The sequence below is a fragment of the Agathobacter sp. genome (assembly GCF_977054825.1).
The window spans coordinates 1-52,681 of sequence record NZ_CDRTEH010000019.1; the positions used below are offsets into that span (position 1 = coordinate 1).

Annotated in this window: 53 protein-coding genes and 1 pseudogene; 10 read left to right on the forward strand and 44 right to left on the reverse strand. The window is 42.6% G+C overall.

The annotated features are described in order from the left end of the window. Window positions 1–356: pseudogene (locus tag ACW6PM_RS11660) on the forward strand (hypothetical protein); the annotation flags it as partial. A 136-nt stretch (window positions 357–492) separates the two neighbouring features. Here ACW6PM_RS11660 and ACW6PM_RS11665 read toward each other — a convergent pair. The 3 genes from ACW6PM_RS11665 to ACW6PM_RS11675 all read right to left on the reverse strand — a co-directional run bounded on the left by ACW6PM_RS11665 (window position 493) and on the right by ACW6PM_RS11675 (window position 2,841). Beyond that, window positions 493–1,137 carry a DUF1287 domain-containing protein gene (locus ACW6PM_RS11665; protein ID WP_456057265.1) on the reverse strand — a complete coding sequence of 215 codons (645 nt, stop codon included), beginning with the start codon at window positions 1,135–1,137 and terminating at the stop codon, window positions 493–495. Between the two features lie 80 nt (window positions 1,138–1,217). Next, the gene (locus tag ACW6PM_RS11670) at window positions 1,218–1,637 is read right to left on the reverse strand and encodes a PPC domain-containing DNA-binding protein (RefSeq protein ID WP_456057266.1); all 420 of its coding nucleotides are present in this window, start codon (window positions 1,635–1,637) and stop codon (window positions 1,218–1,220) included. Window positions 1,638–1,815: 178 nt separating this feature from the next. Then, window positions 1,816–2,841 (reverse strand): M42 family metallopeptidase, encoded by a 1,026-nt coding sequence (locus tag ACW6PM_RS11675; protein ID WP_456057267.1) that lies wholly within the window; start codon window positions 2,839–2,841, stop codon window positions 1,816–1,818. Window positions 2,842–3,315: 474 nt separating this feature from the next. Here ACW6PM_RS11675 and ACW6PM_RS11680 point away from each other — a divergent pair, with 474 nt between their 5' ends. After that, a complete protein-coding gene (locus tag ACW6PM_RS11680; RefSeq protein WP_456057268.1) occupies window positions 3,316–3,945 on the forward strand; it encodes a phosphoribosylanthranilate isomerase in 630 nt (209 codons plus the stop codon). A 65-nt stretch (window positions 3,946–4,010) separates the two neighbouring features. Here the strand turns inward: ACW6PM_RS11680 and ACW6PM_RS11685 are convergent, their stop codons facing one another. The 7 genes from ACW6PM_RS11685 to ACW6PM_RS11715 form a co-directional block, all read right to left on the reverse strand. Further along, window positions 4,011–4,601: an ECF transporter S component gene (locus tag ACW6PM_RS11685; protein WP_306780899.1), complete on the reverse strand. Its 591-nt coding sequence runs from the start codon at window positions 4,599–4,601 to the stop codon at window positions 4,011–4,013. Window positions 4,602–4,708: 107 nt separating this feature from the next. Further along, the gene (locus tag ACW6PM_RS11690) at window positions 4,709–6,688 is read right to left on the reverse strand and encodes a RecQ family ATP-dependent DNA helicase (protein WP_456057269.1); all 1,980 of its coding nucleotides are present in this window, start codon (window positions 6,686–6,688) and stop codon (window positions 4,709–4,711) included. A 155-nt stretch (window positions 6,689–6,843) separates the two neighbouring features. Beyond that, the gene (locus ACW6PM_RS11695; RefSeq protein WP_456057270.1) at window positions 6,844–7,791 is read right to left on the reverse strand and encodes a carbohydrate kinase family protein; all 948 of its coding nucleotides are present in this window, start codon (window positions 7,789–7,791) and stop codon (window positions 6,844–6,846) included. Window positions 7,792–7,900: 109 nt separating this feature from the next. Further along, window positions 7,901–9,367: a glycoside hydrolase family 32 protein gene (locus ACW6PM_RS11700; protein WP_456057271.1), complete on the reverse strand. Its 1,467-nt coding sequence runs from the start codon at window positions 9,365–9,367 to the stop codon at window positions 7,901–7,903. Window positions 9,368–9,422: 55 nt separating this feature from the next. Next, the gene (locus ACW6PM_RS11705) at window positions 9,423–11,111 is read right to left on the reverse strand and encodes an ABC transporter substrate-binding protein (protein ID WP_456057272.1); all 1,689 of its coding nucleotides are present in this window, start codon (window positions 11,109–11,111) and stop codon (window positions 9,423–9,425) included. A 20-nt stretch (window positions 11,112–11,131) separates the two neighbouring features. Then, window positions 11,132–12,034: a carbohydrate ABC transporter permease gene (locus tag ACW6PM_RS11710; protein ID WP_443753654.1), complete on the reverse strand. Its 903-nt coding sequence runs from the start codon at window positions 12,032–12,034 to the stop codon at window positions 11,132–11,134. Window positions 12,035–12,046: 12 nt separating this feature from the next. Continuing rightward, window positions 12,047–12,961, reverse strand: a complete 915-nt coding sequence (locus tag ACW6PM_RS11715) for an ABC transporter permease (RefSeq protein ID WP_456057273.1) — start codon at window positions 12,959–12,961, stop codon at window positions 12,047–12,049. 235 nt (window positions 12,962–13,196) lie between these two features. Here ACW6PM_RS11715 and ACW6PM_RS11720 point away from each other — a divergent pair, with 235 nt between their 5' ends. Beyond that, the gene (locus tag ACW6PM_RS11720) at window positions 13,197–14,222 is read left to right on the forward strand and encodes a LacI family DNA-binding transcriptional regulator (protein WP_308499934.1); all 1,026 of its coding nucleotides are present in this window, start codon (window positions 13,197–13,199) and stop codon (window positions 14,220–14,222) included. Window positions 14,223–14,337: 115 nt separating this feature from the next. Here the strand turns inward: ACW6PM_RS11720 and ACW6PM_RS11725 are convergent, their stop codons facing one another. The 21 genes from ACW6PM_RS11725 to ACW6PM_RS11825 all read right to left on the reverse strand — a co-directional run bounded on the left by ACW6PM_RS11725 (window position 14,338) and on the right by ACW6PM_RS11825 (window position 35,409). Continuing rightward, window positions 14,338–15,675 carry an MATE family efflux transporter gene (locus ACW6PM_RS11725; RefSeq protein ID WP_456057274.1) on the reverse strand — a complete coding sequence of 446 codons (1,338 nt, stop codon included), beginning with the start codon at window positions 15,673–15,675 and terminating at the stop codon, window positions 14,338–14,340. A gap of 147 nt (window positions 15,676–15,822) precedes the next feature. After that, window positions 15,823–16,998, reverse strand: coding sequence for an AI-2E family transporter (locus ACW6PM_RS11730; RefSeq protein ID WP_456057275.1), 1,176 nt, complete (start codon window positions 16,996–16,998; stop codon window positions 15,823–15,825). Window positions 16,999–17,049: 51 nt separating this feature from the next. After that, window positions 17,050–18,054: a LacI family DNA-binding transcriptional regulator gene (locus ACW6PM_RS11735; RefSeq protein ID WP_456057276.1), complete on the reverse strand. Its 1,005-nt coding sequence runs from the start codon at window positions 18,052–18,054 to the stop codon at window positions 17,050–17,052. Window positions 18,055–18,235: 181 nt separating this feature from the next. Next, window positions 18,236–19,147 (reverse strand): carbohydrate ABC transporter permease, encoded by a 912-nt coding sequence (locus ACW6PM_RS11740; RefSeq protein ID WP_456057277.1) that lies wholly within the window; start codon window positions 19,145–19,147, stop codon window positions 18,236–18,238. After that, window positions 19,147–20,004: a carbohydrate ABC transporter permease gene (locus ACW6PM_RS11745; RefSeq protein ID WP_055060906.1), complete on the reverse strand. Its 858-nt coding sequence runs from the start codon at window positions 20,002–20,004 to the stop codon at window positions 19,147–19,149. The genes ACW6PM_RS11740 and ACW6PM_RS11745 overlap by 1 nt, the downstream gene beginning before the upstream one ends. 87 nt (window positions 20,005–20,091) lie before the next feature. After that, complete coding sequence (locus ACW6PM_RS11750) at window positions 20,092–21,480, reverse strand: ABC transporter substrate-binding protein (protein WP_418688968.1); 1,389 nt, start codon at window positions 21,478–21,480, stop codon at window positions 20,092–20,094. A gap of 248 nt (window positions 21,481–21,728) precedes the next feature. After that, window positions 21,729–22,028 (reverse strand): GIY-YIG nuclease family protein, encoded by a 300-nt coding sequence (locus ACW6PM_RS11755; protein WP_456057278.1) that lies wholly within the window; start codon window positions 22,026–22,028, stop codon window positions 21,729–21,731. Between the two features lie 42 nt (window positions 22,029–22,070). Continuing rightward, window positions 22,071–23,726 carry a diguanylate cyclase domain-containing protein gene (locus tag ACW6PM_RS11760; protein ID WP_456057279.1) on the reverse strand — a complete coding sequence of 552 codons (1,656 nt, stop codon included), beginning with the start codon at window positions 23,724–23,726 and terminating at the stop codon, window positions 22,071–22,073. 10 nt (window positions 23,727–23,736) lie between these two features. Continuing rightward, complete coding sequence (locus tag ACW6PM_RS11765; protein ID WP_308668830.1) at window positions 23,737–24,411, reverse strand: M23 family metallopeptidase; 675 nt, start codon at window positions 24,409–24,411, stop codon at window positions 23,737–23,739. Between the two features lie 73 nt (window positions 24,412–24,484). After that, entirely contained in the window at window positions 24,485–25,351 is an 867-nt protein-coding gene (gene rsmA / locus ACW6PM_RS11770; protein ID WP_308651081.1) for a 16S rRNA (adenine(1518)-N(6)/adenine(1519)-N(6))-dimethyltransferase RsmA, read from the reverse strand. A gap of 426 nt (window positions 25,352–25,777) precedes the next feature. Continuing rightward, window positions 25,778–26,563: a TatD family hydrolase gene (locus tag ACW6PM_RS11775; RefSeq protein ID WP_456057280.1), complete on the reverse strand. Its 786-nt coding sequence runs from the start codon at window positions 26,561–26,563 to the stop codon at window positions 25,778–25,780. Continuing rightward, entirely contained in the window at window positions 26,563–27,933 is a 1,371-nt protein-coding gene (locus ACW6PM_RS11780; protein ID WP_308668833.1) for a radical SAM protein, read from the reverse strand. Before ACW6PM_RS11780 ends, ACW6PM_RS11775 begins: the two co-directional genes overlap by 1 nt. Then, window positions 27,921–28,478, reverse strand: a complete 558-nt coding sequence (locus ACW6PM_RS11785; protein ID WP_456057281.1) for an HdeD family acid-resistance protein — start codon at window positions 28,476–28,478, stop codon at window positions 27,921–27,923. Before ACW6PM_RS11785 ends, ACW6PM_RS11780 begins: the two co-directional genes overlap by 13 nt. A gap of 138 nt (window positions 28,479–28,616) precedes the next feature. Beyond that, window positions 28,617–29,249, reverse strand: coding sequence for a TetR/AcrR family transcriptional regulator (locus ACW6PM_RS11790; RefSeq protein WP_456057282.1), 633 nt, complete (start codon window positions 29,247–29,249; stop codon window positions 28,617–28,619). Window positions 29,250–29,418: 169 nt separating this feature from the next. Beyond that, a complete protein-coding gene (locus ACW6PM_RS11795) occupies window positions 29,419–30,081 on the reverse strand; it encodes a DUF3877 family protein (protein WP_456057283.1) in 663 nt (220 codons plus the stop codon). A 39-nt stretch (window positions 30,082–30,120) separates the two neighbouring features. Beyond that, on the reverse strand, window positions 30,121–31,437 hold the full coding sequence (hydF, locus tag ACW6PM_RS11800) for a [FeFe] hydrogenase H-cluster maturation GTPase HydF (protein ID WP_456057284.1): 1,317 nt from the start codon (window positions 31,435–31,437) through the stop codon (window positions 30,121–30,123). A 12-nt stretch (window positions 31,438–31,449) separates the two neighbouring features. Beyond that, window positions 31,450–32,877, reverse strand: a complete 1,428-nt coding sequence (gene hydG, locus ACW6PM_RS11805) for a [FeFe] hydrogenase H-cluster radical SAM maturase HydG (protein WP_456057285.1) — start codon at window positions 32,875–32,877, stop codon at window positions 31,450–31,452. 56 nt (window positions 32,878–32,933) lie between these two features. Then, complete coding sequence (gene hydE, locus ACW6PM_RS11810; RefSeq protein WP_456057286.1) at window positions 32,934–33,992, reverse strand: [FeFe] hydrogenase H-cluster radical SAM maturase HydE; 1,059 nt, start codon at window positions 33,990–33,992, stop codon at window positions 32,934–32,936. 25 nt (window positions 33,993–34,017) lie between these two features. After that, the gene (locus tag ACW6PM_RS11815; protein WP_012741158.1) at window positions 34,018–34,263 is read right to left on the reverse strand and encodes a TM1266 family iron-only hydrogenase system putative regulator; all 246 of its coding nucleotides are present in this window, start codon (window positions 34,261–34,263) and stop codon (window positions 34,018–34,020) included. Window positions 34,264–34,514: 251 nt separating this feature from the next. Beyond that, the gene (locus ACW6PM_RS11820) at window positions 34,515–35,249 is read right to left on the reverse strand and encodes a type II toxin-antitoxin system PemK/MazF family toxin (protein WP_308651072.1); all 735 of its coding nucleotides are present in this window, start codon (window positions 35,247–35,249) and stop codon (window positions 34,515–34,517) included. Beyond that, window positions 35,236–35,409 (reverse strand): hypothetical protein, encoded by a 174-nt coding sequence (locus ACW6PM_RS11825; RefSeq protein ID WP_456057287.1) that lies wholly within the window; start codon window positions 35,407–35,409, stop codon window positions 35,236–35,238. Before ACW6PM_RS11825 ends, ACW6PM_RS11820 begins: the two co-directional genes overlap by 14 nt. A 454-nt stretch (window positions 35,410–35,863) precedes the next feature. Here ACW6PM_RS11825 and ACW6PM_RS11830 point away from each other — a divergent pair, with 454 nt between their 5' ends. Next, window positions 35,864–36,400, forward strand: a complete 537-nt coding sequence (locus ACW6PM_RS11830; RefSeq protein ID WP_456057288.1) for a hypothetical protein — start codon at window positions 35,864–35,866, stop codon at window positions 36,398–36,400. Between the two features lie 51 nt (window positions 36,401–36,451). After that, window positions 36,452–36,637 (forward strand): hypothetical protein, encoded by a 186-nt coding sequence (locus ACW6PM_RS11835; RefSeq protein ID WP_456057289.1) that lies wholly within the window; start codon window positions 36,452–36,454, stop codon window positions 36,635–36,637. Window positions 36,638–36,816: 179 nt separating this feature from the next. On the opposite strand, the gene ACW6PM_RS11840 is transcribed toward ACW6PM_RS11835, so the two are convergent. From ACW6PM_RS11840 to ACW6PM_RS11850, 3 genes are all read right to left on the reverse strand, one after another. Continuing rightward, window positions 36,817–38,397, reverse strand: a complete 1,581-nt coding sequence (locus ACW6PM_RS11840; RefSeq protein WP_456057290.1) for a glucose-6-phosphate isomerase — start codon at window positions 38,395–38,397, stop codon at window positions 36,817–36,819. A 190-nt stretch (window positions 38,398–38,587) separates the two neighbouring features. Continuing rightward, window positions 38,588–39,250 carry an HD domain-containing protein gene (locus ACW6PM_RS11845; RefSeq protein WP_456057301.1) on the reverse strand — a complete coding sequence of 221 codons (663 nt, stop codon included), beginning with the start codon at window positions 39,248–39,250 and terminating at the stop codon, window positions 38,588–38,590. Window positions 39,251–39,340: 90 nt separating this feature from the next. Next, the gene (locus tag ACW6PM_RS11850) at window positions 39,341–39,559 is read right to left on the reverse strand and encodes a hypothetical protein (protein WP_456057291.1); all 219 of its coding nucleotides are present in this window, start codon (window positions 39,557–39,559) and stop codon (window positions 39,341–39,343) included. 452 nt (window positions 39,560–40,011) lie between these two features. Here ACW6PM_RS11850 and thiS point away from each other — a divergent pair, with 452 nt between their 5' ends. From thiS to ACW6PM_RS11870, 4 genes are read left to right on the forward strand one after another with little or no spacing between them, the layout of a single operon-like run. Beyond that, on the forward strand, window positions 40,012–40,209 hold the full coding sequence (gene thiS, locus ACW6PM_RS11855) for a sulfur carrier protein ThiS (protein ID WP_012741150.1): 198 nt from the start codon (window positions 40,012–40,014) through the stop codon (window positions 40,207–40,209). A gap of 50 nt (window positions 40,210–40,259) precedes the next feature. Continuing rightward, window positions 40,260–41,048, forward strand: coding sequence for a thiazole synthase (locus ACW6PM_RS11860; protein ID WP_015517663.1), 789 nt, complete (start codon window positions 40,260–40,262; stop codon window positions 41,046–41,048). Window positions 41,049–41,101: 53 nt separating this feature from the next. Then, window positions 41,102–42,367 (forward strand): 2-iminoacetate synthase ThiH, encoded by a 1,266-nt coding sequence (gene thiH, locus ACW6PM_RS11865; RefSeq protein WP_456057292.1) that lies wholly within the window; start codon window positions 41,102–41,104, stop codon window positions 42,365–42,367. An 8-nt stretch (window positions 42,368–42,375) separates the two neighbouring features. Further along, window positions 42,376–43,065 (forward strand): thiamine phosphate synthase, encoded by a 690-nt coding sequence (locus tag ACW6PM_RS11870; protein ID WP_456057293.1) that lies wholly within the window; start codon window positions 42,376–42,378, stop codon window positions 43,063–43,065. Window positions 43,066–43,268: 203 nt separating this feature from the next. Here the strand turns inward: ACW6PM_RS11870 and ACW6PM_RS11875 are convergent, their stop codons facing one another. The 7 genes from ACW6PM_RS11875 to ACW6PM_RS11905 form a co-directional block, all read right to left on the reverse strand. After that, on the reverse strand, window positions 43,269–44,042 hold the full coding sequence (locus ACW6PM_RS11875; protein ID WP_306778874.1) for an ABC transporter ATP-binding protein: 774 nt from the start codon (window positions 44,040–44,042) through the stop codon (window positions 43,269–43,271). Then, complete coding sequence (locus tag ACW6PM_RS11880) at window positions 44,042–44,923, reverse strand: ABC transporter permease (RefSeq protein ID WP_456057294.1); 882 nt, start codon at window positions 44,921–44,923, stop codon at window positions 44,042–44,044. The genes ACW6PM_RS11875 and ACW6PM_RS11880 overlap by 1 nt, the downstream gene beginning before the upstream one ends. Before the next feature lie 148 nt (window positions 44,924–45,071). After that, window positions 45,072–46,100, reverse strand: a complete 1,029-nt coding sequence (locus ACW6PM_RS11885) for an ABC transporter substrate-binding protein (protein WP_456057295.1) — start codon at window positions 46,098–46,100, stop codon at window positions 45,072–45,074. Window positions 46,101–46,585: 485 nt separating this feature from the next. Further along, on the reverse strand, window positions 46,586–47,464 hold the full coding sequence (locus ACW6PM_RS11890; RefSeq protein ID WP_456057296.1) for an AraC family transcriptional regulator: 879 nt from the start codon (window positions 47,462–47,464) through the stop codon (window positions 46,586–46,588). Next, window positions 47,449–48,297 (reverse strand): zinc ribbon domain-containing protein, encoded by an 849-nt coding sequence (locus tag ACW6PM_RS11895; RefSeq protein WP_456057297.1) that lies wholly within the window; start codon window positions 48,295–48,297, stop codon window positions 47,449–47,451. The genes ACW6PM_RS11890 and ACW6PM_RS11895 overlap by 16 nt, the downstream gene beginning before the upstream one ends. Before the next feature lie 29 nt (window positions 48,298–48,326). Next, a complete protein-coding gene (locus ACW6PM_RS11900) occupies window positions 48,327–49,424 on the reverse strand; it encodes a Uma2 family endonuclease (RefSeq protein WP_456057298.1) in 1,098 nt (365 codons plus the stop codon). Continuing rightward, complete coding sequence (locus tag ACW6PM_RS11905; protein WP_109257669.1) at window positions 49,424–49,603, reverse strand: hypothetical protein; 180 nt, start codon at window positions 49,601–49,603, stop codon at window positions 49,424–49,426. Before ACW6PM_RS11905 ends, ACW6PM_RS11900 begins: the two co-directional genes overlap by 1 nt. Window positions 49,604–50,028: 425 nt before the next feature. Here ACW6PM_RS11905 and ACW6PM_RS11910 point away from each other — a divergent pair, with 425 nt between their 5' ends. Then, on the forward strand, window positions 50,029–51,348 hold the full coding sequence (locus ACW6PM_RS11910; RefSeq protein ID WP_456057299.1) for an MATE family efflux transporter: 1,320 nt from the start codon (window positions 50,029–50,031) through the stop codon (window positions 51,346–51,348). Between the two features lie 86 nt (window positions 51,349–51,434). On the opposite strand, the gene ACW6PM_RS11915 is transcribed toward ACW6PM_RS11910, so the two are convergent. The 3 genes from ACW6PM_RS11915 to ACW6PM_RS11925 form a co-directional block, all read right to left on the reverse strand. After that, a complete protein-coding gene (locus ACW6PM_RS11915) occupies window positions 51,435–51,818 on the reverse strand; it encodes a DUF3783 domain-containing protein (RefSeq protein WP_456057300.1) in 384 nt (127 codons plus the stop codon). A 73-nt stretch (window positions 51,819–51,891) separates the two neighbouring features. Continuing rightward, window positions 51,892–52,065 carry a hypothetical protein gene (locus tag ACW6PM_RS11920; protein ID WP_055164819.1) on the reverse strand — a complete coding sequence of 58 codons (174 nt, stop codon included), beginning with the start codon at window positions 52,063–52,065 and terminating at the stop codon, window positions 51,892–51,894. A 34-nt stretch (window positions 52,066–52,099) separates the two neighbouring features. Further along, entirely contained in the window at window positions 52,100–52,255 is a 156-nt protein-coding gene (locus ACW6PM_RS11925) for a hypothetical protein (protein ID WP_158272428.1), read from the reverse strand. Window positions 52,256–52,681: the final 426 nt, after the last annotated feature.

The window sequence follows — 52,681 nt, forward strand, 5'->3', positions numbered from 1 at the left end:
ATGTAGCGAATGATGTAGTGCAGATTCAGATGAATCTGCCACTGCGTATCATTGCACTGCTGCTTGCTCAGCTGATGGCATCTATGGGAGTGGCATTATATATGGTCGCAAATATGGGAATCGCTCCTTATGACAGCGTCGCAATTATAATCGAAAAACTGACACATCAGAAAATTCCATTCCATAAAGCAAGGGTTCTTTCAGATGTTGTTGTTGTGATTATCGGAATCATATTTGCCATTGCATCTGGGGCAGGTATCTGGTCGGTAGTAGGGATTGGTACAATTATAAATGCCTGCTTCAACGGTCCATTAATTCAATTTTTTAAAACAAAACTGGAAAGATTTTACTTGTAAAATCTAAGGCTTACAATTCTCCAATTCTTCAAGGCTCATATCCAAAAACGGATACGGGCCTTTCTTTTTCACCAGTAGCTTCATCCAAACCTTCATATATCTTAGATACTTTCGACGTGAATGGTTCCATTGTTGTTTAACTGATTCTATAATGTCCTATGATATCATCACGATGTTCCAGTATATCCTCTTCATAATATATTTGATATGGATTTGCATGATGGATAACAAAACATATACCTTTTCGATTTCTCTTGTCAGATATAATTCCGATATGTTTTTTAAATACAACAATATCTCCACCTTGCCATTCTTCTATTTCATTTATATCTGTAGTAAGACTTATTGCATTATTATCGAAATATACTTTTAAGTTTTTAACTCTTCTAAAATCTATATTTTTATCAACGGCATCTATATCATATAATTCTTTATTGTTTTTTATATCCTCATTTACTAATTCCATCAAATCATATCCTGCATCTTTTAAAGCAAAAGCTACTATATCAGTACAAACCCCATATTCATCATTTGGATAACCTGTGTTGTAATATTTGCTTTTATATTTTGGATTAGTTTTTATGTAATTATTTGCATTATTTAATATATCTGTTTGGTCATCTATACCATCATTGTCTTTATCAATATTGCTCTTGTAAGCTTCTATATTGAAATCTGCATTTGTATATTTTTTATGTGGAATATAATTAAAACAATACAACACATATAAAGCAACAATTATTAGCACCGAAAAAACAATAAGCGTTATTCTCTTCTTCATACATTCTCCATTAAACAACTTGCGAGTTGCATGTCTCTATTTATATCACAATGATACTATTATGAAAAACCAAAAAGTGTTCAAAAATTGAATACATTAAGTCCTGTTTCTTCATCATAAACTCTGTCAACTTTTCCATCAATTACCGTAATCACAAGCTCGCAAGTTGCACTCACAACAGCTCTGTTCAGATGTCCTCCAAACACTTCACCTTTTTCATTACCGGCACTCAAATGAAGATGTGCATAATATTCTCCATCCATTGTATTGATTGTACCTGTCAGCGATGTAATTTCATAATATCCCTTAAAACTGTTTGAGTAATATTTCTTCTCATCTGTCTTGTATACTCCGACTGTGAAATCATTGATGGCTCCAAGAGCATTAATACTGGCAAGCTTTATATTCTCAGTTATGGCAATTGCTTTCAGTTGCTCCAAAATCTCCTCCCCTTTGTCAATTCTCGCTATTATTATATTATCAAATCTTCTGTATTCCATTTTTGTTTCCTCCGCAACTTTCGAGTTGTTATTCTTTATTATTTTTGAAAACCATTATAAGTCCAACAATTCCAACAATTATCCCGATAAGAGCAAATGGGAAATCTGTTTACCTCCCAATTTGTCAATTTCATTAAATAAAAATTTATAAAAAGCTCTGTGCCACAGCCTTATGATACTATTTTGTAATATATCTCTTCAAAAGCTTATAGGTATTCTCCACGCCATCCATATGTGAGCGCTCATAGTTATGCGATGCATAAACCCCTGCACCTATAAGTCCATGGCGGATATCATAGCCGCTGTGCAGTGTGGCCTCAACATCAGAGCCGTAGTGCGGATAAACATCGATTGCATAGTCGAGTCCCTCGCTCTTTGCCAGATTTGAAAGCTCTGTGACAAGCTCATAGTTGTAAGGTCCTCCTGAGTCCTTCGCACAGATTGAAACCATATGCTCTGTACAGCCGAGGTCTGCTCCAACGCAGCCCATGTCTACGGAAATCATCTCCTCTGTATCCTCCGGTACGAAGCTTCCGCCGTGACCTACCTCCTCATAAACCGTAAAGAGCAGTGTAACCTTGCGATTCAGCCTCCAGCTCTCCTTCTTTAGCGCATGTGCCACACCGAGCAGAATGGCTGCTGACAGCTTGTCATCGAGGAAACGGCTCTTGATATAGCCGCTCTCCATGATGACTGTACGTGGATCCATAGCGATAATATCCCCTGTCTGGATGCCAAGTGCCACTACACCCTGCTTGTCATTTACATTCTCATCGAGCAGGATTTCCATGTTTTCTTCCTTCGTCTCAACCTTTTCATCTGCCACATGTGCCGATGGCTCTGTATTTAGCACCACGCCTGTGTACATTCTGCCATCACGCGTAAAAACCATGCAGTTTTCTCCATCTGCTGTGCTCCACTGATGACCACCGATAGTTGTCGGGCGCAGACGTCCGTTATCCTTTATTGAGCGTACCATGGCTCCAAGTGTGTCCACATGCGCTGCCAATACCAGAGGCGAGCCCTCTCCACCGATTTCTACGCTGACATTTCCTTTATTTGAAAGCTGCGGCGCATATCCCATAGCCTCAAGCTGCTTCATCAGATAGTCTGTGGCTTTTTTTGTGAAGCCTGTAGGGCTTGCTATTGATGTGAGTGCTTTGAGCTGTGTTCCAATATATTCTTTAATCTCTTCTGTTGACATAATTGTTATCTCCTGTTTTGCTGTCTTTATTAATTCAATTGCATTATAACATCTCATTTTTGCGCATGCAATCCGTATTAACCGTTGTTTGTAGTAGTACACCTGTTCGCAAGCCGCGGGTACCATGGTGCACACACTATTCCACGAAAGCGAATAGCGGAGCTGCTTAGAGACTGTAGAATTGTGCTATGCAACGCAGAAATGCCGAGGCATGGACGCCGAGGCAAGGAGAAATCGAGCCATGGATGGCGAGTTTCGACGGTTTCGTCAGGTTAAGAAAACCTTGGGCACAATTCGTACAGTCTCTTAGCTGCGTAGCGTAGCGAACGTGGGATAGTGTGTGTGCCATGGTACCCGCGGCTTGCGAACAACAGCCAATAATTTACGTTCAATCCACTTGCGATTAACCTGCAACAATGCTATTCTTAGAATATGAATACAGCGAATACAGATAAAAAAATTAGTGATAATAATATGAATACAACTTTAAATACAAATTCCAGCACCAAAATAAAAATCTGCGGTCTGACTTCACCTGCTGAAGCCCGGTATCTCAACGAAAATCACGTTGATTTTGCCGGAATGGTATTATTTTTTCCAAAGAGTAAGAGAAATATATCCATTAAACAGGCAATGGAGATTATGGCGGCCCTTGATGCTTCCATCAAAAGAGTTGCGGTCGTCGTTTCGCCATCCATAGAGCAGATAAGGCAGATTGAGGCTGCAGGCTTTGACTATATCCAGATACATGGGGAAATTCCACAGACAGAGTCAGCGATAGCTATCCCTATTCTCAAAGCCTTCAATGTCTCTGATATGGGCAGCTATGAGAAGTATCACAATGATTCGCGTATCGCAGGCTATGTATTTGACGCCATCGAGCCAGGCAGTGGAAAAACCTTTGACTGGAGGCTGGTTGACAATATTCCCCGCGATGAAAAACTGCTGTTGCTTGCAGGTGGCTTAAATCCGGACAATGTGCGCATGGCAATTGAAGCCGTACATCCTGACGGAGTCGATGTGTCCTCAGGTGTGGAAAATGATGACGGAGCGGGCAAGAATCCGGAAAAGATACATGATTTTGTTGCGGCAGTTAAATCATAAAAAAATCCACATACATCTCTTTCAACATGATGTATGTGGATTTTTTTTATGAAATTATGTAACTATTATTTTTCTTTGCCAATCTTGAAAAACAGATTTGCCTTGATGAGCACCGGTCGCAGTGCCATATACACGATTGTCGCAGCAATCACAGATATCACTGCATTGACGCCTGTTGTAGTCACGCTCCATGCGATTTTGAGCTGTGCCATTGGCTTTCCGAGGATAAGCATATCGTAGAAATAGCTTATTATCGGGTCAAAAATAAAGTTGAATAGCATTCCTGCACATGCTGCAAGGACTGTCCATTTAAATACATGCTTTCTGTCGGTTGAATATGTAATCTTTCCAAGCTTGTGTGCTACAAGACCTGTGATAATACCAATCATAAGCTTGAGGAAAAATGTCTTTGGCGCTCCTGTGATATATATCGGGTCAAGTAAATCGCCGATTGTCATTCCGATTGCTCCACCGATTCCTCCGTATACTCCGCCTAAGAGCAAAGCTGCGAGTACTACAACTGCGTTGCCCAGGTGAAAGGATGTGGCGCTGCCGCCCGGTAATGTGACCTTAATCTGTAAAAATGTGAATATGACATATGATAAAGCTGCCATAAGTGCTGTAAGTGTGAGTTTTTGAACTTTTTCGTTTCTCATAAAATGCCTCCTAAATATTACAATTAAACTATATAATACTCTTATGTGGCATCAAGTATATATCCAATTTTATATAAATTTATATATCCAGTTTATCTAAAGTCCATTTACTCCTGTGGTTTAATGCTGCCATAGTGTTTTTTCAGCATTTCTATTATCACCTGCTGGCTCTGCTTCGAGTGGGTGATAGCGTAATAGCTTCCACCAAATTTTGCCTTGCGCTCTTCCTCATCTATTCCTACGCTTCGTCCCTTTTCGGTGACACGCTTTATCTTGTTCTCGCCTTCTGTAACTTCCTCCAGATATCCCTCTGCAATAAGAAGCTCATTTATAAACGAGGCTGCAAGCTTTTTGTGCTCCTTATCAGCAGGGCACAGCTCATTTATTTTGTTCGTAAGCTCTGTAAGCCTGCATTTGTCGGTGAGCTCTACATCATCAAGCCTCTGTGGCTCGATGTAAAACGGAAGCTTCTTTTTTCTCGTGCTGCCGGTTTCAGCAGCCTCCTCATCGCTTAAAACAGTCTGTGGTCTTTCGCCGGACGTGCTGCCTGATAGATTTTGGTTATCTGCAACAAATGAATTTACCGCCGTCACAAACGCTTCACCATAATTTTGTATCTTCTGCTCACCCATTCCGTACACATCGGCAAGCTGTTCCTTATCCCGCGGCAGCTTTGCGCACATATCCTTTAAGGTCTTGTCGGAGCAGATGATATACGGAGGCACCGACTTTTCTGCAGCCAGCTCTGTACGCACGCTGCGCAGCTTTTCAAACAGCGCAGCACCAAGCTCGTTAAGCCCTGCAAGCTGTGCTGCCTTTTTGCGCTTTTTGCCGGTTTCAACGTATGTCTCCTCCTCTTCATCCTCCACAACCACACAGTTGCTGCATTTGTTGCAGATGCATGGCGTTGTATCTCCGAAATATGAAAGTATAAACTCTCTCAGGCATTTGTCCGTCTCGCAGTAATTTATCATCTGCTGCAGCTTTCTTTGGTCATTGGCTGTCTTTTGCATGTCGGATGCCACATCGCCAGCTGAAGCCTTATTCTGCAGAAGGAACTTGTTTATCATGATATCCTGCTTTGAGAAAAACAGCACACATTCCGCTTCCTCACCGTCTCGCCCCGCTCTTCCGGCCTCCTGATAGTAATACTCGAGGCTCTGTGGCATGTTGTAATGCAGCACATATCTCACATTTGACTTGTCGATTCCCATTCCAAATGCGTTTGTGGCAACCATCACACGGATTCTGTCGTATGTAAAATCCTCCTGATTCTGCTTACGTTCATCATTTGAAAGCCCCGCGTGGTAACGGCCCGCCGAAATGCCCTGCTCATTTAAAAGAGTATACAGCTTATCCACATTCTTTTTCGTTGCGCAGTATATTATTCCACTTTCGTCCTCATGCTTTTTCACATAGTTGATGATACTGTTGTCCTTCTGGCTGCCTCCCTTTCTTGTAACAACCCTGAAAAACAGGTTAGGTCTGTCAAACCCTGTCACCATAGTAACCGGATTGTTAAGTCCAAGCGAAGCCACTATATCATTTTTCACGCGCTCCGTGGCGGTCGCTGTAAACGCACTGACTATCGGTCGTCTTGGAAGTCTCGTTAAAAATCCGGCAATTTCCAGATAGCTCGGCCTGAAATCCTGCCCCCACTGCGATATACAGTGTGCCTCATCAACTGTCAGCATTGATATGTCCGCGTTGCAGGCAAAATCCAGAAAACGCGGCGTGTTGAGGCGCTCCGGAGCGACATAGATTACCTTGTAGCGCCCCTGTGAGGCATACGAAAGTGCCATCCTTATCTGGTTTTCGGTCAGTGAGCTGTTGATATAGGCGGCATGCACTCCTGCCTGGTTTAAAGCCTTGACCTGATCTGACATAAGCGAGATAAGTGGCGAAATGACAAGCGTAATTCCTTTAAGCATAAGCGCCGGAAGCTGGTAGCACAGCGATTTTCCTGCGCCTGTCGGCATGATACCGAGCACATCGTGCCCGGCAAGTATGCCGTTTATGAGCTCCTCCTGCCCTGTTCTAAGACTGTCGTAGCCAAAGTATTGTTTGAGTGTCTGGTTTATGTTCATTATCTGACTCCCTGTATAGTCTCAAATCATTGTTTTATATATGATATCATATCCAATACAATTATTCACTGCAAGAAACAAATATACTCTTCTTAATCACGTTTTTAAACATAGATTAAGAAGAGTATAATCTCTTTTATCGTATTAAATTATAACTACTTAATTACAGCCTCAACCTCACCCTTTTCAGGCATCACGCGAAGTGCGCCCTTTCTCGTGGTAATAAGCGAAGCTGCTGCGTTTGCGAATGTGAGCATCTTTTTCACATCGTCATCCTTCCGGTCATTGATACCATGCTCCAGCACATCGTGAAGCAGGCATGCACAGAAAGTATCTCCTGCACCTGTAGTCTCGACAGTGTCATCTCGCAGGAACGGAGCTGCCTCCACGATATGTCCGTCAAAAAATGCCATACTTCCGTTTTTGCCCATGGTGGCACAGATAAACGGAATGTGATACTCATCTATGAGCTTCTTCACACCTGTCTTTATGTCCTTTTCGCCTGTCATGAATTCAATCTCATCATCAGATATTTTTAAGATGTCACACTGACTCAGGCCCCAGCTTATCTTCTCTTTTGCATCGTCCATGCTCTTCCAGAGCGGTTTGCGCAGATTAGGGTCAAAGGAAATCAGTGCGCCTGCCTCTTTTGCGGCAGCTATCGCATGCTTTGTCGCTTTCTCACAGGTCTTATCTGTCATTGAAAGACTTCCGAAGTGGAAAATTTTTGCGTTTCTCACAAGGGATAAATCCACCTCATCCGCTGTCAGCATCATATCTGCTCCCGGATTTCTGTAAAATGAGAAATCTCTGTCTCCGTCTGCTGCGGTCTGTACAAATGCAAGAGTGGTATGTACATTGTCATCATAGCGCACGCCTGTTGTGTCGATTCCCTGCTCCTTTACGGCATCAACGAGCAGCCTTCCGAACGCATCCTGTCCCACTTTTCCGATGAAAGCAGTCTGATGACCGAGCTTTTGAAGCATGGCAAGCACGTTACATGGAGCTCCACCCGGATTAGCCTCAAAAAGCTTATTGTCCTGCGCACTTGTACCGTTTTCTGTAAAATCTATAAGTAATTCACCTAATGCAACTACATCCATATTGTACCTCCTTCTTTCCTGTCAAAATATCCTGTATATCATTCTGCAAATAACCGGACTAATAATTTGTCCGGTTATTATTTGTATGCTCTACTGATATGCGGTCATATTACAAAATTATATCATATTTTTCAATATCCACAACAGCACTTCCGTCACAATTAAAGCAGATTCCGTCTGCCTGAAGAGGTGTACAGATAGCTGTGGTTGCGACCTGCTGTCCGTCATTGATAAAGAGCTCTATAGACTGTCTGTCCATAATGAAACGAAGCTTTAGCTTTCTGTCTGTATCTGCGATTTTAATTTTTCTGACACAGACGACATCCTTTGTGACGCCACAATATGTACGGTCAATCTCGAGCATACCTGTGATTCTGTTGTAGGTAAACGCTGTGCTATACTCATCATCGCATGCCATTTCAACAGTGAAGTTATTGTACTCCTCGCCTGAAAGCTCCACTGTCATGTCGAGAGTGCGGCCCTTTATGCCCTCAAAGGTTGTGTAGCAGTCTATTTTTTTATCTGTATAATGACACTTGTTTGCACGATAATTTTCTATTTCCTTAACCGGCTTCTGCCAGATACGGCCGTCCTTTATTTCAAGCTCACGAGGCAGTGTCATCATGCCCTGCCAATCCTGCGAATCAGGAACGACACATGCATCCCATGACTTCATCCAGGCAATCATCACGCGGCGTCCGTCCGGAAGCAGTGTAGTCTGTGGCGCATAAAAGTCCATGCCATAGTCAAGTGTGTGCGGCTCTTCCTTGATAAATACATGATTTTCTTTATCATAATCCCCCAGAAAATATACAGAGTTGTGTCCGTTATGAAACTCATATTTGTCTGCCTTCATATTCTGCGGTGAACAGATGAGCACATGCTTATCCTTCAGCCCAAAGAAGTCCGGGCACTCCCACATGGTACCTATTTTGCCGGTGCTGTTTGCCGCAAGGATTGTCTCAAACTGCCAATCGGTCAGGTTTTTTGAAGAGCAGAGCACTACCTGTCCCACATCGTTTAAGTCCTTGCTTCCAACTATAAGATAATATGTGTCATCCTCTTTCCATATTTTAGGGTCACGGAAATCGATTCTGCTGCAGTTTTCAGGAAGCATATCGCCTGTCACAACAGGATTATTCTCATGCTTCACATAATTAAGTCCGTCTCCAAATGCGATGCACTGGTTCTGTCTCTCCTGCTCACTGCCGTCAGCAAGCTTAATCCTTGTGACACCTGTGTATACAAGCACATGCTTACCATCTGCCTCAATGGCACTTCCTGAGAAACATCCTTTTTTATCATATTCCTCGTCAGGTGCCAGAGCACACGGAAGCTGCTCCCATTTAATCATATCGCTTGTCGTACTATGCCCCCAATGCATAGGTCCCCACTCACGCAGATATGGATAGTACTGATAAAACAGATGAATTTTTCCGTTATAGACAGAAAATCCATTCGGATCATTAATCCATCCTGCCGGTGCACTGATATGAAACAAAGGTTTACTCTCTTTATCTGTAGCAGCTATTTTTTTTGCCTCGTAGCTTCTTGCTTTTTCCAATAATTCGCTCATTCAAATCCTCCAATTCTGTTTGTTTTGCCGGTAATACAGAATTATGAACAGTAACCTATTTGCCCTCTGACGTACTCTCAAGGGATTTCTGATAGCTGTCAAAATATTTCTGCTTTATCTTCAGATAATCCTGTAAACCATATTTATTAAGTTTCTTAAGGTATGAATCCCATTCCTTATCAATGCCGCCGTTTAATATCCAATCAGCCTTTTTCTGCTCAGCATATTTCTTGATGTCTGTGTCGTACTGTGACACCTTGTTGGTGTCATCTATGCTCATGAACACGTTTGGATAGACATACTTACTGTTCATGTCCTTAAGATAAGCCTCATGCATGTTGTCAAGACGCCACTTGGCATCTGCAGGCTCTGTCACATAAACATCATAGTAATCGTTTAAAACAGCAAGCGGTCCGTTTACTGACTGTGCCTCACGCACTTCAACCGGTGACTGATCGCCCAGATCCATATGCTTTAACATCTGTCCGCCGTCAGCGTTTGTACTCATCTCAAATATATTGAATGAATCTTTCTCACCGTATGTTCCCCAGTTATTCTGTGGAGACTGGATTGGAGCATACATCTGATCAATCCACGCGGCTGCCAAAGCCGTATCCCTGCAGCTTGATGTCAGTACGCATCGTCCTCTGTCGAAACCACTCGTCTCACTGTTGTTCTGTCTGGTGATATTTCTGACTCCGTCAGGTCCTGTGAGAGCAGGAAGCATGACGTAATCTGTGTTATTGTCAATGTTTGCAATGTCCCATGTAAAGCAAAGCCCGTATCTATGGTTTTTACCCTTTGCTACGTAGGTTGACCACTCCTGTGTAAATGCCTCAGGGTCAATCAAATCCTCTGTGACAAGCTTGTGAAGCCACTCGATACCCTCCTTGTAGCCCTCCTGTGTCGGAGTATAGATGACTTTTCCCTCATCTGTTACCGCAAAGTGGTCACCTGTATCACCATAACCCTCACCAAAGCCGTTCATGAGGATGGCTGGATCCTGGTCACCGTTGTTTATGATAAATGACATAGGAATAACCCCGCCCTCGATATCAAATTTCTGTTCCAGCTCATCGGCATGATCTTTGAATGCAATAAGCACCTGCTCGAGCTCGTCTGTGGTAGTCGGTATATCAAGTCCCAGATAGTCAAGCCACTTCTTGTTGATATAAGGAATATCGCCTATTGCCTGGATAGCTTCTTTTCCTGAGCCAAGCTGCTCTATCCATGGGAAGGAATATATATGTCCGTCCGGTGCAGTACACATGGTTCTGTACTCTGGATATTTTTCAAAAACAGCCTGAAGATTAGGCATATATTTATCGATCAGATTCTCTACCGGAATAATGATACCCTGCTTTGCATATCTGAGCAGGTCATAATCACTCATACCTGCATTAAACAGCCCATCCGGCAGATTACCAAACTGCGCCAATGCCAGATTCTTCTTGTCAGAGAACTGGTCTGAAACGAAGCATGTCCAGTCGATATGCACATTGGTCTGCTCCTCCATTCTCTTGAAGATAGTCCTCTCATTAGGATCCTGTGTGGATGTGGCCGGTGCACTTGTGATAAATGACAGCTCAGCCTTCTCCTTCAGAGGAAACTGCACATCTGATACCGGTGTGTCCGGATTTGTCTCAGCATTTAAGCTCTGCTGCTTTCCACAGCCTGCCACACCTGTCAGCATTGCAAGTGTAAGCAAAAGTGTAATTAATTTTTTGAAGCTTCTTTTTTTCATATCCATACTCATCCTTTCTGTTAGCCCTTAACAGATCCAACCATGATTCCTTTATCAAAATATTTCTGGAAAAATGGATACATAATCAAAAGTGGTAAACTTGATACAACAATTGTAGCGTACTTGAGCTGCTCTGCAACCTTTGCCATCTCAGCTGTGCTCTGGATATCTGCAATCATGCCCGGCTGAGGTGTATTCTGCACGAGAATTGAACGCAGTACAAGCTGTAATGGCTGGAGATTTGCGTCATTCAGGTAAATCATTGCATCAAAGTAGCTGTTCCACATTCCTACAAATGACCAAAGCATAAGCACCGCAATAATCGGCTTACAAACCGGAAGCATTATCTTAAAGAAATGCTGTATTTCATTTGCTCCGTCAATGGCTGATGCCTCACGAAGCTCATTTGGCACTGACTGATAATAGGTTCTCGCCAAAATCATATTCCACACATTGAAAGCGCCTGGAATGAGGATTGCCCAGACGGTGTTTACCATATGGAGCTGATTTATAAGGATGAATGTAGGAATCATTCCTCCTCCAAAAAACATTGTGATAATAAAAATCACATTGAAAAATCTTCTTCCGACAAATTCCTTTTTAGACATAGGATATGCTGCCAGGATTGTGACAAATACTGAGATTGCCGCAAACGCTATTGAGTAAAAAAACGAATTGAAAAATCCGCGCCATATCATGTCATTTTCCAGAACTCGTCTGTATGCATCAATAGTCCAGTCCTTTATGTTGAAGCTCAGTCCCTGGTTGTTAAGCACTGTCGGATCCATGAAAGACGCAAGCACTACATATACTAACGGAACAATTATTGCAAGCACAAACAACCCAAGAAGTGTATATCCAATTCCAAGAACAATTTTATCAGTCCGTGAATATTTGATTTTTGTCTTCATATCTTTTTTCATTGCACTTTCCTCCTAGATTCCTTCACCATCGTTTAGCTTCTTTACAACCGCATTGACTATAATCAGCAATATTACGTTGATTACCGAGTTGAAAAGACCAACCGCTGTTGAATAACCATAGTCTCCATTTAAAAGTCCGATTCTGTATACATATGTAGAAAGAATTTCCGATGCCGGTAAGTTCATATCTGTCTGTAACGCATAGGCTTTCTCGAAACCGATACTCATAATATTTCCTGCCTGCAGGATGAACTGTATCACTATAATATTCTTAATAGCCGGAAGCTCAACATACCACATCTGCTGGAAGATGTTTGCGCCATCCATTCTCGCTGCCTCTTCAAGCTCCTTGCTCGCATTGGATAATGCCGCTGTGTACATGATTGAAGCCCAGCCTGCTCCCTGCCAGATGCCGCTCGCTATGTAGATTGTCCTGAATGCAGCCGGCATTGTCATCCAGTTTGTGCTGATGCCGAGTATCTTATTCATTGGTCCGATTGGTGATAAAAACATACGAACCATACCACAAAGTACAATAACTGAGATAAAATTCGGTGCGTAAATCAGAAGCTGTATCTTTTTCTTGATGCCCTCTTTGCGAATACGATTCAGAAGCAGTGCAAGTATAATTGGTACCGGAAATCCCCATAACAATCCGTAAATACTTAGCTTTAACGTATTCATAAGGTAGTTCATAAAATCAGGTGACGATAAAAATCTCTTGAAATATTCAAGCCCGACCCATGGACTCCCCAGCACACCCTTTATGACATTGTAATCCTTGAATGCTATGAGCAGTCCGCCCATCGGAACATACTTGAATATAATTGTCAGTAAAAGTGCCGGCATAAGGAAAAATATGTACAACATCCAGTTTTTCTTCACATATGTCACTTTGCTTTTCAATGACTGCTTTTTTTCTTTCATTTGCTGTGACCTCCACTCTTTTTCACATTTTGTCTTTTTTACTTAATTTACGCTCTTGTGTAACCGGTAAAGTAACCGGTTACTTTGTAATTTGATAATACAATATCATTTATGCTGTGTCAATACTTTTCTCAAAAAAAGTTACCGGTTACTTTTTTGTTGATATTTTGGAAATTGCGCTGTATACTGTTTATAAACATTTGTAATATAAGTAATTTTTATAAGGAGACATCCCATGGGAAAAAAACAGGTTACATTTGCAGATATTGCGGAATATACACACTTTTCAAAAACAACGATTTCAAGATATTTCAATCATCCAGACTCTCTGACACTGGAAAATCAGGAAAAGATTTCCCGTGCGCTTGATGAGCTCGGCTATAAAAAGAATAAGCTCGCAAAGGTTCTCGCAAACGGTAAGAGCGAGTTTGTCGGAATAATAGTGCCAAACCTTTACCTGCACTACTACTCTGAGATGCTCACTCAGCTTTTAGCCACCTACACTGACTATCACTATAAGTTTCTCATCTTTATGAGTGACAAGGGGGCGGCTGAGGAAGAAAACTACATTGATGAACTTTTAGCTTATCAGATAGAGGGTCTTATCGTGCTAAGTCACACTCTCTCATCTGAAAAGCTTGCTTCATACCACATTCCAATTGTCGCAATCGAGCGAGAATCCATGCATATAAGCAGTGTCACCTCCGACAACTATATGGGTGCGCTTCAGGCCACATCTCTTTTAATACGTGACAAATGTGATATCCTCATCCATATCAATGTTGATGTGCCAAAGTATGTCCCGGCATACGACAGAATCCGTGCATTTGAGGACACCTGTATCGAGCACAATATTCCCTATGAGCTCAGCCTGAACGTATCCGGTGATTCGTACAACGATTTATTTTCTCAGATGAAGGTGATTTTTAACAATATAGATGAAAAATATCCTGATAAAAAGAAAGGGGTATTCCTGGCAAACGACACATATGCCAACATGTTTTTGAACCTTGTCATACAAAAATACGGCTGCCTGCCGGACAGCTATGAGATAGTCGGCTTCGACAATTCACCAATTGCCAACGAAGCCATAATTCCAATCACCACCATCGGCCAGCAGATAGATGTAATCGCAAAAACTGCCATGGATTTGCTCGTCAAGCAGATGGAAAACCGCAAGCAAAGAAAGCCTGAGCCCGATTTGGCGCCAACGCACAAAAAGATAACGCCTGTGCTGATCCGCAGGGAGACAACCAGCTAGTACATCGTTTATGCGACATGTACCAGCCTGATTTTCTCCTGTTGCGTCCTGATATTCCCTGCTGCTCATACCGCCCCAGGAGGTTTTATCCGCTGAGAAAACCTCATTTGTGATTTTACTGTACCTTCTTCCTCATGCGCATCTCCCACACATAGTAGGTCACAATAAGCAGTATTCCTGTTGTAAGCCAGGCTGCCGGATCTGCAAAGCACACACCGCCGTAACCAAATGGCTTTGACAGAGCAAGTATTGCAATCCATCTCGACACAAGCTCCATCACACCGCTAAGCATAGGCACAAGACCCTTGTTAAGCCCCTGCAGGCCGTTTCTGTATGCAAAAATCCATGCCAGCGGAAGCATGAATACGCTCGCGATTTTCAGATATTTCATAGCATAGTCAATGTCAGTTGCCGTAGGCGATGTGATAAACCAGCCTATCATGTGCGGTCCGACAAAGCAGTTAATCGCTGCCGCTAAAACTGCGCAGCCTATGCATATGAAAAAGCATGACTTCATACCCTTAAATATCCTGTCGTATCTGCCTGCGCCGAGATTTTGTCCGCAGTAAGTCGCAGCGGCTGTTCCAAGGGTCGGCATGGTCTGTGTCGCGATATTATTGACCTTGGATGCGGCGGTAAACGCAGCTACCACCTGCGAACCGAATACATTGACCGCAGCCTGGAAAATCATCGTTCCGATAGCAGTGATTGAATAGTTGAGTGCCATCTGCAGACCGATTGAAAGCATGTGCCAGATTCCGTTCCAGTCCATGTAATAATCCTCGCGGCCGGTGCGCAGCAAATCATACTTCTTAAACATCACGATAAATGACAAAACTGCAGCAATTCCCTGCGAGATAACTGTCGCATAAGCAGCGCCTGCCGTGCCGGCCTTCACCACTACGATAAAGAATATATCCAGCACAATATTCAATACAGATGAAAAAATCAAAAAGTACAGCGGTGTCTTGCTGTCTCCGATGCTTCGCAAAAGACCGGAAGCCACATTGTAGGACATGGTGCAGAAAATTCCCGCAAAAATGACCTTTATGTACGCATCAGCCATGACAAGTATATCATCAGGCGTATTCAGCCAGATAAGAAGCTGTCTCGACGCAAGCACCGTAGGAATTGTGAGCACCACTGAGACAATAACTGTAAGAATTATAGCCAGTGCCACATAATGCTTCAAAAGCTTTTCGTTTTTCGCACCAAACGCATGGCTTGCCATAACTCCAAAGCCCTGTGCTATTCCGTTTGCAAAGCCAAGCACCAGAAACATGATACAGCCCGTCGAACCAACCGCCGCAAGCGCCTTCGAGCCCAGATACTGCCCCACGATAATCGTGTCCACCATATTGTAGAACTGCTGAAACAGGTTTCCCATCAGAACAGGAATCGAGAACAGCAGTATAATTTTCATTGGATTGCCTTTGGTCATGTCAGTCTTCATGTGTAAATATCCTCCCCAAAATTCAATTCATAATACATTAAAAAAATGTGTGAACAAGCTCTTTTTCAAAGCCTCGTTCACACATTATATACACATGTTTTCCAGTATTCAAGTACTATTTTTAAAATTTATAACTTAATTTTTGTGTTACTTAAATAACTCTTTCTTCCTCACACGATAATTCACATATCTCTTTATCAGGTAGTACACGACACCCCATGTCGGTACTCCGATGAACAGCCCCACTACTCCAAATAATCCATTTCCAAGGAAGATTGCAAATACCACCCAGAAAGGTGAAAGTCCTGTGGACTCACCGAGTATCTTTGGTCCGATAATATTGCCGTCCACCTGCTGTAAAATAATGATAAATATCAAAAATATCACACCCTTTGACGGGCTGTCGAGCATGATGAGTATGGTGCTTGGTATGGCTCCGATGTACGGTCCAAAGAACGGTATTACATTGGTCACTCCGATTATCACGCTCACGAGCGCTACATACGGCATGCGCAGTATCAGGCAGCACACGAAGCAGATAGCCCCGATGATGAGTGAATCAATGATTTTGCCACTGATAAAGCCACCGAATATCTTGTCGCTCTCCTTCAAGATGCTTGAAAGCACCTGTATATGGTGCTCAGGCAGAAATGCGCTTACAAGCTTTTTAATCTGGCGCTTGAAGGTATCCTTGCTGAGCAGGACATAGATGGCAACGATGAATGCAACAAGGCAGTTTACCGCTGTACCAAAGATTCCCATAATACCATTTATCACAAAGGTAACCTGTCCGAGCATATTGTCCTTTACCCATTCAGTAAAATAGCTTATGCCGTTATTGTACAGCTCAGTGATTATTTCCTTTGCCTTGTCATTGTTTTTGGCAAGCTCCGTGATTTTTTTCACAAGGTCCTGTATCTGATCCGGTAAAAGACTGACCGCATTTGTGATATTGCTTACAAGCTGTGGCACCACCATCATTATGAGCACTACAATAATGGCTATTATTATGGCCAGACTTATAAGTATTGACAACCCTCTCATAGAAGGTCTCTTTCCACACTTCTTTTCTATGGCTTTGCCAAGCGAATTGCTTAGCTTTCTGTCATAAAACTCTACCATCGGATTTATGAGATACGCCAGCACAATCCCCATGATAATTGGCATAAGTATGTTTATTATTCTCACTATCTGTGCCATTATTGCATCAAATTTAAATAGCACAAAAACTAGCAGGATTGCTCCTGCTAGTGCTAAAAACTGTGAAAACCCTTTGGCCCATGCGGCCTTTATGGTATGCTTCATCTTATTATTCACTTCCATGCGCGGTTCCTCCTCGTTTATTGTGAGATTACAATAAACATTATATAGTCTTTAATCAATTCGGGCAACACTCTTGCCCTCTGTCAGCTCAAATGGTATTATCTCATGACATGAGCCTTTATGCAAATCTATCATGTTAAAAAGAAGCTCCACGCTGCGTGCCGCCATATCCTTGTGCGGCTGTCTGATAGATACAATCTTGGGATTGTAGTACTCTGCAAGTGTCGAACCATCAAAGCCTGTGATAGATATATCTTCCGGCACCCTGAGTCCCTTGTCAAGTATTGCCCTTATGGCACCGATTGCCATGACATCGGAAATCGCATAGACTGCGGTGATTTCTATATTCTTTTCCAAAAGCTTTTTCATCGCACAATATGCGCTGTCATATGAGAATCGCGCTCTCTCATAGTAACGCTCATCAGGTGTGATGCCATGCTTTTTTAAGCTGTTCAGATATCCGTTATGTCGCAGAATAGCTGTCTGTGAAAGCTCCAGATTGGCTCCAATCTCCGCTATCTTTGTATGTCCATGCTCGATAAGATAGTCGACGATTGTTTCCCCTGCTTTCTCATCATCAATGGAAACAGATGACAGCTCCTCCATGCTCCAGTTTTCTGCTGATGTGGTCACGATAACACACGGTACCTTAAATGAAGATGTATCCTCCGAGAAATCCTCCCTGCTGCCTCCGAGGAATATGATGCCAAGCGGCTTTCGCTCCCTGCATATGCGGTCTGTCACACTGCTTAGATTACTTTCCTCATCCAGATATGTGATGCTCAAAGAGTAGTCTGTTCTGTCTATTATCGACTGTATTTCCTCGACTATGTTTGCAAACAGCATATTCGAGGTACCCTTTACCAGCAGATAAATATTTCTGGAAATGGTCTGCTTGAGCCTCTTTGCATTGGTATTTGGCACAAAGTTGTGTGCCTCAACTATTTTCATTATGGTTTCTTTTGCTGCAGGAGAAACATCCTGCCTGTTATTTAAAACTCGGGATACAGTTGTTACTGAGTATCCCGATTCTTTTGCTATATCTACAATTGTCATTGTTTTCCCCGTCCGGACAGCGATACGTCCTTTTACATTATATCCATGTGATATAATTTATTTCATTCATTATATCATGTATCCACAACTATAAAACCTGCTAATTTAGCTTAAGCCCCACATGTTTTCTTAATAAGTGTGGGGCTTAAATAACATAAACTATATCCTCTTGTAAGCTATATTAACCCTTTACAGCTCCTGCGAGCACACCCTCTATAATGTACTTCTGACATACAATATAGAAGATAACAATTGGCAGAATTGCAAGTACGAGCATGGCCATCATTGCACCCCAGTCAATCATACCGTGGCTCTGCTTTAAGTACTGGATAGCAATTGGTATTGTCTTGTACTGGTTGATGTTTAAAACCAGTGATGGAAGAAGGTAGTCATTCCATACCCACATGGCCTCAAGTATTGCTACTGTTACTGCTGTAGGACGAAGTATTGGAAATACAACCCTGAAATACATCTGTAATGGTGTACAGCCATCAATCATGGCAGCCTCTTCAATCTCTAATGAAATGCTCTTTACAAAGCCTGTAAACATAAACACCGCAAGTCCTGCTCCAAAGCCCAGATATACTATGATGATACCGACCGGGTTTGATAAATGAAGCATATTTGCAAATTTTGATAATGTGAACATTACCATCTGGAATGGTACAATCATAGAGAAAAGGCAAAGTGTATACATAAGCTTTGTTCCCTTAGTCTTTACACGAACTATGTACCATGCACACATTGAGCAGCAGAGTACAATAAGTATTACTGAGCCGACTGTGATGAAAAGTGAATTTCCAAAGCAGTCCCAGAAATGTGTCATTCTAAGACCATTCTTGTAGTTTAATGTGCCACAGAAAAGCCTTGACATACCATCCTTAAAGGCTTCAAAACCCTCAGTGATAGATACTGTGCTGATTCCAAACGGATGCTTGAATATGTAGGCTTTTCTCTTAAATGAATTGAGTAACACCATAAAGATTGGTGAAATCCAAAGTATTGATAAAACAGCGAATAATAATGTGATTATCCAGCCGTGCTTGGCCTGTCTTACGGCACTGACTTCCTGCGCTTTTTTCTGTTTTGCCATTAGTCCTGTACCTCCTTGCTTGTAGTGATCTTATTCTGTGCAAGTGCGATAATTGCAACAAGTATAAAGAATATAACAGCCTTTGCCTGACCTACGCCCTGCCATCCTGTTGTTCCATACATGGTGTTGTAGATATTTAAGGCAAGCAGCTCTGACATCTTTCCCGGATTACCGCCTGTAAGAGCTAAGTTCTGGTCGAACAGCTTGAAGCCGTTTGTAAGTGTCAGGAATGTACAGATTGTGATTGTAGGCATAAGCATTGGAAGAATAACGCTCTTTAAGAGCTGCCATCTGTTGGCTCCATCAATCTTTGCTGCCTCAATAAGCTCACCCGGTATATTCTGAATACCTGCGATGTAGATAATCATCATATATCCAATCTGCTGCCAGCATACTACTGCGATAAGTCCCCAGAATGCTGACCACTCTGAGCTTACGATTGTCTTTGAATAGTTCTGCAGGATAGAGTTAAAAATCATCAGCCATACATATGAAAGTACGATTCCACCGATCAGGTTTGGAAGGAAGAATACTGTACGGAAAAGATTTGTTCCTCTGATTCCTTTTGTAAGCGCCATTGCTATTGCAAATGATACGATATTGATAATCAGTACCGAAACTACTGTAAATAGTGCTGTGTACCAGATTGAATGAATAAAGGTTGTATCCACAGTGCCGTTTACAACAAAAATCCTTGTGTAATTTTTAAATCCCACCCATTTCCAGTCTGTAACTGTGGAGAATTTACAAAATGAAAGGAAGATACCATATACGAATGGTACAATAAATCCTATTGTAAATGCTGCCATTGTCGGTAAAGCGAAGATCCAAAATTTTTTTCTAATCGACTTTTCCATAACAAATATACCTTTCTTAAAAAAATATGGGGTGAGTGACTGCCACTCACCCCACTTTTACTACTTTTTACTAACTTTTAGAGAATTTTACTGCTCGTTCTGAAGATCCCAGTAATAAGCCCATTTCTCTGAGAATGCCTTTGCAACGTCATCCCATGAACCATTACGCTCTGTGTACTCTGTGAGTGGAGCGAGGAAATCAGCTCTCCAGTCATCTACTGAAGGTGTTGCGTTGAATGACCATGCTACTGATGTCTTGCCGTTCTTTACAAGCTCTGATGCTACATTAGCAAAAGCGTTCTTTGACTCATAGTCACCTGTGAATGTATCGAATGGAGCTGAAAGACCCATTTTATTAACGATTGCGTCACGTCCGTCATCACTTGTGATTACCCAGTTGAGGAATTCAAGTGTTGCATCAATATCCTTCTGATCTGCCTTAGCGTTTACTGTCCAGTGGTTCTCTGTACCAACTGCAAGTCCCTCGTTCTCGTCATCTACACCGAAGTAGATAGGCATCATTGAAAGGTCTGACTGCTTAACTGTGTATCCGTTCTCGTTGTCATCTGCGAAGTTAGCGTACTCCCAGTCACCATTCTGGTAGAATACAGCCTCTTCCATACCAAGCTCTGACTCAGCATTTAAGCTTCCTGAATCAAGTGTAGCCTTGTCTGCTGCTGATGTATTTGTGTACATATCCCAAACTCTCTTGAAGTTGTCCATGTACTTACCTGTAACTTCCTTCTGTCCTGCTGTGAGGTCACATCCTGCATCCTTGAACTCATAGTAGAGTGCGAGACCTGCGAGATGTCCTGTGAATCTCCAGTTAGATCCGCTGTCAAGTCCTGCTGAAGCAAATGCCTCTGTAAGATGTAAGTCACAAGCTTTGTTGATATCATCTACATGCTCGTTGATATCAGTTGCAACCTTCTCTAATGTATCAAGATCCTTGATATCATCTACTGACTTGATAACTGCTCCTGAGTAGTTGCTGCAGTATTTCTCAAGAATTGCCTTGTTGTAGATGATTCCGTAGCACTCATAGCAGTTAGCTACTGATGCAACCTTGCCATTGTACTCAAGTGCAAGTGACTTATCTGTAAGGTGCTTGTAAATCTCGCTGTCCTTTAAGTCATATATGTATTTGTCATACTCTGCGCAGTCTGCTGTGCTTCCGATATTGAAGATTGTTGGAGCATCCTTCTTAGCAAGCTCAGACTTAAGTGTTGTCTTGTACTGTCCATCAGCTGCTGTTACTACTGTAACCTGTACGCCTGTCTCATCTGTGTACTTCTCTGCAAGATCCTGCCATGCCTGATCTGTCTCCGGCTTGAAGTTTAACATGTAAACTGAGCCATCGCCGCCCTTTGCAGATGAGCCTTTCTCTGTTCCGTCTCCGCTTCCTGATCCACATCCGGCAAGCATTGTTGCTACCATTGAAGAAGCGAGTAATACTGTTACTAATTTCTTTTTCATTTTAAACCCTCCTAAAAGATTTAATATTAAAATTGTCTTTGCAAACATTATTGGTTGTTTTCGGTAATGTTTGCGGTAACGTTTTCACAAGAATTATTATAGACAGTTTCATGTAGTTTCGCAAGAGGATTTTGTCTTTTCTGTATATATTAATAAAAACACCAGGTATTTTTTGGCATTTTTTCACAAAGAATTGCAAAAAAATAAGTATTCTCACACTGGCGTTTGGTCATTTTAGTTATTTTCGGCTATCCGTTTTGTGTAAAAATACTTTTGTTATTTTTATTCATTTCATCTATCAGAGCCTGCTTTTGTGCGCGCTTGAGCTGTTTTATATGATACTCCCTGCTCATTGCCTCCTCTTTCGTGGCAAAGTGCTCGAAATAGACCAGCTCCACAGGTCTGCGTGTCTTTGTATATTTGGCACCTTTCCCGGAGTTATGCGCTTTTATTCGCTTTTTCAGGTCATTTGTCCAGCCGGTGTAAAGTGTGCCGTCAGCACACCTTACGATATATGTATAGTTTTCATCCATGTCTGTTTTATCCATCTCAGTAATCAATGCTGCAGCTTATAGCACGACCATGTGGTATCAGGCCTGTTTCTCAATAGTCGCGCCATGACCCGAGCCCGACATAAGCGTAAACTCTGCTCTGTCGACTACCCTGCAGCTGCCACGACTGTCTGTCTTTACGCTGTACAGTATCTCATCTGCCACATGTAAGAAATCCCACACTCTGTTTTCTTCCTTAGGTACATCACAATACATACCCTGTGTGATTGTGACAATGGGCAGCATCTTTGAATACCGGTGTGGCACAGCCAGCTCCATAACCTTGCAGCGAAGCTCCTCCACGTACTCCTTAGCCTCTTCCTTTGAGATATTCTCGTACATGACTACAAACTCATCCCCGCCATATCTGGCACAAAAGCCTCCATGTGCTTCTGCAACCTCGCTGATACAGTCTGCAATGGCAATCAGGCATTTGTCGCCCTCCTGATGCCCGTAATTATCATTGTACTCCTTGAAATAATCCACATCCATTATCTCCAGAGCAAAGCTGTGCCCGCATTTAAGAGCATGCATAAACAGCTCATCCGCCTGTATATTGAGCTTTCGCCTGTTTGCCATGCCTGTAAGCGGATCTGTCTCAGACTGCGCCGCAAGACGCTTATTCTCCTTCTCCATTCTTTTCTTGGCACGATTTACCTTCTCGAAATTCGCCCTAAGCTCTATGACCTCTTTAATCATAGCCCTGGACTCGAGCTCCTTTCGCTCTGAAAGCTCATAGTACAGTCCCGCAGCCTGCAGATACTCTGCACTCATGTGGTGTGTTCTGTAAAATCTGATTTTAAGGCCTAAAAGTCTCATCTGCATGCTTGTAACCTTAAGATTGCTTATCATCGGCTCCATAAGATCCATCAGATGCCAGAACTCATCACTCTTTTCACTCTCAAAAAGCACCTCAAGGTATACAAAGAAATCCTCTATCAGATCCATAAAAAGCATATCCTGCGTGATTACACTGTCAATGCGCCTGATACACTCGTCACGTTTTTCTGTCTGACCGCTTTTATGCATGTAAAAGGTTTTACTGATGAGCATTCCAAGCCTGTCTATTGCATCCGCATAAGGCAGATGCTCCCTATCCACAATCTCGAGCATCTCATCTATTCCGGTAAAGTCATTCTCCAGTACCTTGCAGTTTATCATGTTCTCATAAAGAGATATCATCCTGGTGTGATATGAAGGCTCTTTGGGTGCGGATGCTATGTATTCCATGGCTTTTTTAAAGTATTCCATGGCCTCCTCATATCTGCCCACCTCGATATTCAAGGCTCCGCAGTTGACATTTATGATACCCTGCTCCTCTAAAAGCCCATACTTCTTGCAGTACATCAGCCCATCCAGATAATAATCATACGCTACCGGCTGATTGCCTCTGCTTGAGGTGATGATACCAAGTATATTGCATGCGCGCGCCAGCATGCTCCAGCTCTGTGCCTTCTCCAGATGCTCTATCGCCCTGACCACGATATCAAAGATGTTATCGTAGTCATTCAGGCAATAAAGTGTCATGGCAAGATGATAGTAGCCGAAGCCTAAAAGCTTTGAATCTGAGGTCTTTTCTCCGTACTCTATCAGCTCATGACAATATCTGATGGTCATCTCGGCATCCTTTCTGTAGTTGTCAAGAATGCCCTTTGTCCAGTTTTTCACACTCTCATTGTATTCATTAAACTCCACTATTTCACCTCTATTTATCTCCGAAATAATCCATCGGATTGACCGGTTTTCCATCCTGTTCCATAGCAAAATACACATTGGTGCCCTCTACAGTATAGTATCTGGTCACCTTTCCAACTGCTCCAAGTGTTTCTCCTGCCTCAAGCACATCGCCCTCACTGCAGGTTAGATTTGCAAGCTGTCCGTAAGTAGCCGTATAGCCGTCTCCTAAATCCTGCACTACTGTGCAGCCTGTCTCTGCGCTGTCATATATGTCTATTATCCTGCCCTCTGTAACCGAACATACCGCATCACCCTCGTTTGCACGTATTACCATGCCTCGATTATACTGATACTGGTCGAGTGTCGGGAAATACACCGTCTTGTCCATGGAAAACGGCAATAGTACATCTCCCTTAACAGGCCAGCAGGTCACATTTTCAGGGACAAAATGCAGCTGTTTTTCCGCAGGCTGCTGATTATTGCTCTGATTTACGTTTTCGTCCTGCCCTGTCTTAGTCTCCGTGTCTTCTTTTTGTGTCTGTTTCTGTGGTGTCTTCTTCTCTGTAGGCTCTACTATAGACGAAGTCTGTGAAATTTCTGTGGGCAGCTCCTCTTTTCCGTGATTCTGTGTTGAATATACCGCTGCAAATCCTATGGCTCCGGCCACGAGACATGCCGCTGCTGCAATTTGTTGTTTTTTCATAGGACATTACCTCCATCATCTGAATTGTTCTGATGATAGTATGTCCCTCTCACACGGATTTATTCATGCTTTTCTATTTTGCGGCACCAATTATATTTGATAATTGTGCAAACTGTGAAAGGCTTAGAGCCTCACCACGCACATTTACAGGAACTCCGAGAGCCTCGATGCTCTGCTGTATCTGCTCCTTGGTCAGTCCCATACCACCGAAATTGTTGAGTCCGTTGGCAAGAGTTTTCCTGCGCTGGTTGAAAGATGCCCTGATGATTTTGAACATGAGCTTTTCATCAGCTACGTCAACCACCGGCTTTTCGTATCGCTTGAGCGATATAACCGAGCTTCCTACCTTTGGCTGTGGCATGAAACAGCTTGGCGGTACATTGACCACTATCTCAGGGTGCGAATAATACTGCACCGCAAGTGACAGGGCTCCGTAATCCTTCTTGCCCGGGCCTGCCTGCATACGGTCTGCGACCTCCTTCTGCACCATGATTGTAATGCTGTCTATCGGCACATGACTCTCGAACAGCCCCATAATGATAGGTGTAGTGATGTAATATGGCAGGTTTGCAACAACCTTTATCGGCTTACCATTATTATATTCTTCTGCCAGAGCGTTTATGTCTACCTTCAGTATATCATCGTTTATGACCTTTACATTATCATATCCGCTTAATGTGTCCTTCAGTATGGGTATCAGATTGTTGTCTATCTCAACTGCGATTACCTGGCGTGCCGACTCGCACAGATACTGTGTCATCGTGCCTATTCCCGGGCCTATCTCAAGTATCATATCGTCCTTTGTGATGCCGGCCGAGTCTATGATTTCCTCCAGAATGCCTGTATCAATAAGGAAGTTCTGTCCGAATTTCTTTTGAAAATTGAAATTGTATTTCTGCAGAACCTCGATCGTGTTCTTAGGATTTCCCAAATATGCCATGGTATGCGCTCCTTGTGTTATTTGTCTGATGCGACAGTCCAACTGCTGTCAATATATTTTATAATATCACATAAAATGCCCTTATTTCAATTGTATTTGTGAATTTTCGCTCTTTTGCCAAAAGCCCGGGATGAAAGCCGGAAACCGCTGCCCTGCCATGGGGCACGTACACTCCCGCGTGAGCTACGCTTCGCAGTTAAGATTCTGTACGGATTATGTCTAAAGATTTTCTATGCTTGACGAAACCGGCTTTTATGCACCGTCCATGGCGCATAACGCCTTGCCCAGCCGTCCATGGCTGGGCATTTCTGCGTATTTAAGCATAATCCTACAGTATCTAAACAGCTTCGCTATTCGCTCTAGCGGGAGTATACGTGTCCCTATAACCGGGCGGCGGTTCGCGGCTTTCGTCCCTCACGCTGTGGCTCAATCCCGGAAATTGACACGTTTAAAGAGTTCAAATGCGTTTGCGCGCGTTACGCGCTCTACCTCATCCGGCGTAGTTCCCTTGATTTCTGCTATTTTTTTTATCACATATGGAATGTTTGACGAATCATTCCTCGTGCCTCGATGTGGCTCCGGTGCCATATATGGGCAGTCTGTCTCAAGTAGGATTCTCTCAAGCGGAAGCTCTGAAACTGTCTGGACCAGCTTCTTTGCATTCTTGAAGGTTACGACACCTCCCACTCCGATATAATAGCCCAGCTTTACATACTCTCGAGCCATCTCAGGTGAATATGAATAGCAGTGTATCACACCACGGATATCCTTTTTTGCTGCAGCTGTCATGATTTCCATGGTATCCTGCGCTGCATCGCGCGAATGTATGATAACCGGCAGAGCTGCTTCTGCAGCAAGCTCAAGCTGGCGCTTAAACCAGTAGCGCTGGTTTTCCTGCACCTTTGACTCCTTATCCCAGTAATAGTCCAGTCCGATTTCCCCGACTGCAACAGTTTTTTCCCAGGCAGTCTGTTCCTTAAGCCAAGCAAAGGTTTCCTCGTTTAAATCAGCTATATCGCTTGGATGCACTCCAACCGCCGCATATATAAAGTCATATTTCTTTGCAAGCTCCATTGTAGTCATGGTAGAACCAATAGAAGCCCCGACATTTATTATCGGGGCAACTCCTTTTTCATGGACGCGTTTTATTGTTTCATCACGGTCGTCCTTAAATCTTTCATCATCATAATGGGCATGTGTTTCAAATATCATTAATTACTGTGTCCTTCCTCCGCCCAAAGCTTATCGGCACAAGGCTTCCATGCCTGCGCATATTCCTTGCACTTGTTGCACAGATGCTCTGCGCTCTCAGGCGACTGCAAATCTGTTGATTTTGCGCCGGTTTCCTTTACGAGCCTCTGTAAAATCTCAGGATTTTCGAGCATCGGACAAGGTCTGTAGTGATTCTCATTAAACGGCTGGTTATCATGGTATGCCATGAAAAGCGGCTGCTTTAAAATCTCAAGCATGCTGTGTGTACGGATGTTGGCTCCTGAATAGTGTATGAATACACATGGCTCAGCATCACCGTTGGCATTGATATGGAAGTAGTTTCTTCCGCCTGCGATACAGCCTCCGACAAACTCGCCGTCGTTCTGGAAATCCATTGTGAAAATTCCCTTGCCAGTTGTCATGTTTCTGATTTCACGGACGCGGTCCTTGATGTAAAGTCTCTGCTTCGGATTCGGTAAAAGCTCCAGTGATGCATCGTTTCCGACAGGCATATAATGGAAATAAAGCGCATAGCGGCAGCCCTTTTCCACAATCATATCGATAAACTCATCGCTGGTAACTGTCTCATAGTTCTTTGAAGTGTAACATATTGATGTACCAAACACAAGTCCGTTTTCCTTAAGCAAATCCATCGCATGCATAACCTTTGCAAATACACCGGTGCCTCGTCTTAGGTCGTTTACCTCTGAAAAGCCCTCAAGACTTATTGCCAGGTACAAATTTCCGATACGCTTTAAGTCTGCACAGAAGGCCTCATCCACAAGTGTGCCGTTTGTGAATGCCAGAAATGCACAGTCATTGTGCTTCTCACAGAGCTTAACAAGGTCTGCTTTTCTGACGAGAGGCTCACCGCCTGTGAACATATACAGATATACACCAAGCTCCTTGCCCTGTGTTACGACCTTATCCATCTCATCAAAGGTAAGGTTCAGCTTGTGGCCGTACTCTGCTGCCCAGCAGCCTGTACAGTGCAGATTGCAGGCGCTTGTCGGATCCATAAGGATGAGCCATGGCACATTGCAGCCATACTTTTCACGATTTTTGCGGATGGTTTTTGTGCCGTAAACAAAAGCCTCAAAGCCCAGATTGAGTGCGATTGTCTTTAACACATGAGGATCTATCTCATTGATAAGACGGTGCATGTATTTGTTGAGTGTACTGTCCTTATCGCAGATCATCTTACGTGCACTGTCATAGTTTAAATCAATCTTCTCATCGCCCATGAATTTCTGCCACATGTCGATGAGCTTTACAACCTCTGTCTCCGGGTCCTTGCAAAGTCCTTTTACAATGTTGTCACATATTTTTGATGCAGCAAGTCTCGCTGCCTGATGTCCTAAATTTCCCACTTTGTATTCCTCCTTATTGTTTCAACGGTATTTCTGACGACAAATAAATTTAGTATTCCGTCAAGACTCAAATTCAGTCCTATTAGTCTGACTATCATGCCTGCGGTCTCGAATGGTGTCACCAGAAGCAGTATGCCCACAAATGCCACTACAAACGACATCACGAGTATGAGCCACCATCTCTCGATGCCAAAGTGCTTTGCTTCCACTGCGGTCTGTATCTTTAAGGCTCCGTCCACCAGCATAAAAATGCCTATCGCTGTGGACAATATCTCTATAATATACTCAGATTTCTCTATAATTATGATTCCAAGCACTATTGAAACTATACCCAGCGCAAGGTCAAACTGAAACGCAAGCTGAAATAAATCCTTTGCAAAATATCCGGACAGCTTTGTCACTCCGTATACTATGAGAAACACTCCATACACCACGCACAGAGTCTTAAGTCCAAGCTGTGGCGCAAATAACAAAGCTGCCCCCAATACAATCAGGCATATTGTCATGACAGTGTATGCATTTTTCACACGTACCAATGTATGCATAAAGTATCTCCCTCCTTTTTGTCTGCTATTCTAATCCACCACAACCGGTTTTAAAACGGACAAAAAAATAAGAGTGTCTGAAATTCAGACACTCTGTCAAATCTGTTCGAATTATTTTGTCATGCAATATACGCCTGCCTACAGGCAGCACTCAATCATATCATAAATTGTGGCCTCGAAGGAGTCACCGATTCTCTTAACAATATCTTTGTTGTACTCTCTTTTGTTTACGCATCCGCTTTTTTCATCTGACAGTCCAAAACACTTTTCCGTAATGTTGGTCTCAGGCAGGCTGCTCATCATACTGCCTTTCTCAATCCACTTTATTGTGCTGCCAACGATTCCGTTGCTGTAAAATGCCGTGATAAATGCAATGTCACTATCATCCAGACTGTAGCCCTCTGCCTTTTCCAGCACAAAGCGGCGCACCACCTGTGTGACCACGGCATCCAGATATGTCCTTAATACCCTGCCGTTTTCCGATGCATAAATGTGCCTTATCGCCTCGCTGTTATTAAGAATAAGGGCAGCGGCTCTGGCATATGCATCATGAAATGTCACGCCCTCCTTTGCCTCATCCATCACGAGCCTTACCTCGTCTTCAAATATTGTCTCAAGCACATCATATATGTCTTTGAAATAATAGTAGAATGTGTTTCTGTTTATCTCACACTGCTCGCATATATCCTTGACTGTAATCCTGTCAAGCGGTTTGTTTTTCAGTATATGTAAAAAAGTCTGCATTATGGCTTTTCTGGTAAATGTTGCCATGTGTATATCTCCTGCTGTGCGTATTATACATAAACCATACTCTCAACCGCCATTATATTACGATTGTTATATTTTTGTCAAACTTTGTCGTCCTGTAGCATCAAATAATATTTACTCTATGTGGAATAACCCGACACCGCAGCATCAGACCTGTATCTAAACATAACCGTTAAAATCCAAAGTCCGCATAATCCTGTGGCAGAAATCTATGGTAAATGATATGGCAGCCCTCATCATGGAAGCAGTAGTAATATGTGTCATCCGAGTCATTTAAGAAGCGGATATAGCAGTCAAACTCACCGTTTTGCATTTCCTTTTTCTCGATGTCGTCCGAGTATTTGTAAAACAGCTCTGTTATCTGCTCCATGGTACAGCCATGCGTGCCGACAAGCGCTATCAGCTCGCTGATAAATTCATTGTCGGCAGTGTTTTCATGCACATACTCACTGCCCTCAGGTGGTATCTCTATGCAGAAGCGCTCATTTTTTGCAGTAACCTTTATCTCGCCTATACTATCCGTAAGCTGCTTTGGCAGGTTGTTTGGATCAAGAATTTCAAGCATCTGCTGCTCTGAAATCACACCGGCTGCAATTTTATTGTCAGCTCCTGCACACTCAAAGAAATGTCTGAGCGTGGAAAGAGGATAATACAGTCTGACTATTTCCTTCCTGTAGCCAAGCTTCGACTGCTGCTCCTTTACAATATCAATAAGGCTCTTCGCCAGACGAGAGTAACCGGTGGCACTATAATCGCCGCTGTTATTATCGCTATAGCTGCCTTTAAAATCACCACTATAATTCACTTTGTCGTCAAAATCACTTGTTTTCGTCATACAGATAGCTTCTCTTTCTCCCGGCTTTAAAAACTTTTTCTAAGGCATGCTCACCTTATCGAGTATTCCTGTCAGGTGTGCTATAGCCACGCCATAGTTTGTCATAGGCACATGCTGTGTGCGTGCCCTGTCTATCCTTGATAATACATATTTTCTGTTAAACATGCAAGCACCGCACTGGATAATGAGGTCATACTGAGAAAGATTATCAGGGAAGTCCGTACCGCTTGTAATATCCACGATAAGCTCCTCTCCGACACGCTTTCTAAGCAGTCTCGGAAGCTTCACCCTGCCTATATCCTCTGCTAGAGGCGCATGTGTGCAGCACTCTGCTATGAGCACTCTTGAGGATGGCTTTAAGGCATCAATTGCCCTCGCACTCTCTACATAGTATGGCAGATCTCCCTTGTAGGCTGCAAAAAGCACCGAAAATGATGTGAGCATGCTCTCCGCCGGCTTGTGCTCGTACACATAGCCAAACACCTGTGAATCTGTCACAATGAGCTTTGGCGCACGTGATAATGCCGCGAGCGCTTCTATCATTTTGTCAGTCGTCGTGCTCATCACAAGGCATTTTCTATCGAGTAATTCCCTGAGTGTCTGCACCTGTGGCAGTATGAGCCTGCCCTTTGGTGCCTGAATATCCTGCGGCATGACAAGAAGCACCAGATCAGTCTCAGAAACAAGGTCTCCGAGTATAAATTCCTGGCCGAAATCCTCCGGCAAAAGGCGTGTGAGTGCAGAGATGACAGCATCCATTCCCTTGCCCTTTAACGCGCTGACTGCGACAACCTCAAGGCTATTGTCTGCATTTTTGCCCATCACAGCACTGTTTTCCTCATAAACCCAGCACTTTGCAGCCTCTATTGCAGCATTGTCAAGCTTTCCCCTGCTCTTTTCCTGTGCCTCAGTGGAAAGCAAAATCTCGTCTATCTTGTTTAAGGCAAATACAACCGGAGTATGTTTTTTTGCAAAAAGCAGACTCCACTCTGCCTCATCCTTAAAAGCCTTTTTAAACGGAACTCCCGCCTTCTTCGCAGCAATGACCTCTGCAATATCAAGCACTACAACCGCTATATCGGTCTTCTCTGCCGCCAGATGAGTCTTTTCCACACGTCTTTCGCCAAGCTCACTGTCATCATCAAAGCCCGCCGTATCAATAATCACGCACGGTCCGAGAGGATGAATCTCCATCGGCTTGTACACAGGGTCGGTTGTCGTACCTGCCACATCGGCCACAATGGAAACCTCCTGCTTTGTAACCGCGTTGATCAGTGATGACTTACCACTGTTTGTCTTTCCGTATATCCCTATATGAAGTCTGTTGGCAGAAGGTGTCTCATTCAAATTTCCCATATGTATCCTCCCCTAGAAACGGAAATCACGCTTTCCGTCTGCAATATCATGTATATGCTCATAGCAGGTCTGCTTAACCTTTGGATTGGTAATCTTTTCGATTTCCCTGTCGATGAGCTTCATTCCAAGCTCTCTTGTCTGCGGGCTTGCGTAGTCCTCAAGGTACTCCTTCAGTGTCATGAGTGCGTTCGGATGACAGCAGTTAAGTATCTGCATGCTCTTGCACAGCGCCATAAAACGGTCTCCTGTTCTGCCCTCTCTGTAACAGGCTGTACAGAAGGAAGGGATGTAGTCCATCTTCATAAGCCAGTTTACCACCTCATCGAGCGTTCTCTGGTCGCTGACGTCAAACTGCTCTGATGTTGCCTCTGCATTTTTCTCAGCCTCAGGGTCTGCATAACCTCCAACACTTGTCTTTGATGCGCCGCTGATCTGTGAAACACCGAGTGGCAGAACCTTTTCGCGGACAGCCTGGCTCTCACGGGTTGAGATTATCATTCCTGTGTATGGCACTGAAATACGGATAAGTGCACAGATTTTGGCAAAGGTATCATCGCTTATGCCATTGTCGAATACATCCGGGTCGATGTCGTCTGCATGCTTTATACGCGGTACGCTGATGGTATGAGGTCCTACACCGTGAACTGCCTCAAGATGCTCTGCATGCATCAAAAGTCCGGCAAACTCGTACTTGTACTTGTCCAGTCCGAAAAGCACACCAAGTCCCACATCATCGATGCCACCCTCCATGGCGCGGTCCATGGCCTCTGTGTGATATGCGTAGTCATGCTTTGGTCCTGTCGGGTGAAGCTGCTCATAGCTTTCCTTGTGATATGTCTCCTGGAAAAGTATGTAGGTTCCGATTCCTGCCTCCTTGAGCTTTCTGTAATTCTCCACTGTGGTGGCAGCGATATTTACATTTACACGACGGATAGCTCCGTTTTTGTGCTTGATGCTGTAGATTGTGTTGATACACTCGAGAATATACTCAATCGGATTGTTTACAGGGTCCTCTCCTGCCTCGATTGCAAGACGCTTGTGTCCCATATCCTGAAGAGCTGTGACCTCCTTTACGATTTCCTCCTGAGTGAGCTTCTTTCTCACAATATGCTTATTTTTCATGTGATATGGACAGTAAACACAGCCATTCACACAGTAGTTTGACAGATAAAGCGGTGCGAAAAGCACGATTCTGTTTCCGTAGAAGTCCTTCTTTATCTGCTGAGCCAGCTTGTAAACCTCGTCGAGCTTCTCCGGAATCTCACAGGCTAAAAGCACTGATGCCTCTCTGTGTGTGAGTCCTTTTTTGAGCTTTGCCTTCTCTATAATCTCATCGATGAGCCCTATATTATTTTTGTTTGCCTCTGCGTATTCGAGAGTCTCTTTGATTTCCTCGTCTGAGATGAATTCCTCAGCCTTTAATGATTTTACGTTGTACATTTTTATCTCCTTCTATATCCTAGTGTTGTTTTATATTTATTAATTGTAACTATCAATCACAAATCTGCGTAGTCTCCGCGCGACACCACCACCTGATAGCCTATGCTCTTCATCCGGTTTTCCATACAGTAGCGGCACTCTGCTGCCTCATCTCCCGTGCAGATTTTGTTGTCGTAGAGCTTGTATTTGTCGCGCACATTGACCGGTGAGAGGTTTGGCATCACGACATTGGCGCCCGACTGTATGCCCTTTTCCCTGCCGAGCGGATGGATTGTGCCAAGCGCTGTCGTGGCAGGAAGCAGCACCTTGGGATGTATAAGCCTGATGATTGAAAGCAGGCGAAGCGTCTCATCCATGGTGCCGGACATCTCATTTGCAAACGGTGTATCCTTCTGCGATATGAAAGGTCCGATTCCAACCATGTGAGGCTCAAGCTCCTTTATAAACTGCAAATCCTCGTACAAGGTCTCCACTGTCTGTCCCGGCGAGCCGACCATGAAGCCGCAGCCCACCTGGTAGCCTATATCTTTTAAATCCCACAGGCACTGCTTTCTGTTTGCAAGTGACATCTCTGCCGGATGAAGCCTCCTGTAGTGTTTTTCATCCGCAGTCTCATGACGCAGCAGATATCTGTCTGCCCCGGCATCAAAGTAGCTCTGATAGCTCTCCCTTGACTTTTCACCGATAGAGAGCGTAACTGCGCAGTCAGGATACCTTGCCTTAATCCCGGACACTATCTCACAGATGCGCTCATCCGTGTAGTACGGATCCTCACCGCCCTGCAGCACAAAAGTGCGAAAGCCAAGCTCATAGCCGCTCTCGCAGCATGCCATAATCTGCTCCGTGCTCAGGCGATAACGGTCCGCGTGAGTATTGCTGTGCCTTATACCGCAGTAGAGGCAGTCATTTTTGCAGTAGTTGGTGAACTCTATCAGCCCTCGTATAAAAACCTGATTGCCATAATTCTCATGGGCTTTCTCTGCTGCACTCTTTCTCAGGTAATCAACCGCCTGCATATCATCTGTCTCAAGCAGCATATGCAGCTGCTCCAACGTGATATTCCGGCAGGCCGTAATTTCATCTATTATTTTTATTATTGCTTTATTGTCGGTCATGCTTTCTCCTGTAGTCCGGTCTGCTTTATTTATTAGAGTAAACGGTCTTCACTCCTATGCCATCCAGCCTGCCAATCCTGCCGGACAGCGCACTGATAATATCCTGCGGTGCGTCAATTGCCACGCTGATGATATTCACGTTCTTTTTTTCATAAGGGATGCCCATGCGTCCCACAATGAAGCTGCCGTACTCATGCAGCAGATGGTTGAGCTGCTCAACAGAATCCGGATTTTCAACTATGATGCCGATCAGGGCTATTCTTGTTTCCATGTGTTACTCCTAATATCTACTTGTATTTAATGTGAACAAAGCCCCTTTGTTCACTAAAAGAAGGGTGCACTTCGCCGGAAGTACACCCTTAATCTCAAAATGTTCTTCCTCCTCATACGTGAAGCCACTATCATCTGCTCACAGTATTCGGTGTCAGTGACTCTGAACTATGCCGTCAGAGCCTTCTATGTCTGCAGGCTTGAAGAAAGAGGGCTGTTATCAGCATGTCTCGCTTCTTGCGTGCTATTGTTTTATTTACACTTACTTTTTATAAACGCAACTATATCTTCATTTACATCCAATATTCTATCATCATTTTCCATTTCTTTAATAGACATCCATTTATACCTATTTCCTTTAAGAACAAAAATCCCCTCTTCCATATTCGGGGAAACAACATCTAACGATAACCCATATAATTTATGATTGTATATTTTATATACACAATCACTCACTGAATATTTGCAATGTTTTGCTGTTGCAATATATTTTGTCTCAACTTCTTTACCTAGCAATTGACTGACAAAATCATCCACATTTTCTTTATTGTTCTCTGTTGTTCCCACATAAGGAAATAACCAACTTTTCCATCTATCATCATATTTCTGTAGATATTTTCCTTCTGAATTTCTTATGGCAATCAAAGAAAATTCATGAAGTTTATTTGTTAATATTTCTTTTACCAACTGAGTTACTTTAATAAAATCATGTTGAGATAATTCGCCAATTTTACAATCCATGTTCCATTCATTAACTTTAACTATTCTATCAATTCTAGTCCAAGATTCTTTCGGAAGCCCTGCTTCTCTCCAATCATCCAGAAAAATACTATATGGATTATCTTTTTTATTCTTTGTTGTAACATACATAGCTAAAATAGCTATTGTATCATCATCAATTACTATGGCTGGTCTTCTCTTTATTTGATCTTTGTCTGAATACGGAAAATGAATCCACCAAACTTCTCCAATATTATACTTTTCCATCCTTTAATCCCTCTTTTTCATATATTTCATCCCATTCTCCATCTTGAATCCAATCATCATCAGCCGGTAAATTTTCAATAGAGACCGCCATATCCATTAGCTTATCGCGATTATTATTCAAAAAACTCTTAAAATCTCTGATATGTTCAACTCTATCCATGAATTATCCTTTCAAAACAATTCTCATTACTAACTTAGACATTAATTAGATATTAAATATTATACTTTCAATGACTACTTGTGTCAACAACGCAAGCTCCTCTCCTTATATTTATAAAAGGACAAAAAAAGAACAGCCATCGTTCTGCTGTCCTTTAGGAGAAGGTATTTTACTATGGGGATAGTAAAAATATATAATGTATTGGGGGGTTTTTACGTTAATTATAGTATCACGTGCTCCAAAAAATGTCTATTATCGTGATGCACAAACATGCATAAATTTTCGGTTATTTTTTATGCAATTTGTATATTATCATTTCATAATAATCATTTGATGAAAATTACAGCCATTAAGAATTTCAATATTTTTCAAAAGAAATCTACTTATAAGTTGACTTTTTTAACCTAAAGGAAGAAAATAGAAACATAAATTGGAAAGAAAGGAGCGGACTATCATGAAGAAAATACCGGTTTTACCACTGTTGCTTTGTCTTATATTCTGCTCCTTTCTAAGTCTCGACAAAAATCTGGACGAGTTTAATCCTGACCGCATAGCATACAGTTCATACGGTCACAGTGCTGTATCGGGCTCTTATGCCTCTTCTGATAAGGCAGTGCTTCAACAGCAGGAAGTTTTGGACTCACGCGCAGTGCTTTATTCAGATTCAGATATGTCGGTGCTCATGAATTGTCAGTATATAGAGGAAATACCTTCTTTTCCTGCAATCATATGTCGCATCCGTACCTCTTCGCTTGGATTTTTAGGCAGGCTTACATCCAATTTAAGCTGGCTGAGTGCGTTACTCCAGTTAATACATATTATTTTATTCGCATATGCCGCTATCGTGGTCATGCGCATATGCCTCACAAACACGAGCCGGCGCTTTATTATCCGTTTTATCCACGACAAGGATGGGCATAAACTAATTTTCTTCGCTGATTTTTCAAAATTCGCGCATATGCGGAGGGAATTACATTACAATTTTAATTAAATAAAACATTTTCTCCGCATCATGCTGACAAAGTAAAACGGAGGATTTAAAATGCTTGAAACAATAATAATTGTCGTGTGTGCTGCCGTTTGTATCGGCGCTGCAGCCTATGCCTGGTGGATGGAGAACGGTCCTGAGCGAGACGACCATGATGCATCCGGAAAGAATGGCCATGCTTATACCAGATATGACAGCAATATCAAGGATGATGTTGTCTTTCATAAAGCACACAAATAATGATAATATATATCAACATTAGTAATTATAAACCTAAATAAATTATCTCACCCAAATCGTCATAAATCATCTTTAACCCGGATGTATTATGACAGAACAAAATGAGCCGCAATCCTGATACCCACAGGATTGCGGCTCGTTTTTATATTTCTGTATCTTCACTTCTGCAAAACATTGCATTAGATATTAAGCATATCGCTGAGCTCCTTAAGTGCTCCGTCTGTCTCATGTGCAAGAACCTTCTTTGCAAGCAGCTTTCCAAGCTGAACACCTTCCTGGTCGAAGCTGTTTACATTCCATAAGAAGCCCTGGAACATGATCTTGTTCTCAAAGTGTGCAAGGAGTGCGCCAAGAGATGCAGGATTTACCTGGTCTCCGATAATGATGCTTGAAGGACGTCCACCCTCGAAGTTCTTGTTCTTGTTGTCGTCTGCCTTACCACATGCAAATGCAACTATCTGTGCTGCTACGTTTGCACAGAGCTTCTGCTGGCTTGTGCTGTCCTGGATGACTACATCTGTGTCAAGCTGATTGTTCTTGAAGCCGATGAACTGGAGTGGCACAATATCTGTTCCCTGATGAAGGAGCTGATAGAATGAGTGCTGTCCGTTTGTTCCAGGCTCACCAAAGATAACCGGTCCTGTCACATAATCTACAGGCTCACCGAAGCGGTTAACTGACTTGCCGTTTGACTCCATATCAGCCTGCTGTAAATGTGCAGGGAAACGGCTGAGCGCCTGTGAGTATGGAAGCACTGCTGTGCTAGGATATCCGAGTACGTTTCTCTCGTAAACACCGATGAGTGCGTCGAGCATCTCAGGGTTCTTCATGATATCAGCGTTCTTTGAAAGCTGATCCTCTGCTGCTGCTCCGTCGAGGAACTGTGCAAATACCTCAGGACCGAATGCAAGTGAGAGAACCGCTCCACCAACTGCTGATGTTGATGAGTAACGTCCTCCGATGTAATCGTCCATGAAGAAGGCTGCAAGGTAATCATCGCTCTTTGCAAGTGGTGATGTCTCGCTTGTTACAGCAATCATGTGCTTAGAAGCATCAAGTCCTGCGTTCTTTAATGCATCCTTTACGAATGACTCATTGGTAAGAGTCTCAAGTGTTGTACCTGATTTTGATACTAATATGAAAATAGAGTGAGCTACGTCAACTGATGCAAGTACGCTTGCCGCATCATCAGGGTCAACATTGCTGATGAATTTGGCTTCCATCTTAAAGCTGCCGTTTTTCTTTGCCCAGTTCTCAAGTGCTAAGTACATAGCACGAGGTCCTAAATCGCTTCCGCCGATTCCTATCTGAACAACTGTTGTAAACTTCTCTCCTGCTGCATTTGTAATCTCGCCTGAGTGAACCTTGTTTGCGAACTCAGCGATTCTCTCCTGCTGCTCTACGTAGAATTTACGCTTGTCAACTCCGTCTGCCACTACAGCATCTCCGAGCTGTCCACGAGTAAGCTGGTGAAGAACGAGACGGTTCTCACCTGTATTGATAACAGCACCATTGTAAAGTGCCTCAAATTTCTCTGTAAGCTGTGCCTCCTTTGCAAGCTTTGCAAGTGCCTCAAGCACATCTGCGTCCACCTGCTTTGCAGCGAAGTTGTAAGTGAATCCCTCTGCCATTGGGATGTTGTACTCTTTGACACGCTTAGCGCCATTGTCTCCTGACATAGCCTCTTTTATGTCAACACGTCCCACTTTAGAAAGCTCCTTGAAGGATTCCAGGGTATCCAGATTGTTCCAGGTAATCATTGCGATTTCCTCCTTATCGTTTAATCTTATTTTCCTCAATCGCTTAAATTATACTATCAATCATTTTTAAGTTCAAGAGTTGAGAAACGTTATAAGCAAGTTTTTTCGTCAAAATTCGTATTTTGTTCCGTTTATGTGTGAATATGCGCTTTTTTATATAATAATACAAGTAACTGGTTAATCATAAACATCACAATACCTTAGAGCCATTGGCTGTGAGCTTGAAGGTAGCTCCGAGTATCCCGGCGGCACCGCGGCACATCATCATGCGCCCTAAGAAAATATCAAAATACTCATACATCGAGCAGATGCTTGTATCAATCTGAAGATTGAGTGCAATGACCTTTTTATCTGTATTAATCTTGAGTGCCGCATCCGTAACAGCGTAATTTACCCTGTCGTGAATGTCAAAATTTTCCTTTGCCTTTTCCCTGACACGATTTCTTCGCACATCCGTCTTGTCTGCAATGATAAGAGCTGCAGAGACCGGATCCGTTGCGCCTCCTGTGGACTCATCGTGATGACCTATCGCAGAGACGACCGTAATCCTGTCTTTCATGCTCATATCAGTCTTTTTAAGAATCTCGTTCGCTAAAATTGCTCCGTACTCAGCATGATGCCTTCTGTTGACCACATTTCCAATATCATGCATAAAGCCCGCAATCTTTACAAGCTCAATATCCTCTTCACTGTATCCGAATTTTTTTAAAATATATGCAGCCCGCTTTGCAACCATCGTGCAGTGTGCCGCCGAGTGATCTGTGTAGCCCAGCACTCCGAGGTTTTCATCTCCCTTGCGCAGGCATTCACATATTTCTTTGTTCTTTTTTATTTCATCGTATGTCAAAATTATTTATTCCGTTTCCTTTCTTTTCTGTAAGTAACTATTCAGATTCTCCTCACACATTCGCAAAACTGCACGATACATCAGCTTTCTGATGTACTATATGCGTCTCAGCTCTGCCAGACAGATGCACACAAATCCAAGCATTCCTGTGACACCGCCTGCTGTGAGAGCAATATTGAACACTGCCTTTGCAGCCAGCACTCCACACAGCTTCGCAAGTGCAAATGCCACCGCAAAGCCAAACACAAACGATACTGCTGTGCCAAGAAGTAATATTATGTATCTGTATTTTGTTATGATTTCTTCGTTAAACATATTTTCCCTCCATCTCTCAAATCAGCTATTAGAATTTTTCGTAATTATTCGAGTCATCTTGAGAACCAAAAAACTGCCGCTTACATGCAAGCATGACGTATCAGCTTTTTTGTTCTCAGTGGTTCTGAATAGTTACCTTTTATAACATACCATCTTCATGAAAATATACTGTCTGCGTTATGTAAAATTTGTTGGAAATTGTTGTAATGTAGGTTTTATTAAAATTAGGTTGACTTTGCCGGTGCAAGGTACTATACTCATGTTTGTAAAATTATTGGTATCTCCCTTTTAATTTTACATATTTACATAGTTTAATATCGGATTTTTGAGAGTGAACAGAGTTCATGAAGGGGTACACCACCGCGGGTGTATTACTTTGTGAGCTCTTTTTTAGTATATTGCTTTGGGTTAATCCCCGTTTTTCACATCTCAATCCTGAAAGGAGACGCACAATGGTAAAAATCAACGGTAAAGAAGCTGCAGATGTATGCGGCATGACTGTTTCGCAGTATCTTTCAGCCAACAATTACAACCCTAAGCACATTGTTGTGGAGCTGAATGAAGAGATTCTTCCAAAGACTGAATATGACAGCACTGCTATCGCAGACGGCGATGTGGTAGAGATTTTAAGCTTTATGGGTGGGGGCTGATTAAAATCAAACACTTTTTACACTACCAATAAATACATAAGGAGTTAATCATGAGTAAAAATATAGATTTAGCAAACGACAAATTAGTTTTAGGAGGCCACGAATTTACCTCACGTTTCATTCTCGGCTCGGGAAAGTTTTCACTCGACCTGGTAAAGGCCTGCATTGAGAAGGCTGATGCACAGATTATCACACTGGCTCTGCGCCGTGCAAACGATGGAGGACTGGCAAACATCCTCGACTATATTCCGGACAATGTCACACTGCTTCCAAACACATCAGGCGCCAGAAATGCCGATGAGGCTGTAAGAATCGCACGTCTGTCCCGCGAGCTTGGCTGTGGAGACTTCGTGAAAATTGAAATCATGCGCGACAGCAAATATCTGCTTCCGGACAACTTTGAGACAATAAAGGCTACAGAGATTCTCGCAAAGGAGGGCTTTGTCGTAATGCCTTACATGTATCCTGACCTCAACGTGGCAAGAGACCTTGCAAATGCCGGTGCTGCATGCATCATGCCTCTCGGCGCGCCAATCGGCTCAAACAAAGGTATCTGCACAAAGGAATTTATCCAGATTCTGATTGACGAAATTGATTTGCCTATCATCGTGGATGCAGGCATCGGCCGTCCTTCACAGGCATGCGAGGCTATGGAAATGGGTGCTGCCGCAGTCATGGCAAACACCGCCGTTGCAACAGCCGGTGATGTTGAGATAATGGCAGAGGCATTTAAAAAGGCTATCGAGGCCGGAAGAATGGCTTATCTGTCAGGACTCGGACGCACTCTGACAAAGGGAGCCAGCGCATCATCCCCTCTTACAGGATATCTGCGTGACTAATCGATTATATATAAAGCACAAATATGATAATCAGATTTTGAAGGGAACACATAATGACTAACGATACAAATATAACAAACGACAAAGATATCAATGCAAATATCGCCCACGATGACCACTTCAACGACAGCATTGTAAACGAAGTAATCCTCGAGGACATGAAGAAAAACAGAATAGATCATATGAAATATCTACCTGATATGGAGGTGCTTGACTCCGATATCATGGACAGGGTAGTTGCCGAAATGGATGCATACGACTACGACAAATACACCGCAGCCGATGTACGCGCGGCACTCTCCCACGAATACCGCACATTGGAGGATTTCAAAGCCCTGCTCTCGCCTGCTGCACAGCCATTTATTGAGGAAATCGCACAGGCTGCACAGATTGAGACCAGAAAGCACTTCGGCAACAGCGTGTGCATGTTTACACCGCTTTACATATCAAACTACTGCGAAAACTACTGTATCTACTGTGGTTTCAACTGTCACAATAAAATCAACCGCGCAAAGCTGAATGCCTCAGAAATCGAAAAGGAAATGGCTGCAATCGCCAAAACCGGTCTTCAGGAAATCCTGATTCTCACCGGTGAAAGCAAGAAAATGTCAGACGTTGAATACATCGGAGAAGCATGCAAAATTGCCCGCAAATATTTCAAGGTTATAGGTCTTGAGGTTTATCCTATGAACTCTGACGAGTATGCATACCTGCACGAGTGTGGCGCTGACTATGTGACCGTTTTCCAGGAGACCTACAACTCTGACAAATACGAGACACTTCACCTTGCCGGACACAAGAGAATTTTCCCTTACCGTGTAAATGCACAGGAGCGTGCTCTTAAGGGCGGTATGAGGGGTGTCGGCTTTGCCGCACTTTTAGGCCTCGATGATTTCAGAAAGGATGCGCTTGCCACCGGATATCACGCATATCTGCTCCAGAAAAAATATCCAAGAGCTGAGATTGCATTCTCATGCCCTCGTCTGTGCCCTATCATAAACAATGACCGTATCAATCCAAAGGATGTCCACGAGACACAGCTCCTTCAAGTGGTATGTGCTTACAGACTTTTCATGCCATTTGCAAGCATCACCGTATCTACAAGAGAGGTAGCGCGTGTGCGTGACAACCTCGTAAATATCGCCGCCACCAAGATTTCAGCCGGTGTCAGCACCGGAATCGGAAGCCATGTGGACGATATAGAGGACAAGGGCGATGACCAGTTTGAAATCTCTGATGGAAGAAGCGTGGATGAGGTGTTTAATGCACTGCTCGACAATGGTTTGCAGCCGGTGATGAGCGACTATATTTACGTGTAGGTACGAATATGAATAAAGAAAAACTCTTATACGAAAACTCAAAACATGCTTTACAGAGTGATAATATAATCGCTATCACAAACAGACACCTGTGCAGCCGTCCGTTCATGGAACAGCTCGAGCGTGTCTGTAAGCTCCATCCACATGCAATTGTGCTCAGGGAAAAAGATATGCCGGAGGCAGAATATCTGTCTCTGGCACGCGATGTGATTGCTCTGTGTAAAGAATATGATGTGCAGTGCATGCTGCACAGCTTTATAAATGTGGCAATTGAACTTGGGCATCCGTATATACATCTGCCATTGCCAATCCTCGAAGCTTATATCAAAAAAGATCTATCTGACAATTATCAACAATTCTTCAAGGTTATCGGAACCTCTGTCCACTCCGTTGAAGATGCCATAAAAGCCGAACAGCTTGGCGCTACATATATGACGGCAGGACATATTTTTGCAACCGACTGCAAAAAAGGACTGCCACCGCGCGGACTTGATTTCTTAAAAAATGTCTGTGATGCAGTTCAGATACCGGTTTATGCAATCGGCGGCATTAATATTGCTTCAAATGATGACCGCACAGCTTCCGATGCACCACCCGCTTATGATGCCATTCCAGACATTAATGTTCCGCGACTTGCTGAGGTTATGGAATGTGGCGCCGCCGGGGGATGTATTATGTCGGGGATGATGAGGGTGTGATTTACCCTCTTCCCACATTCAAGGTGAAATTTTTGCACCTTGAAAGCTTTTCCGCTTTTATAATAGCTTTCACATCAGTAAAAAAGGACATCCCCAGAGCTGTAAAATCTACAGTTCCGGAATGTCCTTTTTCCTATACTTCACTATATTTTCAACACATGAAGTGGTTTATCAACACCTCACATATTTATATTTCGCATATACTAGTTTCCGCACTCAATACTGATCTCGTTGAATGTGCCAAGAATATCATCAACCTGCATAGCCTTCTTATCGGCGCCGGCCTTGTCGATTATCGCCTTGCCCTGATGCATCATAATAAGGCGGTCTCCGTATTCAACAGCGTAGCGCAGATTGTGTGTGACCATGATCGTTGTGACCTTCTTCTCTGCCACAATCTTGCCTGTGAGCTGCATTACGATCTCAGCAGTCTTTGGATCGAGGGCTGCTGTGTGCTCATCAAGGATGAGAAACTCGATTGGATTCATCGTAGCCATGAGAAGCGCAAGTGTCTGTCTCTGACCGCCCGAAAGTGCGCCAACCTTTGTGTGAAGCTTATCCTCAAGTCCAAGGTTTAGCTCGGCAAGCATCTCCTTGTAATGATCTATTCTGCTGTGGTTTGTACCACGGCCAAGACCGTAGGTCTTTCCTTTATTATCAGCTATGGACAGATTTTCAAGGATTGTCATGGAAGGACAGGTTCCCTTTGACGGGTCCTGAAATACACGGCCAATGCGACGGTGTCTGATAAAATCCTTCTGCTTTGTGATGTCAGTGCCGTTTACCACTATGCTGCCACCGTCAATAGGGATAGAACCGCAGATGATGTTGAGCATAGATGTCTTTCCGGAGCCATTACTTCCTACAACGGAAACAAACTGTCCATCATCTATTTTCAGATTAAAATCATCAAAGAGGCATATCTCGTTGACTGTTCCCGGATTATATAATTTGTGGATATGGTTGAGCTCTAACATTATGCCACCTTCTTTCTTTTGTTTCTATCCATTCCAAGCACCAGAATGATGAGGAACAATACCGCTGTAATGAGCTTCAGATCGCTCGACGGCATACCAAGCTTTATAGCGATTGCCACACAGGCCTTGTATACAATCGCTCCGATAACAACACTCGAGGTCACACGCAAAAAGGTTGCCTTTTTAAGCAGGCTGATTCCGATAATAACGCTCGCCAGTCCGATAACCATTGTTCCGGTTCCCATTGATATGTCGAAATATCTCTGCTGCTGTGCAAAAATGCATCCGCTTAAGCTGCAAAGACCGTTGGCGATTGCAAGTCCGATGATTTTTGTGATGCCCTTATCCACACCCATAGATGTAACGATAGTCTCATTGTCACCTACGGCGCGAAGCAAATATCCCGACTTTGTGCTCATGTACCAGTCGAGCAGGAATTTCATCACAAGTGTGATAACAAGGATGATAATCACATTTGAAAACTGTGCTAAGCCGCCCTTAAATACATTTCTGACAAAATCATTGTCGAAAAGTGTGGTCATATTGTATATTGGCAGGTTTGCTCTTCCTGCAATGCGAAGATTCACCGTGTAAAGCGCTGTCATCATGATAATTCCCGATAAAAGGTCACGCACCTTAAGCTTCACATGGATGATTCCGGTCAGCATTCCGGCAAACGCACCTGCCGCAAAGGTCACAAGCAGTGTGAGTATCGGATTAAAGCCCTTTGTGATGAGTACCGCAGAAAGTGCCGCTCCAAGCGGAAAGCTTCCATCTACGGTCAGATCCGGAAAATCCAGTATGGTGTATGTGATATATATTCCAAGAGCCATGATCGCATAAATCATGCCCTGCTCTAAAACGCTTAAAACTAAAGTCACGGTGTATCCTCCCCTGATTAGCAGACAACTGTATTTCGATTATCTGTTTTGTTTTTATTGTACAAGTTATATATTACTTTGTGCTTGTAAATATATCAAATATTTTTTACTAATTATTACTATTCACCCTTAAAGGTGTGAGCTGCAACTACTGAACAACGATCTCATCAAATGTCTCGGCTGCATCCTTGATATAATCTGCATCAAGTGTCATGCCAATCTTGTCTGCTGCTGCAGTGTTTACATAAAGCTCAGCCTTTGAAGCTGTGATAAACGGAGTGTCAGAGGCTTTCTCCTCACCCTTTAAAATCTTTGCTGCCATCTTTCCTGTCTCGATTCCAAGCTGGTAGTAATCAATTCCCATTGAAGCGACACAGCCTGATTTAACCTGCTCAATTTCACTTCCGAATACCGGAATCTTTGCTCCATTTGCCTTGTCGAGAACAGTCTGGAGTGCATTTACCACTGTGTTGTCTGTGAGGTTGCACAGGCAGTCAACCTTGGAAACAAGGTCTGATGCTGCAATCTCAATATCTGCTGATGTGTTTATTCCGGTGTCGACAATTTCAAAATCGTATTTACCTGCAAGCTCCTTGTACTCCTCAATGGTGCTGCATGAATTTGCCTCACTTGTGGTGTAGAGGATACCGATTTTCTTTGCATCCGGCATCATCTCTCTGATCATCTTAAGCTGCTCCTCAACAGGAAGCACGTCTGATGAGCCTGTGATGTTTCCTACACTTGAGCCATCCTCCTTTGCAAGACCTGCTGCAACAGGATCTGAAACCGCTGTGTATACTGTTGGAATGTCTGCATTCATAGCTGAATTGTAGGCGCTGGCTGCACATGGTGTGGCGATGGCACAAATCATATCAACCTTCTCAGATACGAAGCTATCTGCAATAGTGCTTGCTGTACCTGTATCTGTCTGTGCATTCTGGTAATCAACCTTAAGGTTTTTATCTTCCTCGATGCCCTCTTCCTTGAGGCCCTCTAAGAAGCCCTCCCTGCAGTTGTCAAGAGAGCCATGCTCTGCAAACTGCGAAATACCTACTGTGTAGCTGTCACCCTTTGCGCCACTCTGTGTAGAGCCCTTTGAACCCTCTGCTCCACAGCCTGCCATAAGGCCCATGGTGCAAACTGCTGCTAAAATTACTGATAATGCTTTCTTTTTCATATTGAATTCCTCACTTTCTTTGTGAAGTGTTTGTTTCCCGATGTTCGCGATTTTCTCATAAACCAGCCTCTACAAGCCAAATGTCATAGCTTCAAATCAAATTGCGCTAACGACATTTCATCATGTGGGTGTTTATGCAAAAAACCGCCTCAAGCTAATGCTTGAGACGGTAATAAATTCTTATTATCGCGGTACCACTCAATTTGACGAATTGTCCACTCTGTCATGTACTAATATACATGCCGAAATGATAACGGGTTCGGTTCCCGGTGACGCCTACTGATTTAATCGTTAAAAAATATGCTCTGTACAATCAAACGCTTCGGATCACCCTCGAAAGGCCATTCAACAAATCCATCCATGCTGCAATCCCACCATCTGCAACTCTCTGAGATATCCGGAAAGGTCTACTCTTCTTTCTCATCGGTTTTGAAACACTGTTAAATTAATCTTTTTATATACTTTATGCTCTTTTTGTCACTTTGTCAAGGTAAAGTTTGAAAATTTCTGTATTTAAGAGGTGATACCCCATACATTTTCTTGAAGCTGCGTATAAAGTAGCTCACATTCTGATATCCACTGCACATTGCAACCTCTGTAACGGAAGCTGCTGATTCCTCCAATAGCTGCCTGGCGTGCTCCAGCCTGAGATGATTGACATACTGTGACAGCGTAATATGAAAATGCTCTTTAAAGTAGCGTGATATGTATTTTTCTGACAAATGGAACTGTGCACCAAATTCCTTCAGTGAAATTTCCCTTGTATAATTTTGCCGGATATACGTTATCATTTCTTTTTCTATTATGTTGGTGCCATTTGTGCCATTTTCCAGTATCAGATCATTGCTCCACATTTTCCGGATGAATTTGATGAGAGTTATTTTGGTTTCAAATTGCGCCTCTATATTTGCTGCATCTGTGTTTTCTGCGTTTTTCCCTGATATTTGTGCATTTATCTCTATCAGCCGCTCGCATATATCTGCTGCTGTATCATTTATCTGAGGACTAATCATAAGTCTGCCCCGTTTGAGAGGGGATAGGATTGATTTTTCCATGAGATCGTCCGTCTGAAATGATATATATTCAAGAGGAAACAAAAATGTGTAATAATCTGTATCTCCTGTCGGTGAACCCATGAAATGCAAACTGCCCGGAGATACCACAAATGCATCCTTGGGGCTTCCTATATAGTTTTCACCTGATATGGTCACATGCAGCCTGCCCTGCTTTACATATATAATTTCCAGCTCATCGTGCCAGTGTACCGGAATCTGGAATGCACGCTTTACATCACTGATATGGTATTGACTGAACGGATTTTCCGGTGTGCCGTGTGGCCGGTTTTCTTTTAATTCAAAATACATTTTTCTACATATTCCTTAGACTCTTTTAATCCCCATCCGGTTTGTTCCCTGCAATATTTAATGGCTTTTACCATGCTGTTTCTGTCATAATTTGCTTTAATATAATCGGCCAATTCATCCTTTCCATTGCTTATATGTATTTCAGGATATACACCTATTTGTGCATTTTTTATTAATTCAACCCATTTTTTTGCTTCTGACGTTGCATAAGTGATTTCCGCCGTTTTGTTATCATAAATAAAGCCAAGACACCCCATTGTAACTCTTGGATTAGAAATCCTATGAAGAAAGTAAACTGTTTCCTTTCCATTTTTATTGGCAAAAACCAATTTTTCCTTTTTTAGACTAAGAGTTCCGAATGTAAATACTTTATTCGCACTAGATTTGAAATATACATAATCATCTATTTCTTTCATTATTCTATTAATGCAATTTTGAGCTTCCAATTGGTTAATATCCAAATCTAATACTTTATTGTAATACTCCACGGCCTGTTTATAATTCCCATCAGCCTCAAATCTTTGTGCCCTTTTCATCAGATTATCAATATTCATACCATTATTGATATTTATTGTTGCATTGTTAATATTCATGTTTCCATTCATACTAATATTGTAATTATGGATTGCCTGCTCAACAATATATGGAGTTTTACAATATGGGCATATAGCTGCAGATTGCGTCGCATCGACCTCAAGCGGTGCGTTACAATTTGTACATTTTGCCGGAACAAGTTTAGTCTCATTACTCTTGTTCTCTCCTATAGCCATACCACAATTCATGCAAAATTTGGCGCCTTCCTGCAGTTTAGCTCCACAGTTCATACAAAACATGTTTTCTTATCCTCCGTAGATTTCAATTCTTAATTTAATAATTCCGATAGATTTATCGTCAGATCAGAATAAATTCCAACCGGAATATCATCCTCAAACACATACTGTGTAGAGTCCTCATTTTCTCCAAATATATATACAAGTACTGTGCGTTTCATCGGGTTAACTATCCAATATTCCCTCACACCTGCTGTGCGATACTTAAACAGCTTTATAAGATAATCCATATGCTGGCTGCTCTTAGAAACAATCTCGATAGCCATATCCGGAGCTCCGTTGCAGCCTCGGTCGTCTATTTTATTATTATCGCATATTACACTGATATCTGGTTCAACATAAGTTGTATCATCATTATTCAGAAATACTGCTAATGGTGCAGGAAATACTTTACAGTCACCTTTTTTAGCGTCAATATAATCAGCTATTTTATTAGCCAGTGCAATGCTAATCCTCTGATGCAATATACTTGGTGGTTCCGTTTCATAAATCTGTCCATCAATCAGTTCTGCCCTCTTTTCTTCTGGAAGTGCGTATATTTCTTCTATTGTGTGTACCTGTTCTGTTAATGGTAATTCACACATATTTATCCACCAAAAAGGCTGTTGATTTTCTACAGTTTTTAGTTTTCCATATTCAAAGACCGCAAATCTGTCAAACCTACATGAATTATCATATAATATAGCTATATCTACTAACTGTATAACCTCCGGCAAACGTCCCAAACTTTCTACATATCTACGCTCTACATCTTTATCCGGAATTCCATGTCCGCCATTTGCCACCCTCTGTGCAATCCTTTTTTTAGCTATATCTACTGAGTCCACTCCTACATAATGCAGTTCTATACGATATCCGCACATTCTTGCCCTTTTTATGTTCTTTATAATGCTCCTTCCACATAAAGTAGATTCCTGATTAAATGATTCACCTATTTCAAAATAATGATTAATTTTACTAACCGCTATTTTCCCCGCCCTTATAACATCACTTGAATTCTTCCAGTCTCCAAACTCTCTAACTATCTCGTCCGTATTTATTCTCGACATATTTTTTAAAGAATCCATCACCTGATACAATGTCGATTTTCCTGCCCCATTTACCCCTGCAATAATTACATATCTTTTCACTAAAATAAATTCCTCTCAATCACCTTATTTTGTTTTTCCTGAAGCAGATAGTTTCCAAGCATTTCAAAAAATTGTTTCTCCTCATCATTTTCTGCTTCCATTACCAACTGTAACGTATCTTCCGGCTTTAGTTTTTTGAGTTCATCATAAATATTATAGTATTTTTTCACATCACACATATCAACACTCTCCATATCAATCATTTTATTGTATTTTGGTAACTATTCAAAATCTTCTAATTTTACCCATAGGTTTGGTAGCTCTGAATTGTTTATTTCATTTTACAATAAAACTGCTGATTTTTGTAATAAAAATTGAAAATTGTAATCTATTTTTAATTAAAAAGCAAATTGTAATCTGAATAATTCAATATTTCATTTTTGCAAGTTTTCATTTTCAGAGACTCAATTATAGATAAAGTAGAAATAGTACAATTTTTCCTTGAAATAATACAAGAATTATTTGTGATAATGTAATATATTGATACATGCAGGCTTCTCTTCTTTATATCTTCCTCTCCCAAATGAAGCTTATAACGAGAAGTTTGCATTCATTCTGTTAATATCACAAGGTATACATACATTATAAATGAGGTAAAATCTATATGCAGGTTCAAAGAAAAACACTTACACAGCTTTCCATTCCAATATGCTTCGAAACACTTTTTTACATGCTGTCAGGCATGGTTGACACTCTTATGCTGTCATCCGTGAGCGACCAGGCGGTTGGTGCTGTCGGCACGGCAAATACATATATCTCCGTTTTCATCATCATGTTTGGTGTCATCTCAAGCGGTATGGTTGCCGTCATGACGCAGAATATCGGTGCGGGAAAACCGGGTATAGCATATCAGGCAAGGCAGCTTGGGCTTATATTTAACGCTGTAATAGGTGTGCTCATGTCTATATTTCTGGCTGTTTTTTCCGGAAATATTCTCAAAATGGTCAGCATTGCACCGGCGCTTTTTGATTCGGCAAATACTTATCTGCGCATTGTTGGAGGTGCCTGCTTTTTAAATGCTCTCATACCGATTTATTCAAGCTACCTGAGAGTTTTCGGCTACACAAAGCAGTCACTTTGGGCATCAATTATTGGAAATGTCATTAACTTTATACTTAACGCTGTTTTTCTCTTTGTAATGAACTGGGGCGTTATGGGTGTTGCCACTGCAACGGTTATCTCACGTATTATCAATCTGATTATTGTTGCCTCAATGGGCGCTGTGCTAATCAAGGCAAAGAACAGTCCTGAGCGCATAGCTCCCGGAAAAATTCTCGGACAGATTATAAAGATTGGCTTTCCGTCTGCCTGTGAAACCGCACTTTACAATATCGCCATGACTCTTGTAGTGCGTTTCATGAACCAGATGGATGCTGACGGAATGAATGTCACAGCGCGCTCCTATGCCTCACAGATTGCTAACTTTTCGTACTGTATCGGTGCTGCCTTAGCCCAGGCAAATGCCATCCTGACCGGCTGGCATATCGGCGCAAAGGAGTATGACGAATGCGATAAGGGCACTCGCAAGGCCGCTATCTATGGTGTGATTACGGCATCCTGCCTTTCTATCACATTTGCGCTTTTGGGTAACTACATTGTGCGGATCTTCACGGATGATGTACAGATGATAAATCTGGTCACAAAGCTTCTCGCCATTGATGTTGTGCTGGAGCTTGGAAGAGTCACCAATCTGGTCTATGGTCAGGCACTTAAGACAAGCGGTGACGCCGTATTCCCGGTTGTCATGGGTGCTGTTTTTATGTACCTTGCAGCGGTCGGCGGAACATACTTCTTCGGACTGCATCTGGGGCTTCTCGCAGTCGGTGCCTACATCGGACTTGCAAGTGACGAGTGCATCAGGGCGGTCGGCATGGTGCTGCGCTGGAAGAGCGGAAAGTGGAAGAACAAGGGACTGGTTGATTAGAGCTAACAATATAAAATTGCACTATAAAAAGGAACCTGCTGGTCATCTTAACTTAATGACATTGACCTGCTGATTCCTTTTTGCATTTACCTGCTCATAAACAAGTGCTCTCTGAATATCTCCCGAAACAGCTTATCGGCACTCCAAAATACATTATCAGGTGTCACGACAGCCTTACAGCCGATTGGTTCGATACCTGCCTTCTTATATTCCGCCAGAAAGATATCCATTTGTGATGAATTAATACCTGAAAAAACCAGAAGCTCCGCCGGAAAATCGGCTCCGCTATATCTTGAACCATCCTTTTTGAATCCGGTTATTCCGGCTATGGCACCGAGCTTCTGTCCGTAATCTGACTTTTCCACCTGCTGCACCGATATTCCAAGAGTTTTGCACAGGGCTTTTATTTTTTCCGCTTTTTGTGCTGCTACATTAAATAGCAGTATTTTTTGTGTTGATTTCTGCTGCATTCCTAATATCTCCTATTTCAAGACAATTATGTTTGTAACTATATCAGTTTTTGTTGTCAGCGGTTCTGAATAGTTACTGAATTATCTCATATTGCATCAGCTCGTATTTCAGTCTGCTTCCCTCCATGATTTCAGGTGGGAGCAATGCCCTTGCCACAAGCTTCAGGTCGTCTGATTCGATATCGCATCTCTTTAAATTTGCATAGTCTCCGTCTATGGAAACTACCTCGTAATACCAGGTTTCCATGTGTTTTCCTCCTAAATTTCATTTTCTAAAGCATCTACTGATAATTCCAATTCACTTTGTTCTTTGCTTTACTGTAAGTGGAGCAGGTGTAATTGTCCTGTGCATTGGTGTACTTTCCTGTAGGATTACCGTTTTTGTCCTTCTTTTCATAACCGCCGATGCTTGGTGTCACCGCTTTGCTCATCATCACGGGATAATCTCTCTTAGAGTGCAGTGATTTTGTTTAGTTCCGGTTGTTTGGTTTTCATAAGATTCTCCTTTTAAAACAAACAACCCGCTTATCTGTGGTTTTATTCTACCACGAATAAGCTGGTTTGTGTAAAAATAATTATTGTCTCACTAATAGGAGAAATCTGACAGAAAATCGGAACTGTTTTATAAGTATCACAAAATTTTAATTCCATAAATTTATGGGAATTATGAGAGAGATATGAATGCCTTTGTTACAAAAATATCAAAGTTCCTGTCTGTTGTCATTTTGGCAAATTGGAATTTAAGGTTCTCTTTTATTTTCAAAATAAGCTTCAATCTTTTTATCTACAACAATTCCTACAGGTGTCAAAACCAATAAAATAATTACCATTATTATCAATGTAAAAACCATCGCCCCATCAAA

Bases quoted from the DNA above. Each gene is read 5' to 3' on its own strand.
- ACW6PM_RS11680 (WP_456057268.1), top strand. From the start codon at position 3,316: ATGAATACAACTTTAAATACAAATTCCAGCACCAAAATAAAAATCTGC.
- ACW6PM_RS11895 (WP_456057297.1), bottom strand. From the start codon at position 48,297: ATGTTTTGTATGAACTGTGGAGCTAAACTGCAGGAAGGCGCCAAATTT.
- ACW6PM_RS11765 (WP_308668830.1), bottom strand. From the start codon at position 24,411: ATGAAAAAACAACAAATTGCAGCAGCGGCATGTCTCGTGGCCGGAGCC.
- hydG (WP_456057285.1), bottom strand. From the start codon at position 32,877: ATGTACAACGTAAAATCATTAAAGGCTGAGGAATTCATCTCAGACGAG.
- thiS (WP_012741150.1), top strand. From the start codon at position 40,012: ATGGTAAAAATCAACGGTAAAGAAGCTGCAGATGTATGCGGCATGACT.
- ACW6PM_RS11685 (WP_306780899.1), bottom strand. From the start codon at position 4,601: ATGAGAAACGAAAAAGTTCAAAAACTCACACTTACAGCACTTATGGCA.
- ACW6PM_RS11790 (WP_456057282.1), bottom strand. From the start codon at position 29,249: ATGGCAACATTTACCAGAAAAGCCATAATGCAGACTTTTTTACATATA.
- ACW6PM_RS11825 (WP_456057287.1), bottom strand. From the start codon at position 35,409: ATGGATAGAGTTGAACATATCAGAGATTTTAAGAGTTTTTTGAATAAT.
- ACW6PM_RS11670 (WP_456057266.1), bottom strand. From the start codon at position 1,637: ATGGAATACAGAAGATTTGATAATATAATAATAGCGAGAATTGACAAA.
- ACW6PM_RS11755 (WP_456057278.1), bottom strand. From the start codon at position 22,028: ATGGATAAAACAGACATGGATGAAAACTATACATATATCGTAAGGTGT.
- ACW6PM_RS11840 (WP_456057290.1), bottom strand. From the start codon at position 38,397: ATGATTACCTGGAACAATCTGGATACCCTGGAATCCTTCAAGGAGCTT.
- ACW6PM_RS11665 (WP_456057265.1), bottom strand. From the start codon at position 1,137: ATGAAGAAGAGAATAACGCTTATTGTTTTTTCGGTGCTAATAATTGTT.
- ACW6PM_RS11920 (WP_055164819.1), bottom strand. From the start codon at position 52,065: ATGGAAACCTGGTATTACGAGGTAGTTTCCATAGACGGAGACTATGCA.
- ACW6PM_RS11815 (WP_012741158.1), bottom strand. From the start codon at position 34,263: ATGGAAACAAGAATAGCCCTGATCGGCATCATAGTTGAAAATCCGGAT.
- ACW6PM_RS11785 (WP_456057281.1), bottom strand. From the start codon at position 28,478: ATGCATACATTGGTACGTGTGAAAAATGCATACACTGTCATGACAATA.
- ACW6PM_RS11700 (WP_456057271.1), bottom strand. From the start codon at position 9,367: ATGAGCGAATTATTGGAAAAAGCAAGAAGCTACGAGGCAAAAAAAATA.
- ACW6PM_RS11870 (WP_456057293.1), top strand. From the start codon at position 42,376: ATGAATAAAGAAAAACTCTTATACGAAAACTCAAAACATGCTTTACAG.
- ACW6PM_RS11715 (WP_456057273.1), bottom strand. From the start codon at position 12,961: ATGAAAGAAAAAAAGCAGTCATTGAAAAGCAAAGTGACATATGTGAAG.
- ACW6PM_RS11720 (WP_308499934.1), top strand. From the start codon at position 13,197: ATGGGAAAAAAACAGGTTACATTTGCAGATATTGCGGAATATACACAC.
- ACW6PM_RS11905 (WP_109257669.1), bottom strand. From the start codon at position 49,603: ATGTGTGATGTGAAAAAATACTATAATATTTATGATGAACTCAAAAAA.
- ACW6PM_RS11710 (WP_443753654.1), bottom strand. From the start codon at position 12,034: ATGAAAAAAGATATGAAGACAAAAATCAAATATTCACGGACTGATAAA.
- ACW6PM_RS11750 (WP_418688968.1), bottom strand. From the start codon at position 21,480: ATGAAAAAGAAATTAGTAACAGTATTACTCGCTTCTTCAATGGTAGCA.
- ACW6PM_RS11915 (WP_456057300.1), bottom strand. From the start codon at position 51,818: ATGCAGCAGAAATCAACACAAAAAATACTGCTATTTAATGTAGCAGCA.
- hydE (WP_456057286.1), bottom strand. From the start codon at position 33,992: ATGACCGACAATAAAGCAATAATAAAAATAATAGATGAAATTACGGCC.
- ACW6PM_RS11795 (WP_456057283.1), bottom strand. From the start codon at position 30,081: ATGACGAAAACAAGTGATTTTGACGACAAAGTGAATTATAGTGGTGAT.
- ACW6PM_RS11735 (WP_456057276.1), bottom strand. From the start codon at position 18,054: ATGACAATTGTAGATATAGCAAAAGAATCGGGATACTCAGTAACAACT.
- ACW6PM_RS11775 (WP_456057280.1), bottom strand. From the start codon at position 26,563: ATGATATTTGAAACACATGCCCATTATGATGATGAAAGATTTAAGGAC.
- ACW6PM_RS11885 (WP_456057295.1), bottom strand. From the start codon at position 46,100: ATGAAAAAGAAAGCATTATCAGTAATTTTAGCAGCAGTTTGCACCATG.
- rsmA (WP_308651081.1), bottom strand. From the start codon at position 25,351: ATGGCATATTTGGGAAATCCTAAGAACACGATCGAGGTTCTGCAGAAA.
- ACW6PM_RS11830 (WP_456057288.1), top strand. From the start codon at position 35,864: ATGAAGAAAATACCGGTTTTACCACTGTTGCTTTGTCTTATATTCTGC.
- ACW6PM_RS11705 (WP_456057272.1), bottom strand. From the start codon at position 11,111: ATGAAAAAAAGAAGCTTCAAAAAATTAATTACACTTTTGCTTACACTT.
- ACW6PM_RS11690 (WP_456057269.1), bottom strand. From the start codon at position 6,688: ATGAACATAAACCAGACACTCAAACAATACTTTGGCTACGACAGTCTT.
- hydF (WP_456057284.1), bottom strand. From the start codon at position 31,437: ATGGGAAATTTGAATGAGACACCTTCTGCCAACAGACTTCATATAGGG.
- ACW6PM_RS11860 (WP_015517663.1), top strand. From the start codon at position 40,260: ATGAGTAAAAATATAGATTTAGCAAACGACAAATTAGTTTTAGGAGGC.
- ACW6PM_RS11745 (WP_055060906.1), bottom strand. From the start codon at position 20,004: ATGGAAAAGTCGATTAGAAAAAAATTTTGGATCTTCGCTTTACCGACA.
- ACW6PM_RS11910 (WP_456057299.1), top strand. From the start codon at position 50,029: ATGCAGGTTCAAAGAAAAACACTTACACAGCTTTCCATTCCAATATGC.
- ACW6PM_RS11875 (WP_306778874.1), bottom strand. From the start codon at position 44,042: ATGTTAGAGCTCAACCATATCCACAAATTATATAATCCGGGAACAGTC.
- ACW6PM_RS11835 (WP_456057289.1), top strand. From the start codon at position 36,452: ATGCTTGAAACAATAATAATTGTCGTGTGTGCTGCCGTTTGTATCGGC.
- ACW6PM_RS11740 (WP_456057277.1), bottom strand. From the start codon at position 19,147: ATGGCAAAACAGAAAAAAGCGCAGGAAGTCAGTGCCGTAAGACAGGCC.
- ACW6PM_RS11730 (WP_456057275.1), bottom strand. From the start codon at position 16,998: ATGGAAGTGAATAATAAGATGAAGCATACCATAAAGGCCGCATGGGCC.
- ACW6PM_RS11695 (WP_456057270.1), bottom strand. From the start codon at position 7,791: ATGGATGTAGTTGCATTAGGTGAATTACTTATAGATTTTACAGAAAAC.
- ACW6PM_RS11675 (WP_456057267.1), bottom strand. From the start codon at position 2,841: ATGTCAACAGAAGAGATTAAAGAATATATTGGAACACAGCTCAAAGCA.
- ACW6PM_RS11850 (WP_456057291.1), bottom strand. From the start codon at position 39,559: ATGTTTAACGAAGAAATCATAACAAAATACAGATACATAATATTACTT.
- thiH (WP_456057292.1), top strand. From the start codon at position 41,102: ATGACTAACGATACAAATATAACAAACGACAAAGATATCAATGCAAAT.
- ACW6PM_RS11890 (WP_456057296.1), bottom strand. From the start codon at position 47,464: ATGTATTTTGAATTAAAAGAAAACCGGCCACACGGCACACCGGAAAAT.
- ACW6PM_RS11725 (WP_456057274.1), bottom strand. From the start codon at position 15,675: ATGAAGACTGACATGACCAAAGGCAATCCAATGAAAATTATACTGCTG.
- ACW6PM_RS11820 (WP_308651072.1), bottom strand. From the start codon at position 35,249: ATGGAAAAGTATAATATTGGAGAAGTTTGGTGGATTCATTTTCCGTAT.